At 37.2% G+C, this 57,671-nt stretch carries 45 protein-coding genes, 1 tRNA gene and 6 pseudogenes (2 of these 52 running past the window's edge); 29 read left to right on the top strand and 23 right to left on the bottom strand.

What is annotated here, in order from left to right:
* Both B9T28_RS03275 and dsbD read right to left on the bottom strand, forming a co-directional pair.
* On the bottom strand, positions 1-90 hold the start of the coding sequence (locus B9T28_RS03275) for a TlpA disulfide reductase family protein (RefSeq protein ID WP_086202500.1). It extends 741 nt beyond the left edge of the window; only the first 90 of its 831 coding nucleotides appear in the window; the start codon lies at positions 88-90; its stop codon lies beyond the left edge, outside the window.
* A gap of 1 nt (position 91) precedes the next feature.
* On the bottom strand, positions 92-2,086 hold the full coding sequence (gene dsbD, locus B9T28_RS03270; protein WP_171263429.1) for a protein-disulfide reductase DsbD: 1,995 nt from the start codon (positions 2,084-2,086) through the stop codon (positions 92-94).
* Positions 2,087-2,189: 103 nt separating this feature from the next.
* Between dsbD and B9T28_RS03265 the strand changes: the two genes are divergently transcribed.
* On the top strand, positions 2,190-2,873 hold the full coding sequence (locus B9T28_RS03265; protein WP_086202498.1) for a response regulator: 684 nt from the start codon (positions 2,190-2,192) through the stop codon (positions 2,871-2,873).
* 9 nt (positions 2,874-2,882) lie between these two features.
* Positions 2,883-4,244, top strand: a complete 1,362-nt coding sequence (locus B9T28_RS03260) for a sensor histidine kinase (protein ID WP_086202497.1) — start codon at positions 2,883-2,885, stop codon at positions 4,242-4,244.
* Between the two features lie 15 nt (positions 4,245-4,259).
* Here B9T28_RS03260 and B9T28_RS03255 read toward each other — a convergent pair whose 3' ends face one another.
* The 4 genes and pseudogenes from B9T28_RS03255 to B9T28_RS03240 form a co-directional block, all read right to left on the bottom strand.
* Positions 4,260-5,471, bottom strand: a complete 1,212-nt coding sequence (locus B9T28_RS03255) for a DegT/DnrJ/EryC1/StrS family aminotransferase (protein WP_252053424.1) — start codon at positions 5,469-5,471, stop codon at positions 4,260-4,262.
* Complete coding sequence (locus tag B9T28_RS03250; protein WP_086202495.1) at positions 5,468-5,869, bottom strand: DMT family transporter; 402 nt, start codon at positions 5,867-5,869, stop codon at positions 5,468-5,470. The genes B9T28_RS03255 and B9T28_RS03250 overlap by 4 nt, the downstream gene beginning before the upstream one ends.
* Positions 5,866-6,225, bottom strand: coding sequence for an EamA family transporter (locus B9T28_RS03245; RefSeq protein ID WP_086202494.1), 360 nt, complete (start codon positions 6,223-6,225; stop codon positions 5,866-5,868). Before B9T28_RS03245 ends, B9T28_RS03250 begins: the two co-directional genes overlap by 4 nt.
* A pseudogene (locus tag B9T28_RS03240) lies at positions 6,222-6,737 on the bottom strand (alpha/beta hydrolase); the annotation flags it as partial. The pseudogene B9T28_RS03240 and the gene B9T28_RS03245, both read right to left, overlap by 4 nt.
* A 126-nt stretch (positions 6,738-6,863) precedes the next feature.
* Here B9T28_RS03240 and B9T28_RS03235 point away from each other — a divergent pair.
* The 3 genes and pseudogenes from B9T28_RS03235 to B9T28_RS03225 all read left to right on the top strand — a co-directional run bounded on the left by B9T28_RS03235 (position 6,864) and on the right by B9T28_RS03225 (position 10,310).
* Positions 6,864-8,303, top strand: coding sequence for an aspartate aminotransferase family protein (locus B9T28_RS03235; RefSeq protein ID WP_252053421.1), 1,440 nt, complete (start codon positions 6,864-6,866; stop codon positions 8,301-8,303).
* A 22-nt stretch (positions 8,304-8,325) separates the two neighbouring features.
* A complete protein-coding gene (locus B9T28_RS03230) occupies positions 8,326-9,420 on the top strand; it encodes a peptidogalycan biosysnthesis protein (protein ID WP_171263428.1) in 1,095 nt (364 codons plus the stop codon).
* Positions 9,417-10,310: pseudogene (locus B9T28_RS03225) on the top strand (arginase family protein). The gene B9T28_RS03230 and the pseudogene B9T28_RS03225 overlap by 4 nt, the downstream one beginning before the upstream one ends.
* Positions 10,311-10,478: 168 nt before the next feature.
* Here the strand turns inward: B9T28_RS03225 and B9T28_RS03220 are convergent.
* The 8 genes from B9T28_RS03220 to B9T28_RS03185 form a co-directional block, all read right to left on the bottom strand.
* Positions 10,479-11,888: a short-chain fatty acid transporter gene (locus B9T28_RS03220; protein ID WP_086202492.1), complete on the bottom strand. Its 1,410-nt coding sequence runs from the start codon at positions 11,886-11,888 to the stop codon at positions 10,479-10,481.
* Positions 11,889-12,004: 116 nt separating this feature from the next.
* Complete coding sequence (locus tag B9T28_RS03215; protein WP_086202491.1) at positions 12,005-12,634, bottom strand: 3-oxoacid CoA-transferase subunit B; 630 nt, start codon at positions 12,632-12,634, stop codon at positions 12,005-12,007.
* A gap of 3 nt (positions 12,635-12,637) precedes the next feature.
* Positions 12,638-13,342 (bottom strand): CoA transferase subunit A, encoded by a 705-nt coding sequence (locus tag B9T28_RS03210; RefSeq protein ID WP_086202490.1) that lies wholly within the window; start codon positions 13,340-13,342, stop codon positions 12,638-12,640.
* A 121-nt stretch (positions 13,343-13,463) separates the two neighbouring features.
* Positions 13,464-14,366, bottom strand: a complete 903-nt coding sequence (locus B9T28_RS03205) for a hydroxymethylglutaryl-CoA lyase (RefSeq protein ID WP_086202489.1) — start codon at positions 14,364-14,366, stop codon at positions 13,464-13,466.
* The gene (locus B9T28_RS03200; RefSeq protein WP_086202488.1) at positions 14,363-16,357 is read right to left on the bottom strand and encodes an acetyl/propionyl/methylcrotonyl-CoA carboxylase subunit alpha; all 1,995 of its coding nucleotides are present in this window, start codon (positions 16,355-16,357) and stop codon (positions 14,363-14,365) included. Before B9T28_RS03200 ends, B9T28_RS03205 begins: the two co-directional genes overlap by 4 nt.
* Before the next feature lie 17 nt (positions 16,358-16,374).
* A complete protein-coding gene (locus B9T28_RS03195; protein ID WP_086202487.1) occupies positions 16,375-17,169 on the bottom strand; it encodes an enoyl-CoA hydratase/isomerase family protein in 795 nt (264 codons plus the stop codon).
* A gap of 10 nt (positions 17,170-17,179) precedes the next feature.
* Positions 17,180-18,781 carry a carboxyl transferase domain-containing protein gene (locus tag B9T28_RS03190; RefSeq protein WP_086202486.1) on the bottom strand — a complete coding sequence of 534 codons (1,602 nt, stop codon included), beginning with the start codon at positions 18,779-18,781 and terminating at the stop codon, positions 17,180-17,182.
* A 79-nt stretch (positions 18,782-18,860) separates the two neighbouring features.
* A complete protein-coding gene (locus B9T28_RS03185; RefSeq protein ID WP_086202485.1) occupies positions 18,861-20,036 on the bottom strand; it encodes an isovaleryl-CoA dehydrogenase in 1,176 nt (391 codons plus the stop codon).
* A 146-nt stretch (positions 20,037-20,182) separates the two neighbouring features.
* On the opposite strand from B9T28_RS03185, the gene B9T28_RS03180 reads away from it, so the two are divergent.
* From B9T28_RS03180 to B9T28_RS03170, 3 genes are all read left to right on the top strand, one after another.
* Complete coding sequence (locus tag B9T28_RS03180) at positions 20,183-20,809, top strand: TetR/AcrR family transcriptional regulator (protein ID WP_086202484.1); 627 nt, start codon at positions 20,183-20,185, stop codon at positions 20,807-20,809.
* 117 nt (positions 20,810-20,926) lie between these two features.
* Positions 20,927-22,621: an AMP-binding protein gene (locus B9T28_RS03175; RefSeq protein WP_086202483.1), complete on the top strand. Its 1,695-nt coding sequence runs from the start codon at positions 20,927-20,929 to the stop codon at positions 22,619-22,621.
* 78 nt (positions 22,622-22,699) lie between these two features.
* On the top strand, positions 22,700-23,377 hold the full coding sequence (locus B9T28_RS03170; protein ID WP_086202482.1) for a class I SAM-dependent methyltransferase: 678 nt from the start codon (positions 22,700-22,702) through the stop codon (positions 23,375-23,377).
* A 174-nt stretch (positions 23,378-23,551) separates the two neighbouring features.
* Here the strand turns inward: B9T28_RS03170 and plsB are convergent, their stop codons facing one another.
* On the bottom strand, positions 23,552-25,723 hold the full coding sequence (gene plsB / locus B9T28_RS03165) for a glycerol-3-phosphate 1-O-acyltransferase PlsB (protein ID WP_086202481.1): 2,172 nt from the start codon (positions 25,721-25,723) through the stop codon (positions 23,552-23,554).
* Between the two features lie 233 nt (positions 25,724-25,956).
* Between plsB and cysK the strand changes: the two genes are divergently transcribed.
* From cysK to B9T28_RS03145, 4 genes and pseudogenes are all read left to right on the top strand, one after another.
* Positions 25,957-26,955, top strand: coding sequence for a cysteine synthase A (cysK, locus tag B9T28_RS03160; protein ID WP_086202480.1), 999 nt, complete (start codon positions 25,957-25,959; stop codon positions 26,953-26,955).
* 297 nt (positions 26,956-27,252) lie between these two features.
* Entirely contained in the window at positions 27,253-28,119 is an 867-nt protein-coding gene (locus B9T28_RS03155; RefSeq protein ID WP_086202479.1) for a metal-dependent hydrolase, read from the top strand.
* Between the two features lie 44 nt (positions 28,120-28,163).
* Positions 28,164-28,601 (top strand): PaaI family thioesterase, encoded by a 438-nt coding sequence (locus tag B9T28_RS03150; RefSeq protein ID WP_086202478.1) that lies wholly within the window; start codon positions 28,164-28,166, stop codon positions 28,599-28,601.
* A 197-nt stretch (positions 28,602-28,798) separates the two neighbouring features.
* Positions 28,799-28,972 (top strand): annotated as a pseudogene (locus B9T28_RS03145) (oxidoreductase); the annotation flags it as partial.
* Positions 28,973-29,074: 102 nt separating this feature from the next.
* On the opposite strand, the gene B9T28_RS03140 reads toward B9T28_RS03145, so the two are convergent.
* Positions 29,075-31,543 (bottom strand): acyl-CoA dehydrogenase, encoded by a 2,469-nt coding sequence (locus B9T28_RS03140; RefSeq protein WP_086202570.1) that lies wholly within the window; start codon positions 31,541-31,543, stop codon positions 29,075-29,077.
* A 513-nt stretch (positions 31,544-32,056) separates the two neighbouring features.
* On the opposite strand from B9T28_RS03140, the gene B9T28_RS03135 reads away from it, so the two are divergent.
* The 6 genes from B9T28_RS03135 to B9T28_RS03110 all read left to right on the top strand — a co-directional run bounded on the left by B9T28_RS03135 (position 32,057) and on the right by B9T28_RS03110 (position 41,854).
* Positions 32,057-33,490 (top strand): coniferyl aldehyde dehydrogenase, encoded by a 1,434-nt coding sequence (locus B9T28_RS03135; protein WP_086202477.1) that lies wholly within the window; start codon positions 32,057-32,059, stop codon positions 33,488-33,490.
* A gap of 395 nt (positions 33,491-33,885) precedes the next feature.
* The gene (gene kdpA / locus B9T28_RS03130; RefSeq protein WP_086202476.1) at positions 33,886-35,622 is read left to right on the top strand and encodes a potassium-transporting ATPase subunit KdpA; all 1,737 of its coding nucleotides are present in this window, start codon (positions 33,886-33,888) and stop codon (positions 35,620-35,622) included.
* Positions 35,623-35,627: 5 nt separating this feature from the next.
* Entirely contained in the window at positions 35,628-37,655 is a 2,028-nt protein-coding gene (kdpB, locus tag B9T28_RS03125; RefSeq protein ID WP_086202475.1) for a potassium-transporting ATPase subunit KdpB, read from the top strand.
* 10 nt (positions 37,656-37,665) lie between these two features.
* On the top strand, positions 37,666-38,268 hold the full coding sequence (kdpC, locus tag B9T28_RS03120) for a potassium-transporting ATPase subunit KdpC (RefSeq protein WP_086202474.1): 603 nt from the start codon (positions 37,666-37,668) through the stop codon (positions 38,266-38,268).
* A gap of 197 nt (positions 38,269-38,465) precedes the next feature.
* Positions 38,466-41,126 (top strand): sensor histidine kinase, encoded by a 2,661-nt coding sequence (locus B9T28_RS03115; RefSeq protein ID WP_086202473.1) that lies wholly within the window; start codon positions 38,466-38,468, stop codon positions 41,124-41,126.
* 17 nt (positions 41,127-41,143) lie between these two features.
* Complete coding sequence (locus tag B9T28_RS03110; protein ID WP_086202569.1) at positions 41,144-41,854, top strand: response regulator; 711 nt, start codon at positions 41,144-41,146, stop codon at positions 41,852-41,854.
* 148 nt (positions 41,855-42,002) lie between these two features.
* On the opposite strand, the gene B9T28_RS03105 is transcribed toward B9T28_RS03110, so the two are convergent.
* Positions 42,003-43,073: a heparin lyase I family protein gene (locus B9T28_RS03105; protein WP_252053417.1), complete on the bottom strand. Its 1,071-nt coding sequence runs from the start codon at positions 43,071-43,073 to the stop codon at positions 42,003-42,005.
* Positions 43,074-43,751: 678 nt separating this feature from the next.
* On the opposite strand from B9T28_RS03105, the pseudogene B9T28_RS14965 reads away from it, so the two are divergent.
* The 7 genes and pseudogenes from B9T28_RS14965 to B9T28_RS03075 all read left to right on the top strand — a co-directional run bounded on the left by B9T28_RS14965 (position 43,752) and on the right by B9T28_RS03075 (position 51,031).
* Positions 43,752-45,305, top strand: a pseudogene (locus tag B9T28_RS14965) (arylsulfatase).
* A 4-nt stretch (positions 45,306-45,309) separates the two neighbouring features.
* On the top strand, positions 45,310-46,140 hold the full coding sequence (locus tag B9T28_RS14935; protein WP_213032961.1) for a hypothetical protein: 831 nt from the start codon (positions 45,310-45,312) through the stop codon (positions 46,138-46,140).
* Positions 46,141-46,404: 264 nt separating this feature from the next.
* Positions 46,405-47,208: an OprD family outer membrane porin gene (locus tag B9T28_RS03095; RefSeq protein ID WP_086202471.1), complete on the top strand. Its 804-nt coding sequence runs from the start codon at positions 46,405-46,407 to the stop codon at positions 47,206-47,208.
* A gap of 4 nt (positions 47,209-47,212) precedes the next feature.
* On the top strand, positions 47,213-47,572 hold the full coding sequence (locus tag B9T28_RS03090) for an OprD family outer membrane porin (RefSeq protein WP_350308291.1): 360 nt from the start codon (positions 47,213-47,215) through the stop codon (positions 47,570-47,572).
* A 175-nt stretch (positions 47,573-47,747) separates the two neighbouring features.
* Complete coding sequence (locus B9T28_RS03085) at positions 47,748-50,225, top strand: heavy metal translocating P-type ATPase (protein WP_143222591.1); 2,478 nt, start codon at positions 47,748-47,750, stop codon at positions 50,223-50,225.
* An 80-nt stretch (positions 50,226-50,305) separates the two neighbouring features.
* Complete coding sequence (gene cueR, locus B9T28_RS03080) at positions 50,306-50,704, top strand: Cu(I)-responsive transcriptional regulator (protein ID WP_086202468.1); 399 nt, start codon at positions 50,306-50,308, stop codon at positions 50,702-50,704.
* A gap of 132 nt (positions 50,705-50,836) precedes the next feature.
* Positions 50,837-51,031, top strand: coding sequence for a heavy-metal-associated domain-containing protein (locus tag B9T28_RS03075; protein ID WP_086202467.1), 195 nt, complete (start codon positions 50,837-50,839; stop codon positions 51,029-51,031).
* A gap of 359 nt (positions 51,032-51,390) precedes the next feature.
* Here the strand turns inward: B9T28_RS03075 and B9T28_RS03070 are convergent, their stop codons facing one another.
* The 3 genes from B9T28_RS03070 to B9T28_RS03060 all read right to left on the bottom strand — a co-directional run bounded on the left by B9T28_RS03070 (position 51,391) and on the right by B9T28_RS03060 (position 52,519).
* Complete coding sequence (locus B9T28_RS03070; protein ID WP_086202466.1) at positions 51,391-51,648, bottom strand: hypothetical protein; 258 nt, start codon at positions 51,646-51,648, stop codon at positions 51,391-51,393.
* A gap of 151 nt (positions 51,649-51,799) precedes the next feature.
* Positions 51,800-52,207 (bottom strand): hypothetical protein, encoded by a 408-nt coding sequence (locus tag B9T28_RS03065; RefSeq protein WP_086202465.1) that lies wholly within the window; start codon positions 52,205-52,207, stop codon positions 51,800-51,802.
* Between the two features lie 24 nt (positions 52,208-52,231).
* Entirely contained in the window at positions 52,232-52,519 is a 288-nt protein-coding gene (locus tag B9T28_RS03060; RefSeq protein ID WP_086202464.1) for a hypothetical protein, read from the bottom strand.
* A gap of 12 nt (positions 52,520-52,531) precedes the next feature.
* On the opposite strand from B9T28_RS03060, the pseudogene B9T28_RS03055 reads away from it, so the two are divergent.
* A pseudogene (locus tag B9T28_RS03055) lies at positions 52,532-53,301 on the top strand (IS3 family transposase); the annotation flags it as partial.
* On the opposite strand, the pseudogene B9T28_RS03050 reads toward B9T28_RS03055, so the two are convergent.
* Positions 53,301-53,486 (bottom strand): annotated as a pseudogene (locus B9T28_RS03050) (Arm DNA-binding domain-containing protein); the annotation flags it as partial. The pseudogenes B9T28_RS03055 and B9T28_RS03050 overlap by 1 nt on opposite strands.
* 183 nt (positions 53,487-53,669) lie before the next feature.
* A tRNA-Ser gene (locus tag B9T28_RS03045) sits at positions 53,670-53,760 on the bottom strand.
* Between the two features lie 118 nt (positions 53,761-53,878).
* Here B9T28_RS03045 and B9T28_RS03040 point away from each other — a divergent pair.
* From B9T28_RS03040 to B9T28_RS03030, 3 genes are all read left to right on the top strand, one after another.
* Positions 53,879-55,759: a potassium transporter Kup gene (locus B9T28_RS03040; RefSeq protein WP_086202568.1), complete on the top strand. Its 1,881-nt coding sequence runs from the start codon at positions 53,879-53,881 to the stop codon at positions 55,757-55,759.
* A 291-nt stretch (positions 55,760-56,050) separates the two neighbouring features.
* Positions 56,051-57,136, top strand: coding sequence for a DNA/RNA non-specific endonuclease (locus B9T28_RS03035; protein WP_086202462.1), 1,086 nt, complete (start codon positions 56,051-56,053; stop codon positions 57,134-57,136).
* 65 nt (positions 57,137-57,201) lie between these two features.
* Positions 57,202-57,447: a hypothetical protein gene (locus tag B9T28_RS03030; protein ID WP_086202461.1), complete on the top strand. Its 246-nt coding sequence runs from the start codon at positions 57,202-57,204 to the stop codon at positions 57,445-57,447.
* A gap of 66 nt (positions 57,448-57,513) precedes the next feature.
* Here B9T28_RS03030 and aqpZ read toward each other — a convergent pair whose 3' ends face one another.
* On the bottom strand, positions 57,514-57,671 hold the final stretch of the coding sequence (aqpZ, locus tag B9T28_RS03025; RefSeq protein WP_086202460.1) for an aquaporin Z. Its footprint extends 538 nt past the window's final position; the window shows 158 of its 696 coding nt (coding positions 539-696); the start codon falls outside the window, past its right edge; it ends in the stop codon at positions 57,514-57,516.

Here is a 57,671-nt window from a genome sequence, read left to right as displayed (position 1 = left end):
GAGTAGCGTTATTAGCAAACTACAGATGGGAATGATGAATTCCCACGGCAGCATGATTGGTCCTAAATGAATCGCTTGTGGAGTCAACATTTCACGGTGCTACTTTATTCAATTGTTGAATAAGCTGTGTGGCAGAGAACGTACCCGTAAAACGAAGCGGACGTATTTCTTGTGCATTGGAGTTTAGGAACAGCATGGTTGGCGGGCCTAAAATTTCACGTTCTTTTAAAATAATATCTTGTGAAGGATGATATTCAGTTAAATTTAATTTGATTAAAGTGAAACCCTGTAACGCATTTTGAACATCCGTTCGAGGAAAGACTTCTTTTTCCAAGGGCTGACATGCGACACACCAGTCCGCATAAACATCAATGATAATCGGTTGGTTCAGTTGTTTAGCTTGTACTAGCGCTTGATTTAATTGTTCCGCGGTACTGACGTTAGTCCAGCTTAGATGTTCAGTTTGAGAGTGCTGTACTTGATAAGCCGTAATGTTTTGTTGAATATTCCAGAATCCTGCGAATAAGAATACAAGGCTAACTAAAGTAATTATCCATTTATGCGCTGTTTTAATCGTATCTCGACGTATTTTGAAGAGATAAATTGCAAGAGCAATACTGAGAATGGCTAATAATATTGAATAGAGCATGGATGGAATCATGGGTCTAATAAAGTAGACTGCCATCATCAGCATCATAAAGCCAAAGCAAACTTTAAGACGATCCATCCAAATACCAGGTTTAGGTAAGAATTTTGAACCAAATACACTGGTCATAAATAAGGGTAAGCCTATACCTAAACCAAGGACAAATAGGTATAAACCGCCCAATACAGCATTATGTGATTGAGATACAAAAAGTAATGCACCTGCGAGTGGTGCACTCATGCAGGGCCCGACAATAAGGGCAGATAAAGCACCCATAATAATCGCACCCAACAGTGTTCCACCTTTTTGTTTGTCTTGCAGGTGGTTTAATTTTTGCATTAACGCTTGTGGCATTGAAAGTTGAAATAATCCAAAAAGATTGAGTGCAAATACAATAAATAAAAGGGCAAATAACGAAATCACAATTGGATTTTGGAACCAACGCTGGAAACTATAACCAATTTCAGCAACGACTATTCCCATTAGGCTATAAACCAACGCCATACTGATCACAAAACTGAGTGCAATGATGACCGCTTTATAACCTTTTGTACGCTGAATAATAATGCCTGAAAGAATAGGGATTAGAGGTAACGAGCAAGGTAAAAAGGCCAAAAGAATGCCTAATCCGAAGAAAACGATGAGATTAAGAAAGATCGAATCTTTGGATAAAAGTTTGAAAAAAGATTGATCATCATTCCATTGTAATGACGTTGTAGTGCTATTTTGTGTGTTTCTTTCTAGTAGAGTATTTGAATCAATTGCTTTGTCATTACTTCCTACTGTTGTAACTTCGGAACTAGCGATTTCATCTTTCGAGTCATTTTGCGCTGTAGATTGTGTATTGGATGGTACTAATTTTTCGGTATTTTCCTTATCTATAGAAGCAATTTTATCTTTAGGTTGTGGTGTTAATGTGGTTTGAGGTTTTGGATTTATTAAATTTTGTTGCGATGAATCCGTGTTGAATTGATTTTTATTGTTATTTTCTAATAAGTTTGTGCTTGAAAGAGAGCTTTGCGGCAATAAACCATTGGCATCAGTTTGAATTGTTTTACGCTGTAAAGGGTAACACAAACCATCTTCCGCGCACCCTTGCCACACGACTTGATAATTTGTGTTGGGTTGAACATTAATTTGAGTTAAAACTTGATTGTAATGTACTTCAGTTAGACCAAAAGTTGGATCATTCTTTTGATGCCCTTTGGGTAAGGATAATTTTAGAGGAGTATTATTTACACTGACTTTGAATTGGTCATGATATAAATAATAGTGTGGTGCAATTGTCCATTTTAATTGTGCTTGTTTTTCTGAAATGGATTCAGCAGAAAATTTAAATGCTTGATCTGGGGGTAAGAAATCCTCATTCGCAAAAGTGAGCGAACTTAAGGTGAATAGTGAAAAAAAGCATAAGCTTAAAAAGGCTCGCAACTTTATCATCCCAAATAAATATTTTATTACCTATTATTATCCATAGAAATAGATTAAGAAAACATTAACTGTTGTTTTTCTTTGTAAGATAATTGGCTAAGAGGAAAATCTTATGTTTGTTTTATTGGTTGAAGATGATCCATATATTGCGAAAAGTATTCGCTTAGCATTGCAGCATCTTAACTTTTCTATAGAGCATGTGAGTTCTGCAAAAGATGCTGATTATTTTGTTAAAAATTCAGCCGTAGATTTATGCTTGCTCGATTTAGGTTTGCCTGACCAAGATGGTTTAGATCTACTCAAGAGTTGGCGTGAACAAAACATTGGTGTTCCTGTATTGGTTTTGACTGCACGGAATCAAACACAGCACTGTGTGGAAGCTTTAAATTTAGGTGCGGATGACTACCTTGCTAAGCCTTTTGAATTAGATGAGTTAATTGCACGTATTCATGCATTAGGACGGCGGCATCGTGGTTATGCTTCTAATTTAATCATTATTGGCGATTTAGTTTTAGATAAAGCTACTCAAAAGGTCATCTTTAAAGGTCTTGAATTGGTCGTATCACGCCGTGAATTTGCAATATTAGAAATTTTTATGCTGCAACCCAATCAAGTACTTCGTAATGAAGTATTACTCGATAAAGTTTATGGTTTTCAGGACAATATTGAAAGTAATGCACTCAATGTACATATCTTTCATTTACGTCAGAAAATTGGAGCAGAGTATATTCGTACAGTACGAGGGATTGGCTATCTATTTCATGTCGAAGCATCTGTTTTAAACACAATAAATTAAATATTATTCATGAAAAATTATAGTTTGAAATCACGGCTTGTTTTAAGCATTGCATGTACTTTTGTTGCAGTATGGATTGTGGCATTTGCATGGTTATATTTAAATTTAGAAAAAAAGATGAATGAAACCTTAGATGAACGGCTTTCCGCTTCTGCACATACAGTCGCTCGTCTTTTAAGCCAATTTCCTGCACAGCAATTAATTCAAACGGCTAAGCCATTGGTTGATGAGTTGAATCAACAAAATTTAATTGCATGTGAAGTTTCTTTTTTTAGTTCAGATGTTGTCATTAATCAAAAAGTTGTTGCTCGAACCAATGGCGCACCTATAGGGTTGGTGAATCGTGAAGTTGGATTTAGTACGTGGAAAGAACATGGCGTTGAATGGCGTAGTTATGTATTCAAGAAAGGGCAACTTCAAGTTGTTTCTGCAGAAAAGGTACAGCTTCGAGATTCCTTACTCACTGAAATTTTAAAATCAATTTTATATCCATTACTTTTAACTCTTATTTTATGTATCACTTTAATTTTATGGATCATTAAAGTGGAATTTCGTCCGATTGAAAAAATTACAGGTTTATTAATCCATGATAAGAATCAGCCCAATAATATTTTAGAAAATTTATCAGAATTTGATTTAGATACGATTCCCAAAGAAATTCAACCTTTTATTGAAAATATATTGGAATTGGTGTCACGTTTATATGAAAGTTTAGAAAATGAAAAGAGCTTTAGTGCATATGCAGCACATGAGTTACGTAGTCCATTAACTGCCATTAAAACCAATGTACAACTTAGTAAAATGATTGCAGAGCAAAGTGAGCATTCTGATCTGGTGGATATATTATTCGATGCGGAGCAAAGCATTAGTCGTTATCAGAATTTATTAGAACAACTCTTAATTTTGAGTCAATCCGAACAACAACAGCGTATAAGTGCTGAAATAATTGATTTAAAGGTACTTTTAAATGATGTGATTGATCAACTCAAGTCTATTGAGCCTGATATTGAAAGACGCTTAGATATAGATTGGAATTCATTTACAGCGATTAGAATGTCGTATTATGCTTTAGCTATGGTGCTGACCAATATTATTGAAAATAGTTTGAAGCACGCTCAAACTGATCTAAAAATTGCGATTTATATGCAAAATAATCAATTATTCATTCAAGATTTTGGCGTTGGATTGAGTCCAACTGAGTTAGAACTTGCCGGTAAGCGTTTTTGGCGTAAAACTGCTTTAGAAAATGGTCATGGTTTAGGGCTTGCTTTATGCCAAATCTTATTACAACAATATGGATATCAATTTAACTTAGAATCTAAAAATGGCCATGGCCTGACTGTCATTATCGATTTCAATCGTAAGGCATGATCCGCTTAAAGATCTTTAGCTTTGAGTTAAATGTCGCTCTAAAATACAATAAATTTTTTCAAAATATTGATCATTTAACCATGCTGAATTACTAATGGTAAAGCTTCGAGCCGCAAAGTCGATTGCATGAGGAGTATTTGCTGAAATATGCTGTAAAGTTGGATATTGATTAATTGCTCGGACAAAAAGCTTATTCACGCCTAAGCCACTTGACCATAATTCATTTAAAATATTTTGGCACAGTTGAGCCTCATCAACCAATAAGATTAGAAAAGGATACGTGGCTGTGGTTTTAGATTTTTCTTCAAAAATATATAGATGAGGAAGCTGTTTTAAACGCTGGATTCTTTGCATAGCCTGTTGATGTGCAGCCTGCCAATGTAAGGCTAAGCGTGTAGTGGCAGATGCAGCAACATGACTGCGCCATTGACCGAATTGGTGCATTGGAATACTGTTTTGATCAAAGTCATCTCCGACAGCTACAATTTCATCTTGTTGTTCTAAGGCTTTACGTAAGGCGTTACCGTAAATTAAATTTAGGGTTGATGGTTTATAGAAGAGATAATATCCAATCAGCTCCAAACAGCGTTTTATTTCTAACGTATATAAGGTGGGAAGTATCTGTGTATGCTCCTGCAATTGTCGATGTAATTCGGCATTGTGACTAAATAGCACACCACCTTCTGCACTGGTAAGGCCTTTGCCAAATGCCAGACTAAAAAAGCCAATATCACCGACTAAACCAACACTTTCTGCTCCATTTTTACTGCCCATGGCTTGGGCTGCATCTTCAATAATATAGATATCGTATTGCTTAGCGATATATTGGATTGCAGTTACATCACAGACTAAGCCTGCATAGTGCGTAGCAATAATAGCGAGTGTGGATGAATTGGCGATTTGTTTGAGGTGTTGTAAATCAAGGTCAAGGCTATGCGGGGCTAAATCACATAAAACAGGAACGAATCCTATTTTCTCAACAGCCAAGGCAACCAATGGACAGGTCCATGCTGGAAGAATGATTTGTGTACGGTTAAGTTGTTGACTGTGTAAGGTTTTTAACGCGATGATTAAAGCCACAGTACCAGAACAAGTTAATATTGGTGGAGGGATTTGCAATAGTTTTGCAAGGGATTGGGATAAATCCAGTCTTTTTCTAAATGGAATCAGGTCTTTGAAATAGAGAGGCAATCCATCCGTTGGTGGTAACTCTGTACGCATACTCATAGCTTTTGGTCTATGCTAAATGAGAGCTCATGTTCAGACTCATCTTTTGCTAAAAATAGGACACCAATTAAAATAAAAAGAGCACCAATTATTTTGATGAAAGTGAGTGGTTCGTTAAACAACCAAACTGACAGTAATGTAACACTGACCAACTCTAAATGAGATGCTGCAAAAGCAGGGCCTACAGGTGCATGCTTGAGTAGACTCATCCATGTAAAGAATGCACCAATATAGCCAATAAATGCGCCGTAAATCCAAGGATGACTAAATATGCGTGTTAACCATGACAAATCAAACGTCAGGGGTAATGCATGGATAGATGCATATTTAAAACTGATCTGCGCCAACGTATCAAAGCACATCAATAGACCAAAGCCGATGATATAGAAATATTTCATGTGCCAATTCCGACAATGGTGACGCCTAGGGTAATGAGAACAACGCCAATCAGACGGTTTTTAGTTAACTTTTCTTTAAAAAATAAACGACCTGCAAGCATAATAACAACGATATTAATACTACCTAACATCACACCATCTGACAGTGGAACCAGTGACAAGAATGCGAGCCACACTACAAATTCAAAAATATAGCAGCAAATTCCAAGCCATAGCCAAGGACGGCTTGCCATTTTTCTCCAATGAGCCCAGCCATCATGTTCTGTATTTTCTGAGGCGGCAGCTTTAAATGCTAATTGTCCAAAGGTATCAATACAAATGGTCAGCAGCCAGATACCAATGACAATCGGGCTCATACTAAATGACCTATTTCATGTTCTAAAATTTGCTCAATTAAATTCTCAATGCTTTTTGTTCCGCAAGAGCTTTGCTGAGCCTGTCGAATAAAGTTTAAAGATGTATCAATAACTTGCTTTCGATCATTATCAATTGTGATCATGTGATAACTGTTGTATAGCCAAATTAATTGTTTAGCTCCAGAGACCCGATCATAAACCAACTGGCTATTACGACGGTGTGCGATATCATCCTCAAAGGCATGAAATGACACACTTGGAACTGTGATTTTATATAAATTCTTCCTGACGTTACGGGAAAGACGTTGTAGTTGATACAAAGAATGCCATGGATTTCCAGGTAAGCCTGCTTCGGTACTATCACCGCTGTTCATGGCTGTGATAATACGAGCACGTAAGGTCTTATTTTTTATGCCATAAGGTTCTGCTTCATTAAATGTATTCTTTTTACAGATATTTAAAAATGAAACAGTGGGCAAGGCAACTGGCGCCAGTATTTTTGACCAAAGTGGAGATATCACCAGCGATTGGTTTTAATTACAAGTTTTAGCAGTACCAAACACGATTTTATTTAATTTACTCCAACTCAGTATTTGTCATAAAAATGAAAAAACTGAAATAAATCAAAAGGCTCTTACATGAATCGAAATTATCAACTTGCAGAAGATCAATCTGTGTTACTGAATTTTGCTAAACCAGGCAAACTCGATGAAGCTCAACTTTTAGCAGATGAGGCTAAATACTGTTCTTATGGTGATACGGTACATTATGTAAATCCACCGAATATTTTTACCAATTGCCAAGGTAGTTATCTTTATGATGATCAAGATACGCCATATCTAGATTTACAAATGTGGTATTCAGCAGTGAACTTTGGGTATAAAAACCCACGTTTAGATCAAAAATTAATTGAACAAATTAATACACTGCCACAAGTGGCAAGCCAATATTTACATCCGACGAAAATTGAACTCAGTAAAGTCATTGCTGAAGATATGTTGAAAAAAACAGGGGTACAAGGACGTATCCATTTTAATGTCGGTGGTTCACAATCAATTGAAGATTCCTTAAAATTGGTACGTAATTTCACCCATGGTAAAAGCCGAATGTTTGCATTTGAAGGTGGCTATCATGGTCGTACCTTAGGTGCTTCTTCAATTACTTCGAGCTATCGTTATCGCCGTCGTTATGGCCACTTTGGTGAGCGTGCACAGTTCATTCCATTCCCATATCCATTCCGCCGTCCTAAAGGTATGACACCTGAAGAATATGCTGTGAAATTGGTAGCAGAATTCAAGCGTTTATTTGAAAATGAATATCACGGTGTTTGGGATCCGAAAGTTCGTGAAAGTGAGTTTGCTGCATTTTATATTGAAACCATTCAAGGAACAGGTGGTTACGTTATTCCACCGATGAATTTTTATCCTGAATTGAAAAAAGTGCTGGATGAACACGGTATTCTTTTGGTAGTAGATGAAATCCAAATGGGCTTTTACCGAACGGGTAAACTCTGGTCATTTGAGCATTTTAGTATTACTCCTGATGTTCTGGTCTTTGGTAAAGCACTCACCAATGGTTTAAACCCACTTGCTGGTATTTGGGCAAAAGAAGAAATGATTAACCCAGTCACATTCCCAGTTGGGTCAACCCATTCTACCTTTGCCTCAAATCCATTAGGAACAGCAGTAGGCTTAGAAGTGATGAGAATGCTGGCTGAAAAAGATTATGAAACGCAAATCATGGAAAGTGGTGCCTATTTCTTAGATGGATTGAAAGAGTTACAAAAACGACATCCTGAAATTGGTGATGTGGATGGTTTAGGTTTGGCATTACGTGCAGAAATTTGTCAAACGGATGGTTTTACGCCGAATAAAGAACTTTTAGACAAAATGGTCGATATTGGTTTGTCGGGTACTTTGGAATATCAAGGTCAAAGATGTGGTTTGGTCTTGGATGTTGGTGGCTATTATAAAAACGTCATTACATTTGCGCCATCATTGGAGATTTCGAGATCGGAAATAGATCAAGCTATGGTGCTTTTAGATCAAGTTCTAAATCGTGCTAAAAGAGAAATGTAAGTTTTGAATGATATAAATAAGTATGCAAACTGACTTTAATCAATTGGAACCTCAATCACTGGTGGATGCTTTTTTAAAGCATTCACCAGTGACGTTTAAGGTGAATAATACTGCGGATTTTTTACCTTCATTTATCACCAACTTTAATTTATTAACGACTTTAGATAGCGAACTGCGTCAAAAAATTGAGTCGACGTTAGGTTATCAATATTGGGGAAGATTGCTGCATTTATCGACCTGTTTTATTGGTACAACCGTCACGGAATATACACCGTTATCCAGCGACATGAATGTTACTGAACTCACGACAAAATTAAAGAAACAGGCTCATAATCAGACTTTAATGATTATTAAAGATTTGCCATTAAACTCACCGTTATTAACTAAATCAGAAAATATATATAGCCAACAACTGATCGAAAAAGCAGAACGACAGGGATTTTTATCTGTAGAAGGGCAAGCCTTAGCATATGTACCTATTGATTTTGAAAACCGTGAAGATTATTTATCTCGTCTCTCGAAAAGCCGCCGTAAAAATTTAAAGCGTAAACTCAAAAGTTTAGCTGAATTACATATAGAGGTAATCGCAACAGGGCATCAACGTTTTTTAGATGCCGTATTTAGGCAACAACTCTATCAACTTTATTTAGCGGTCTATCAGCAAAGCGATATTCATTTTGACTTATTAACGGTCGCATTTTTTGATGATATCTTACAAAATAGCCTAAGCAATAGTCACGTTTTTTTATATTGGCAAGCAAACAATCTCATTGGATTTAATATTTGCTATGAATATAAAGATAAACTCATCGATAAATATATTGGTTTAAATTACCCCTTAGCAATTGAATATAATCTGTATTTTATTAGTTGGTTTATCAATTTAGATTATGCCAAGCAACAAGGCTTAAAGTTTTATGTTGCAGGTTGGACAGATCCTGAAGTAAAAGCACAATTGGGCGCTAAATTTACATTTACACGGCATTTAGTTTGGATTCGGCAACCTATTTTACGTTTTGTTCTGGGTAAATTACGGCATTTTTTTGAATCGGATACGCATTGGCACATGCAGATGCAGATGCAGATGCAGATGCAGATGCAGGAAATAAAATCATAAAGATACAATCCAAACGTCGTCATGTCATTTTAAACTTTGATGATTCTATAGAAAAGTCTGAAAATGCTTTAGATATTGATCTATCAACATGGCAGGAAAGCATTCGTTTTGGTTGTAATTGGAAACAGTTTAAACAGCTTGAAAATTATCTGACTGACCAATTACCTGAAAGTAAAAATTTAGGTACGGTATGTATGGGAAGTGGGGATTATCATCATATTACCCAATTGCTTTTATTACGACAGCCTCAAGATCAGCCAATTCATTTAATTGTCTGTGATAACCATCCAGATAATATGCGTTATCCCTTTGGGATTCATTGTGGATCGTGGGTCTATTGGGCGAGTCGGTTAGCCCATATTGCACGGATTGATGTCATTGGCATAAGTTCGACTGATATTAGCTTTAAGCATGCTTGGGAAAATCATTGGTCGCCATTAATAAAGGGCAAAGTGCATTATTGGAGTGTAAAACAGAGTGCGACTTGGACTCGTTATATTGGAGCTAAATCGATGTGGCATGGTTTTGACACCGCAAATAAACTCATGACGGCATTTTTAGCAGAAATATCTAAATCTCAATTTCCAATCTATTTATCAATTGATAAAGATGTTTTGTCGAAACAAGTGGTAATGACCAATTGGGATCAAGGGCATTTTTTAGAAGGTCATTTACATAACTTAATTCAAGCTTGCAAAGGTAAATTAGTCGGTGCGGATATTACAGGGGATATCTCAGTTTATCATTATCAAAACAATTTTAAACGCTTTTTAAGCGCTTCTGATGGGTAAAGTGAGCCAAATCAACATGATATGACGGCTTGGCAACTGGTTCAGCAACAGCTCAATCAACGTTTATTAAAAAGCATAGATCAAGCTTGGCTAGAATAAATTATCTCATGATCAAAAATACTATGCATAAGTAATGTTCGAAAGAAGTTTTGAAGTGGAAACATCTACATTAAGTATATCATTCAAAAATGCGCCTTTAAAATAGCCTAAGCAAAAATAGATTTTATTTCCACAAAAACAAAACTTCCCCTTAAATTAATCTAAATTTTAAAAAACAGGAGCAGTATAAGAAAGCGATCGTCCTAAAAACCACAATAAGAATAAAACTAAGGGAAAATGAACAACCAATTGAGTCACTGTAAATCCAATGACATCTTTTGCTTTTAATTTTAAAATTCCAAGCATCGGTAACATAAAAAATGGATTAATCAAATTCGGTAAAGCTTCTGCCGCATTATAAATTTGAACGGACCATCCTAAATGGACTTTCAAATCATGTGCTGCTTGAATAACATAAGGTGCTTCAATAATCCATTTTCCACCACCAGAAGGAATAAAAAATCCTAAAATTGCTGAATAGATTCCCATGACAATCGCAAAAGTTTCTTTAGAAGCAATCGACACAAAAAATTCTGCAATATAGTGCGAAAGTGATAAATCCTGACTATTCATAGCATGCGTCATCATGAAGGCGATACTGCCATACAATGGGAATTGAATCAGTACACCAGAAATTGCAGGAACGGCTTTAGATACAGCATTCAGAAAGTTACGTGGGGTGCCATGTAACGCAATACCTAGCATTAAGAAAATAAAGTTATAAGTATTAAGACTTGAAATTGCGAGAATTGGATTACTTTTGGTAAATTCATTCATCATCCAAAACCCACCTAAAAGGACGATTAAGATACTCAAAATAGGGGAGTTTTCTAACCAATCACCAGGCCGTTTACTGCTTTGCAGTTCCTTTTTTTCTTCTTCAAAATGTAATGCAAAATCATCAATAGTTTTAATACTATTCCCTTTAGGCGCTGATAAAAATGCAATCGTAATCGAGACAACAATGAGCACCGCTGTCATAATCATGGATTGTGGTAAAAAAATGGTTTCAGTAAAAGGAATAACACCGGTTAATTTATAAATTGGTTCAGGTAAGCTGGCCTTATTTGCCTGTAATTGTGCAGCCGAAGAGCTAATTCCTAATGCCCAGGTTGCGCCCATTCCAATAATACTCGCGGCTGCCGCAGCACGATAATCCATATTAAGTTCTTTGCGTTTAGCTAATGCGAGAACTAACAAAGCAGTTAACACGGTACTGATGGCCCAATTAATTAAAGAAAAACAGAGGCTGACCGTGGTGACTAAAACAATTGCACTGCGTCCAGAATTTGGAATTGTCGCCATTTTTTGAATGAGTATTTCAACGGGTTTAGACACTGAAACAACATAGCCCACAATAATGAGCATACACATCTGTAATGTAAAAGGGATGAGACTCCAGAAGCCATCCCCAAAAGAAATAGCAACATCTTTTACTGGTGCACCGATACTTAATGCCGCAATCGCAACTATGACAACGCCCAAGAGCGCAAAAATATAAGAATCAGGAAACCATTTTTCAGACCAGTCACTGACTTTGATTGCGAATTTTTGTAAGATATTTTGAGAATTATCCATATATAAGATTCCATTTTATTTATAAATTAATTTATTAATATTCAACATCCTGCTGAATTTTGACGTGCGTATCCAAGGGCACAATGCATGATTATGCCCTTGGATTACTTATTTTATTATTGAATGATATTGACGCCCGTCGCTTGTTGTATTTCTTCAAAAGAAACACCATCAGCGAGTTGTACTAGTTTGATCCCTTCTGGAGTGATATCCAATACGCCTAAATCAGAAATGATTCGATTCACGACGGCTTTTCCAGTGAGTGGTAATTCACAGTGTTTTAGAATTTTGGGTGAACCGTCTTTAGCGCAATGTTCCATCAGTACAACCACATGTTTCACACCCGCAACTAAATCCATTGCACCGCCCATACCTTTGACTTTTTTGCCTGGAATCATCCAGTTGGCTAAGTCACCTGTTTCAGAAACTTCCATTGCACCTAAAATGGCAATGTTGACTTTGCCACCACGGATCATGGCGAACGATTCAGAGCTTGAAAAAAATGAAGCTCCTTTACGTGCTGTAACTGTTTGTTTTCCTGCATTAATTAAATCGGCATCAACCGTGTGTTCCGTTGGAAATTCACCAATGCCTAATAGGCCATTTTCAGACTGTAACCAGACATCGATATCTTCTGGAATATAATTGGCAACCAATGTTGGTAACCCAATGCCTAAATTGACATAAAAACCATCTTGAAGTTCTTGTGCGGCACGTTGTGCCATTTGATTACGCGTCCAAGCCATGATTTATCCCTCAGTTTTCAGTGTCATATGTTCAATATGTTTTTCTGGATTTGGATTGAGAACAATACGATCAATATAGATGCCAGATAAATGAATATCATCGGGTTCTAATTCACCAATTTCGACCAGCTGCTCCACTTCAGCAATGGTAATTCGACCCGCCATTGCACAATCAGGGTTAAAGTTACGAGCAGTTTTTCTAAAAAATAAATTTCCTGCTTTATCCGCTTTGTAGGCCTTCACTAAAGAAATATCTGAAACTAAGGTTTCTTCTAAAATGTATTCTTTACCATTGAAAACACGAACCTCTTTACCTTCAGCAATCAGTGTTCCGACACCGGCTTGAGTATAAAAAGCGGGAATACCTGCACCACCTGAACGTAATTTTTCAGCTAAAGTACCTTGGGGAGTAAGTTCAACTTCAAGTTCACCACTCAGATATTGCCGTTCAAATTCTTTGTTTTCACCGACATAGGATGAAATCATTTTTTTAATTTGTTTAGTGACGAGTAATTGGCCTAAACCTAAGCCATCAACCCCTGCATTATTTGAAATACAGGTTAAATTTTTTACACCAGTGTTTTTTAATGCACTAATCAACTGTTCTGGAATGCCACATAAACCAAAGCCACCCACCGCAAGTATTTGTCCATCTTTGACAATATCTTTTAATGCGGCTTGCGCGCTCTCATAAACCTTATTTGGCATTTTAGACCTCCGTGTTTTTATTAAATATCTTGTGTTTATCGTATGCTGTATTTTTAGCTTATTTTAAAATTACTTGAAAAGTGTTTAATCTGTCAAGTTATCTAAATATCAGTTTTGATGATTAATCACGTTGGTTTTGCCAATAAGCAGTGGCGAAATTGGATGGATTTTGACGATTTAAAACCTGACTAATATTGTGACTGGCCTGCATGAGCGCATCTAAATCTATCCCAGTCTCAAAACCCATTTTAGACAGTAGATAATATAAATCTTCAGTAGAAATATTGCCCGAAGCGCCTTTAGCGTAAGGACAGCCGCCGAGACCAGAAATGGATGAATCAAATACACGAATGCCTTGTTCTAATGATTGATAAATATTGGCGATCGCCATGCCAAAGGTATTATGAAAATGTCCAGCAAGCACTTTACTGTCTAATTCAGCTAGACATGCATTCCAAACATTTTTAACGCGATCAGGGGTTGCCGTACCAATGGTTTCACCCAAAGAAATTTCATAACAGCCCATGTCATATAAACGCTTGCTGACTTTGGCCACTTGCTGAGGATCAATGGCACCTTCATAAGGACAATCAACGATACAGGAGACATAGCCACGTACTTTGATATCATGTGCTTGAGCAGCAGCAATTACATCCGCAAACTTTTCAAAGCTCTCATCAATAGAACAATTGATATTTTTACGTGTAAAACTCTCAGAAGCTGCGGTAAATACGGCGACTTCTTTACAGCCAACGGCGAGCGCCGCTTCAAAGCCTTTGATGTTAGGAGTCAGTAGGCTTAACCCAATGCCATCCATTTTGGGTAATTGCGCATAAAGCTCATCACTCTGCGCCATTTGCGGAACCCATTTGGCTGATACACAAGAACCAACCTCTATACTCTTTAAACCTGTACGCATTAAATCTAAAATAAGCGCTTTACGCTGTTCTAAATTTAAAGGGGTCTTTTCATTTTGCAAGCCATCCCGTGGGCCGACCTCCACAATTTTGACGAATTCATTCATGCAACTTCTTCCGTTAAAGCTTGAAATTCCACTAATTCATCACCAGCTTTCACTTGATCACCTACTTGAAAATAAGATGAGGTAATGAAACCATCACGTGGGGCACGGATTGAATACTCCATTTTCATTGCTTCAAGTGTGAGTAAAACATCATCTTTTTTAACTTTTTCATTGGCAGAAATCAGGATTTTAGTAATTACGCCCGGCATAGGTGCTTTTAAATTACTTTCATTTAAATCCGTATCATCAGTCTTAAAATTTGCATGTATATATTCAAATTTAAAATTCTGAGCATTTGAAAATAAAGTAAGCGCATTTTCACTTTGGCTAAAAGTCAGCTTTTGCTTTGTCCCTACAATATCCATTTTTATGGTGTTTTGATCAACTAACTGGCCTGAAATGGAATATTGCTGTCCTTGGTATTCAGCGATAAAAGTATTGCCATTGGCACTCAAGTTGACCTGAATGTCTTGATTATTCAATTTAAACTTAACTGGGTAATTGGTTTGAATATTCAAACGCCATAATACTTCAGCTTGCCAAACTGGATTATTCGCCATTTTATTCTGGTTAAAACGAATCAGTAGTTCAGTCAATGCCGCAGCAAGAATTAAATTGGTGTCAGCCTTTTGAATGTTTTTAAATAAAAATTCATCTTCACGTTGAATGAGATTGGTATCTAGTTGTGCCTTTTTAAATGAATCACAGCGAATAATACGGTCTAGAAAGGCAATATTATTACCTACACCTTCCACATGAAAATGTTCAAGTGCATGATGCATTTGTACCAACGCAGCTTCACGATTTTCACCCCAAACAATGAGCTTAGCGATCATTGGATCATAATAGGTGCTAATTTCATCACCTTGTACAATTCCACTATCAACACGAACATTTTGATTTTGCGTAGGGTAATGTAAATAACTGATTTGACCAATTGCAGGCATAAATCCTTTCTCAGGTTCCTCAGCATAAATACGGGCTTCAATCGCATGGCCATGAATGTGTAATTCATGTTGTAATTTCGGTAATGGCTCACCAAATGCCACACGCAGTTGCCATTCAACCAAGTCTTGCCCAGTAATCATTTCAGTCACTGGATGTTCAACTTGCAGACGGGTATTCATTTCCATGAAATAAGCAGTCCCATCTTGCTCGACAATAAATTCAACTGTACCCGCACCAACATAATTAACCGCACGAGCAGCATCAAGTGCTGCTTGGCGCATAGCCGCCAATTTGGTTTCTAACATGAGTGGAGCAGGAGCTTCTTCAAGTACTTTCTGATGACGGCGTTGTACTGAACAATCACGCTCAAATAAATGCACATAATTGCCATGTGTATCACCAAAGACTTGCACTTCAATATGTCGAGGATTGATGACATAGCGTTCAACTAAAACTTCATCATTGCCAAAACTCGATTTTGCTTCATTTTTACATGAAGAAAGTGCAGTTAAAAACTCAGTTTCACATTCAACCAAGCGCATGCCTTTACCACCACCACCAGCACTGGCTTTGATCAGAACTGGATAACCGATAGCATCCGCTTGTTGTTTTAGAAAATCCGCATTCTGATTGTGACCATGATAACCAGGAGTAAGCGGTACACCTGCTTTTTCCATCAGTGCCTTCGATGTCGCTTTCAATCCCATTGCTAAAATGGCAGCAACTGGAGGACCAATAAAGACAATATTATTTTTTTGACAAGCTAATGCAAATTGATCATTTTCAGACAAAAAACCATAACCTGGATGAATTGCTTGTGCACCCGTATCTAACGCAGCTTGAATAATACGGTCTATCTGTAAATAACTTTGTGAGGCTGGGGATTCACCAATATAGATGGCTTCATCCGCTTGCTTGACATGCTGTGAATTTACATCTGCATCAGAATAAACAGCAACGGTGGCAATGCCTAGTTTTTTTGCAGTACGAATTACACGACAAGCAATTTCACCTCGGTTTGCAATTAAAATCTTTTCAAACATTGTCTCATTCCTTATCGTTATTCTACTGTTTTAATCCATGCTGGGCTTTGCTTCGTTAAAAAAGCAGTTAAGCCATTTTTCGCCTCGGTTCCTTGGCGGACATGTGCGATGTGTTGTGCAGTTTGAACCAGTAATTCTTCAGTTAAAACAGATTGATTGACCATCTGAATCAGCTGTTTTGATGCTGCCTGAGCTTCGGGACCACCAAGTAATAAAGCTTGAATAATTTCATCAACTTTTTGATCAAGTTGATCGGGTGGTGCAATTTCATGAACCAAACTGATGGCTTGGGCTTTCTCGGCTGAAATGCGTTCTGCGGTTAAGAAATAACGTGAAGCCTGACGTGCACCAATGGCACGAATCACATACGGACTAATGGTCGATGGTGCGAGACCTAAACGGACTTCTGAGGTTGCAAATTTGGCATCAGTACTTGCTACACACATATCACACGCTGAGGCCAAGCCCATTCCGCCACCAAAGGCAATGCCTTGTACACGTGCAATGGTCGGTTGTTTTAACATTGCTAAGCTTTGTAACATTTTTGCCAATTTTAGGGCATCCGCTTCATTTTCTGCTTTGGAAGCTTGTCCAGCAAATTTCATCCAATTCAGGTCTGCACCTGCAGAAAAACTTTTACCACGACCTGCAAGTATGACTACACGAATATCTTCACGTGTATTGAGATATTGAAAGCATTGGTGTAGTTCTTCAATCACTTGGGGATTAAAGGCATTATGTAATTCAGGACGATTTAACCAAACCGTTGCGACTTGTTGGTTCTGTTCTAGTTGTAAAAATTGAAAATCCATTGCATACCTCTTACATGCGAAATACGCCAAATTTAGTGGGAATAATTGGTGCATTCATAGCCGCAGCGAGGCTTAGTCCTAAAACATGACGTGATTGTGCAGGATCAATCACACCATCATCCCATAAACGTGCCGAAGCATAATATGGATGTCCTTGAAGTTCGTACTGATCACGAATAGGCTGTTTAAATTGATCCTCTTCTTGTGCAGACCATTCAGCACCTTGGCTTTCAATTTGGTCACGTTTTAGCGTGGAAAGTACACTGGCTGCTTGTTCACCGCCCATCACTGAAATACGTGAATTTGGCCAAGTCCACAGGAAACGAGGCGAGTAGGCACGTCCACACATCCCATAATTTCCTGCACCAAATGATCCGCCAATGACCATGGTGATTTTGGGAACATTAGCTGTTGCAACTGCCATAACCAATTTTGCACCGTTTTTGGCAATACCTTCATTCTCATACTGACGACCAACCATAAAACCAGTGATGTTCTGTAAGAACAACAACGGAATATTTCGTTGCGTACACAGTTCAATAAAATGTGCACCTTTCTGCGCAGATTCTGAGAATAGAATGCCATTATTGGCAATAATGCCGACTGGCATACCATAAATCGATGCAAAACCAGTAATTAAAGTCGTACCAAAACGGGCTTTAAATTCATCTAAGCGTGAACCATCTACAACACGAGCAATGACTTCACGAATATCGAAAGGTTGACGTGCATCACTCGGGATAATGCCATACAGCTCTTTAGCATCGAATAATGGGGCTTCAATTTCACAATAAGACTGATTCGGTTTCTTATTTAAATTTTTAACGATATTACGGGCGATTAAAATCGCATGTTCATCATTTACCGCCAAATGATCAGCAACGCCAGATAGGCGAGTATGCACATCACCGCCACCTAAGTCTTCAGATGAAACAATTTCACCCGTTGCGGCTTTCACCAACGGTGGGCCACCAAGGAAAATCGTACCTTGATTTCGAACGATAATCGTTTCATCAGACATTGCTGGAACATAAGCACCGCCAGCGGTACAACTTCCCATTACAACGGCAATTTGAGCAATTCCCATGCTCGACATCCGCGCTTGGTTGTAAAAAATACGACCAAAATGCTCTCGATCTGGAAAAACTTCATCTTGCATCGGCAAGAAAGCGCCACCTGAATCGACCAAATAAATACACGGTAAATGATTTTGTTCCGCAATTTCTTGGGCACGTAAATGCTTTTTAACCGTCAATGGATAATACGTTCCACCTTTAACTGTGGCATCGTTAGCGACAATCATACAAGTCACGCCTTGTACTTGACCGACACCAGCGACTACACCCGCAGCAGGTACATCGTCTGCATAGACTTTATAAGCCGCAATTTGCCCAATTTCTAGAAATGCAGTGCCTGTATCAATCAGTTGATCAATACGTTCACGCGGTAAAAGTTTGCCACGCGCTAAATGTTTTTCACGGGCTTTTTCATCACCACCAAGAGCAATTTTTGTCGTCATCTGTTTTAAATCATTGACTAAATTTTGCATTGCCGCTTGGTTGTTTTTAAAATCATCACTTCGAATATTGATTTTACTGTGTAACTGATTCATTTAGAACATCCTTGTATTGGACTGCTATATTCAATTGCGATGCTCATAATTATTGTCATGCAATTTTAAATTAGGCTAATTATTTGGTTTCATTAAATAATTCGCGACCAATTAACATACGGCGAATTTCAGATGTGCCTGCACCAATTTCATAAAGTTTTGCATCTCGCCATAGACGACCGGTGTCATAGTCATTGATATAACCATTACCACCCAGGGTTTGAATAGCTTCTCCAGCCATCCACGTTGCTTTTTCAGCAGCATACAAAATCGCACTCGCGGCATCTTTACGTAGACTACGATCATGCTGATCTGCTTTATCACATGCAGCACCAACAGCATAAACCAGCGCTTTACAAGCCAGCCAAGTGGAATACATATCGGCAATTTTGCCTTGCATCAATTGGAACTCACCTAAAGCTTGCCCAAACTGTTTACGATCATGAATATAAGGAATGACGACATCTAAGCAAGCATCCATGATGCCAAGAGGACCAGCACTGAGCACAGCACGCTCATAATCTAAACCACTCATCAGCACTTTAGTGCCATTACCTACGCCACCTAAAACATTTTCTTTGGGCACTTCAACATTATCAAAGAATAGGGGATAAGTATTTGAACCGCGCATACCGAGTTTATCTAAGTGGGTGCCATGACTGAAGCCTTTCATACCTTTTTCAACAATGAAAGCTGTCATGCCTTTGGCACCCGCATTCAGATCAGTTTTGGCATAAACCACTAAAACATCCGCATCACCGCCATTGGTGATCCACATTTTTGAACCATTTAAAACAAAGTGATCACCTTTCTCTTCAGCTTTAAGTTTCATGCTGACCACATCCGAACCCGCATTCGGTTCTGACATCGCTAAAGCACCGACAAAATCACCCGATAATAATTTTGGAAGGAAACGCTGTTTTTGCTCTTCACTTCCATTACGGTTAATCTGATTAACACAGAGATTAGAATGTGCACCATAAGATAAGCCGATAGATGCAGATGCTCTCGAAATTTCCTGCATAGTAATGATATGTGCTAAGTAGCCTAAATTGGTTCCACCATATTCTTCACCTACGGTTAAGCCCAATAGACCCATGTCACCAAATTTTTTCCATAGATGATGTGGGAACAAGTTGTCTTGATCGACTTGTTTTGCAATAGGAGTAATTTCCTTTGCACAAAATGCGGCAACGGAATCACGAAGTGCAATTAATGTTTCATCTAGACCAAAATCAATACTTTGTAGGTGCATTTTCCTGTCATCCTGTCAGTTATATTTGTTGTACCAAAAACATTTTTGTTGTGCTTAGACCCTAACATACAATTTTTTTTTATAAAAGTGAATAAAAATTCAAAAATTGATTTACAATTCATTTTAATTATTCGAGAATACAAAATATGAGCTATAAACGATCCTCTCTGATGCAGGAGAGAATGGAAAAAAATCGTAAAATGATTTTACAGTCTGCACGTGAGCTCATTGCGCAGGGTGGTTTTAAAGACGCGCAAATACAAGCGATTGCAGACCGAGCTGGTGTTTCGAGTGGTTTGGTTTATCGTTATTTCGACAACAAAAGCCAAGTTCTTATTGAAGTGTTAAATGAGGCTATTACTTTTGAAGTGGAGATTTTGAATCACATTGCCCAAGGACAATTCAGCCCAACCCAAAAATTGCATAAAGCGGTAACTACGTTTGTACGGCGTGCTATGAATAGCTCGCAACTTGCATATTCACTTATGTTTGAGCCAGTTGATCCTGAACTAGAACATGAGCGGTTTCATAGTAAACAACTGATTAAACAAAGCATGACAGAAATTCTTGCCATAGGAAAAACAAGCGGTGAGTTTAGTTTTGAAGATTTAAATACCGCTGCATTGTGCGTTGTTGGTGCTATGACATTTGCGGTGGTTGAACCTTTAAATCCATCTCGAAATGTGATATTTGATGAGTCATATAAAGACTATTTTGTTAAACAAATTGCTGATTTTTGTGTCAATGCAGTAAAACGACAGGAGGGAGTATAAGGGTTTGTTAAAAATAAAAAACACACAAAAATTGGCTATTTAGGAAAAATAGTTGCGGTAAAACAATTAAATTAAATGTGAAAATCAGAATTAAAAAGAATCAAGGAGTATGATTCAATGTCGCAAATACGGTTAAGTTATGCCTGTGGAACAAGTCAAAAACCTCTAATCGGTATGACGATAGGTGATAAGTTTGATGAAGCATGTCAGCAATACGCTGAGCATGATGCAGTCATCAGCGTACATCAAAATGTGCGACTAACTTATCGAGAACTACATGCAAAAGTAGATTCCTTTGCTTGTAGTTTACTGCGTTTGGGTTTACAAAAAGCGGATCGTTTAGCCATTTGGTCACCCAACTGTGTGGAATGGACTATTGCACAATTTGCTGCTTCTAAAGCCGGCATTATTTTGGTGAATTTGAATCCAGCATACAAAAAAAATGAACTCGAATATGTATTAAATAAAGTCTCTTGTAAGGGATTGATTATAGCATCCCAATTTAAAACTTCAGATTATCAAGACGTTTTAATGCGTATTGCACCGGAATTGGCATTTACAACAGATTATGTTTTACATTCAGAAAAAGTACCGCATTTAAAACATGTCATTAAAATTGATGATGTCGAACAAGCGGGTATGCATCGTTTCGCAGATCTATTTTCTGTACCTACGACAAAAGAGCTGGAACAATTAAACGCGATTGCCAGTGAATTACAATTTGACGAACCCATTAATATTCAATTTACCTCGGGCACAACGGGCAATCCCAAAGGCACAATGTTGACCCACAATAATCTTTTAAATAATGGTTATTTTGTTGGTGAGGGTATCCATTTAACCCCACAAGATCGAGTGTGTATCTCAGTACCTTTATTTCATTGTTTTGGCATGGTAATGGGGAATCTAGCCTGTATTACTCATGGTTCAACTATGGTTTATCCTTCGGGGGTATTTAATCCTTTAGATAGTTTAAAAGCCATTGAACAAGAAAAATGTACGGCTGCTTATGGTGTGCCCACCATGTTTATTGCCATGTTGGAGCATGATCAATTTGAGCAATTTGATTTAAGCAGCTTACGCACAGGCATTATGGCAGGTAGCCCGTGCCCACGTGAAATTATGCAGCGTGTGATTGAACGTATGCACATGGATGAAATCATCATTTGTTATGGTATGACAGAAACCGCTCCAGTCAGCCTACAAAGTTCAACAACAGATTCAATTGAACGCCGCGTGGGAACGGTCGGCCGCGTACTTCCACATCTTGAAGTGAAAATTATTGATGAACAAGGCAAGGTGGTGCCACGTGGAAAATTAGGTGAATTATGTGTGCGCGGTTATTCAGTGATGCTGGGCTATTGGGAAGATGAGGCAAAAACGAAAGAGGCTATTGATATTGCAAATTGGATACATACTGGCGATATTGCAGAAATGGACAATGATGACTTTGTTAAAATTAAAGGTCGTATGAAAGATGTTGTGATTCGTGGTGGTGAAAATTTATTTCCAAAAGAAATTGAAGACTTCTTATATACTCATCCAGATGTGAGTGATGTCCAAGTAATCGGTTTACCTGATCCACGTTATGGTGAGGAGCTATGTGCTTGTATTATTTTACATGATCATCATGATGTTACAGAAGAACATATTCGCCAGTATTGTAAAGAACATATTTCACATAACAAAGTTCCACGCTATGTGCGTTTTTTTAATGAATTTCCTATGACGGCATCAGGCAAAGCACAAAAGTTCAAGCTACAAGAGTTTATGCGTGATGAATTAAATTTATCAAACGAAATGCATGCTTAACTTTAAGACAATGATTAAAGTTACTAGCTTACTATAAGTTAGCTAGTAACTTATTTTATAATATGGAAAGGAGTTCCTATGGCAAAAGATTTTAATAATCCACAAATTGTGGATGGTTATGATGAACATATCCGTAAACTCATTCCAGGTTATGAGCTGATTCATCTACAAGTACATGCCCTATTAAAAACTTATGTTTCAGAACAGGCACATATTCTGGTCGTAGGTTGCGGTACTGGTTATGAATTGCAGTATTTAGCTGATCAATTTCCATATTGGACATTTACGGCGATTGATCCAGCCGTGGTCATGTTGGAAAAGGCTAAAAGCCATATTGAAGATTTAGGTTTAGAACAGAGAATTACTTTTATTCATGGTGATACCTCGATTTTAAATTCATTGGATCAACCGTTTGATGCTGCTCTTTCTATTTTAGTTTCACATTTTGTTCCATTTGAATATAAACAACAATATTTTCAAGATATTGCACAATCATTAAACAAAAATGCAATATGTTTAAGTTATGATTTAATGCAAATTTCAAATCATCAACAACTGCTCGCCTTAAAACGATTAACACAATCAATCGGTCTTAGTGAAAAGCAAAGTCAAGCGATGCTGGATCGTTTAGGACAAGACTTTTTCTTAATTGATATTCCACAAATGTGCAATATATATCAGCAAGCAGGCTTTAAATCTGTCACGACATTTACTCAAATATTGAATTATTATGGTTTTATTGCATTTAAAAATTAACCCATTAAATGTTTAGATGACTATCGGAAAAAGAATTCCATACAAATTTTCAGGATAATGTCGTTTTCATTATTAAAAAGGCGCTCCATTTAAATGAAGCGCCTTTTTATTTTAAGGATTATCTCGTAAAAAGATAACTCATCGTTTAATTTCAGTTTTTATTCATAACTAAAATTAGGCTTGTTTCGGAGCATTTACTTTATATAAATGTGCCAAAGAGGATAATAAACGTAAAGCGTCATCTGTCTCAGTAATATGCATCTGATCTTCTTTGATTTGAATTAACTTTTCAGAAATAAAATAAGCCAAGATCAAATCAATTTCTGGCAAAATTTCTTCTGCTGACCATTTTAAATAGAACATATTCTGAATATCAGGATAGCGCTCAACAATAGTACTCATAAAATCTTCTTTATGCATGGTTGTGCTTTGTTCAAGCTGCTCTTTAAGAATATCTGACATAAGTGCTGGAAGCATAAACGTATGTAGAATGTTATTACTGAAGTACTTGAGTAATGCTTCTTGCTTATCTACAACTTTAATCCAGCGTTCATTATCATGTTCAATAAACTCAATTTGTTTAAGTTTAATTGCGTATTGAATAATTTCTTGATCCGATAACTCCGTAATCTGCATACGATCATCATAGTGATGCTGTTGTAGTAAATGACGGAATTGCATTAAGCGTTGTAATACATCACGCTCAGCCAAGGAATAAGTGGGTGCATTTAATAGAACCAACGAAATTAAACTCACAGGATTAATGACCACCGCTTTATTAATATTCTCAAGAATATCATCAGCAACATCATTTACAGTCGCCTTAACGGATGTTGGCATTTCATCTTGTAGACTTACTTTTTTCGGTGCTGCATTTTTATGCAGTAGATCATCTAAAAAGACAGGTTCACCGAAATTAACGTGTACAACACCAAAAACCTTTTCAATTTTTTGTAATGATTTTAAAAGACCAAATAACGATTCAGCTTGTTTCTTTTGCCCACCTAATTCTTTGATATAGGATGAACCTTCTAATAGCTTCTCATAACCAAAATACGTCGGAATAAAAGCAATTGGTTTACTGTTACCCCGTAAATAACTTTGAATGGTAATAGCTAACATCCCTTTTTTTGCAGGGAGTAATAAACCCGTCCGTGAACGCCCACCTTCAATGAAATATTCAAGCGGAGTATTACGGTTTAACATACTGTAAATATATTCTTTAAATACAGCGGCATATAAAGCATTACCATTAAAACTACGGCGGATAAAATATGCACCTGCACCACGCATTAATTGCCCAATCACAGGCATATTTAAGTTAATACCAGCAGCAATGTGCGGCACCATTAATCCGCGGTTATAAATCACATAAGACAATAATAGATAGTCAATATGGCTACGGTGGCAAGGGGTATAAACAATTTCGTAATCTTTGGTGAGTGTCCGAACGGTATCAAAATTATGTACTTCAATCCCATCATATAACTGGGTCCAAAGTTTGGTTAGTGCAATTTCAGCAAAGCGTAACGTTGAATAAGAAAAGTCTGAAACAATTTCATCTAAGTAATGATGCGCCAAACTCTCCGCTTCATTAACACTAATTTTTTTATGAATACTTTCTTTTAGAATGGCTTCTTTAATTGTATCCGTAATCATTAATTTGTTAATTACATTACGTCGATCTGATAAATCTGGGCCTAAAATAGCTTCTTTGTATTGATCAAAGGATTTATTGAGCTCAGTGACCACATAATGAGCCGGTGCAAAATTTGGTGCAACTTCTGTGGCAGCTTGAATGAGTTCACGCAAAGAAACAGCGCGATGGAATTCAATATAATTTTCACGACCATATAAAGTGATGTTCAGTGCTTGTTTAATACCAGTTGGTTTGGTCCATGCATCAGCCATTAATGCTTTATACCAGCTATCTTCATTTTTAGGTGCACGGCCCCACAAAATTGTCACTGGAACCAGTAATACATCACTTTCAGGATGTTTAAGTAAATATTCAACGAGGCGAATTAACTTATCTGGATAATAAGCTGATGCATTGGATTTCGTCGCTTCAAGTGTAAGAAAAGAATCATCTTCTTGATAATGACCAAGTACTAAAGGTGAAAATGCAGGGCTTAATTGTCTTTTTTCAGTTTCATTATCAATCAGAACTTTATTTGAGGTTGAATCATCTTGAATGACATAGCAAATGGGTAGCGCATTTGATTTATTATCATGTATTGTATTTTCAAGCGCTTGCGTATCACCTAAAACTTGAGGACTGACAATTTTATCTAAAATCTTTTTGGTAAATTGTCGATAAATTTTTTGATAAGCACTGTTCGCCATGGGGTTCTCAAAATCCTTTCTAGAAAGATATTATGCTCGAAATATTACAAAAATGTGCAATTGGATTTGATGAATCTTCAGCGATATAAACTTAGTTAAAAACTAAGATTATGATTTATAAAAATAAACAATTCACTTTTTCATATAATTAAATATTAATAGTGAATATCAATATTTAACCAAAAAGCGATATGATAGATAAATATCACTTTATTTATAATCAAGGAAAGATCATGGCTACAGATCCAAATTTCCCAAAAACTGAAAATTTAGGTATTGCAGTATATTCTAATAATGCCGAGGCAATTGGAAATACGCCTTTAGTCCGTATTAATCGTGTGATTCAAACGGGTGCAACTGTTCTTGCAAAAATTGAAAGCCGTAATCCTGCTTTTTCAGTCAAAGATCGTATTGGTGCAGCTTTAATTTCAGATGCTGAACAAAGTGGTGCCTTAAAACAAGGCATGCATATTGTAGAACCGACAAGTGGTAATACCGGTATTGCTCTCGCTTTTGTTGCGGCAGCCAAAGGTTACAAGATTACATTAACCATGCCCTCAAGTATGAGCATTGAGCGTCGTAAAGTACTGAAAGCTTTAGGTGCAAATTTGGTTTTAACAGATCCAGCCAAAGGGATGAAGGGTGCAATAGAAGAAGCAGAACGTCTTCGTGATGCTCAGCCAGCGGTTTATTTTTTACCACAACAATTTGAAAACCCAGCAAATCCAAAAATCCATGAAGAAACGACAGGCCCTGAAATTTGGGCAGCGACAGGTGGTAAAGTCGATATTTTAGTTGCAGGTGTGGGGACTGGTGGAACCATTACAGGTATTTCACGTTATTTTGAAACTGTTAAAAATCAAGCGATTTATTCTGTTGCAGTGGAACCTGCTGAATCAGCAATTATTGGTCAGGCCAAGCGTCGTGAAGCACTTACCCCTGGGCCACATAAAATTCAAGGCATTGGTGCAAATTTCATCCCTAAAAATTTAGATTTAGATTTAGTGGATGAAGTGATTGCAATTCCAAGTGCGGAAGCAATTACATTTGCACGTCAAATAGCAACTCAAGAAGGTATTTTTGTTGGGATTTCAAGTGGTGCAGCAATGGCCGCAGCCGCAATACTTGCTAAACGTCCTGAAAATGCAGGCAAGACCATTGTCGTCATTTTACCTGATGCCGGTGAACGTTATTTATCTTCAGTTTTATTTGATGATATTTCAGCAGATTAAATTCAACTTTGTAAAATAGATAGAGCAATGATTTAAAAACCAGTGATTTTTCACTGGTTTTTAAACTGAAATTTACATATAAACTTTGTGTAATGGGATCATTCATTCCATCTAATTTATAGCATTTCATCACATATACCGCCAATTTATCTTTATAGGAAGAAGGCTGTCATTTTAGGACAATCTTGGCGGTTTCATCAGTAACTTCATTGACAACTTATTGAAGCATCTCTATTTTAACTTTATAGGTTCTTTTTTAGAACTTAGTATTTTAAAGTGAAATCTTTGAGGTGAGACATGTCTATGTTAGTAGTAAAAGAAAAATTAAAGCAAAAAATGCCTGCATCATTTCCAGTACGTCGTATGGATTATCAATTTCAGGAAGTACCAAAGTATTGGTGTAATAATGAACCAACATTTACGCATTACTTCACTGGTCTATCAACTTTATTTCCTGAAGGTGAATCTTACTTTGTACGTTCAGTGCGTGCTTTGCGAGAGAAAATTAAAAATAACCCACAATTAGATCGTGATATTGGCGCCTTTATTGGACAAGAAGCCATGCATTCTAAGGAGCACCACGCTTTTCATGTCAGTGCTCAGCAATATGGTTTAGCCCCTGAGTCGTTAGAAAAGGCAACAGGGATTATATTAAAAGCAATTGAAAAAACTTTTCCAAAGAAGTGGAATTTACTTGTTACTGTGGGCTTAGAACATTATACGGCAGTTCTTGTGGTAGAAATGATGAAAAATGTCAATGAGTTAATGACAGATACAAATATTCGTAATTTATGGTTATGGCACAGTATTGAAGAAACCGAACATAAGGCGGTTGCCTATGATATGTATGAATCTCTATATGGAAAAGGATTGGATGCTTATATCCCTCGTGTAGCGATTTTTACTTTTAACCTCGTTTTAATCACTTTATTGTCTAATGTTTATCAAGTCGTGTTGATGTCGAGAGATAAGCAATTATTGAACCTAAAATCTTGGGCAAAATTTGCTGGGTTTACAGTGCATGTATATCGCAAGCTCGTACCACAATTTTTCTCTTACTACCATTTTGATTTTCATCCGAATGATACAGATGAATCTGAAATTGTAACAAAAACTAAAATAAAAATTGGTTTGTCCACTGAACAGTCAACTTTTATGCATTAAAAAGATTAAAACTTTATTCATTAAGCAATAGATAGGAAATAAATATGAATCCATTAAACATGACTGGTTTAGAAATGATGCAAGCCTTTCAAAAAGGACTGGTACCTGCACCTGGAATTGCAAAAACAATGGGGATGGATGAGGTTGGTGATGTGGAATATGGTCGTATTGTATTTATAGCGACTGCGGATGAGCGTCATACTAATCCGTTGGGCGGTGTGCATGGTGGTTTCGCTGCAACTTTACTTGATTCAGTAACCGGTTGTGCTACACATACGGTGTTGGCAGCCGGTGAAGGCTATGGGACAACTGACCTTGCAATTAAAATGTGCCGTCCTATGCCATTTAATAAAAAGCTCATTGCAGAAGGTAAGGTCATTAATGTTGGTAAAAATTTGGTGATTTCAGAAGGCTATCTTCGCGATGAAAATGGGAAACTGTATGCTCATGCAACGGCAACCAATATGATTATCCATCGCTGAATCATTAAATATTTGTACGATGATTTTGATTAGTCCTAGGCTGATATGTTGTTGCACAGATAAATTAAATAATAGATGAGAATATAAATTGAATAAGGTTGTATTGGGGTTTGGGACGTTTGGCAAGACTGCTACGTGGTACTGATGGTTTAAATATTCAGGGTTTACTACGCTTTGCTTGAATTTGATCAATCCTAAGTATGTTTGCCAGTATTCGTGCATTAGCTCAATCTTTGGCAAGAGAGTTTCATCCCAAAGGGATTCATATCACATATTGCATGTTGGCACATTGGGACGGTCAGAATACCTCACTGATGCAATCGGTAAAGAATATGTGTTGGCATCTTTATCAACAACCCGACTCGACTTGAAGTCAGGAACTCAGTTTGGGAAATAAATTATATTAAAAGCCTTAGGATTTATACAATTTCCGAAATTAAGAAATCTAGGTCATTCATAGTAAGTATCAAGGGTTATTTTTGTGAAGGTAGGTGTGGGTTTTCTAAAGGTAAAACGCTGTTTAAATCTGTATTAAAAATATCAGTCAACATGCTGTCATAACGTATTGCATTGTATTCAAGCAGTAGATTGGCTTCATCTTGGGTGAGAAAATTGATTTGAACAGCATCGCGGATATGTTCTTTAAAAGTTAAGCCTTTAAATTGATCCTTTGATTCTGCCTTTTTGAATTTATTCCAAAGGTCTTGAATTTTAAGTAGGCTTTGGAATGTAGATTCCATTCGACCTGTCACATCTTGAGGATCGGTCTTGTAATAGACATGTTGCTTCAATAAGTTACGAAAGGCATTGTCTTCCATGATTAAATCACCAACTTGTTGCTTTAATTTATCATTTGGTTGTACTAGCGGTCGACCAAATGGGAAACAGATGAATTTTACTAAATGGGCAGCCATTGCATGTGGAAAATTATCAAATAATCCCATAAAAGCTTCTTGAGCTTGAAATAAGACTTTTTCTATTGCAAGCTGAGCGTGAAGTTGCTCTGCCTGTGTACGTTGCCCATGTTCATAAAACTTCAGAATCGCGGTTGCAATAAACATAAATGCATGTATGTCTGCTAATCGACCTGATAACATTTCTTTTCGTTTGATCTCACCGGCTAATAAACCTAAACACATATCCGCAGTAAGGGCGAAATCTGTACTAAAACGATTGATGATTTTATAGTACTGTGCAGTAAAAGCATCTGCACTGTTTGGGGCATGATTTGAGCCACCGGTAAAACCATAGGTGAAGGCAAGGGCAGTTCGGTTCAAGGTATAACCTAAATGTTGATAAAAAATAGTATTCATTTTTTCTAATGCAGTACTTTTATCCTCCATTTGTAACAGTTGAAGCTCTTCAAATAGGTAGGGATGGCAGCGCATTGAGCCTTGACCAAATATCATTAAAGAACGACTCAGAATATTGGCACCTTCAACCGTAATAGAGATTGGAATAGCTTGATACATTAACGCTAGGAAGTTTCGCGGGCCTTGTTGAATTGCACGTCCTCCAACAACATCCATACCGTGATTAAGCAACTTACGCATCGTTTCAGTGGCATAGTATTTTGCCATAGCAGTCATTACAGCAGGTTTACCACCTTGGTTTAATCCACATGTAACCAAGTAGCGAAAAGCTTCTAACATATAGGTATCACTAGCAATATCGCTGGTTGCTTCTTGCACGCCTGCGAATTTGCCTATTGATATTCCAAATTGTTGGCGAATTTTGGCAAATGCACCTACAGTTAAATAGGTCATTTCTCCTGCTGCTGTGGCAAGTGCAGGGAGTGAAATACCACGACCTACAGCCAAGCACTCCATGAGCATGCGCCATCCCTTACCTGCATTCTCTGGACCACCAATAATCCAATCAACTGGAATAAAGACATCTTTTCCTTCAACGGTACCATTCATGAATGGAGAACCACCCGGATCATGGCGCGGGCCAACAATAACACCTATATGCGATGCTGGAATCAATACACAGGTAATACCATAATCACTTTTATTAGGATCACCCAATAGAGCATCTGGATCATAAAGTTTAAAAGCAAGTCCTATGACTGTTGCGATTGGAGCAAGAGTAATCCAACGCTTAGAAAAATTCATGTTCAAACCAAGTACATTCTTTCCTTCAAACTCTCCGTAGCAGACAATTCCTGTATCTGGAATTGCACCTGCATCAGAACCTGCTTCAGGACCAGTTAAGCCAAAACAGGGAATTTCAGTACCTTTAGCTAAGCTTGGAAGATAACGATCTTTTTGTTCATCAGTTCCGTAATGGAGTAATAGCTCACCGGGTCCAAGTGAATTTGGAACCATACAACTTACGGCAGCGGTGAGGGAGCGAGATGCGATTTTGCTCATAATTCGACTTTGTGCAAAAGCACTAAATTCACGACCGCCATAAGATTTAGGAATAATTAAACCTAAAAAGCCATTATTTTTGATGAATTTCCATGCTTCAGGTGATAGATCTTTATGTGTATGAATTTCCCATTCATCTAATAGCACACAGAGCTGTTCAACTTCATTATCAATAAAAGATTGTTCTTGTTGTGATAATTCAGGATATGGATAAGCATTAAATTTTTCCCAATCAGGTATCCCCATGAATAATTCTTTTTCCCACCAACTTGTACCAGCATCTAAGGCTTCACGTTCAGTCGTACTCATGCTCGGCATTGCATTCGCTAATATTTTGTAAGCAGGTTTGGTAATAACTAACATTCTGAAAGAATTAATCATCAATATTAAACAGATTAGGATGAGTGGGAATCCTATAATGAGTGACCATGGTGTAATCAATGCTAACAAAACGGCAGTGACAAGAATGGTGAATGCACCTATCATTCGTGACAAAGAAAAAAAGAAAACTGCCCATAAAATTAAAAATTGAATTAATACTGTGGCTAAAAACCCTATGAATGTAATCACAATCTTACTCCTTGATGGGCTTTAATCTGAGTTCAGCACGAGAAGATAAAATAGAAATTAGTTGTCAGACTTTAAATAATTTCTATTTATTTTTAGATGATCGTTGATAAAATATTTAAATGAATAAAAAACATCCACTGTTATTGTTTTAGCAATTTAAGCCACTATGTTCAGTTCATGTTTTGTCACGAAGAGGTTCATGCTCAAATCTGTTTATTAATTTCATTGTTAATTTAATACAGCATTTTGTTCCAATTAAACTTCACCGATGTGAGCTGAATAGCCCATATTTACAGTATTTGAGCATCTATACACATAAGTGGTACGATAACTCTTAGGGAATGAGTCTTCAAAGATCGGTTTGTGCGACAAAGTGCTGCTGTACCATATGATCTGGATATACATGTATTCGATCAGGACTAAGTTGTTTTTAGATATGATGATTGATTTAATCAAAAGAATTAGTTTTAGAATTTAAATAATTTATCTTAAATTTTTAGGGATTGAATAATGGATAGTACCAATTTAAATCATGAGCAAACTGAAGAAGTTGAATTTTTTAAAGAAATATTTCGAGAGCAAAAAATAAGTTTTGAAAAAGATAAATATCCTTCCTTAAAATCAAGGAAAGAAAATCTAAATACCCTCAAAAAAATGATTATTGATAATCAGGATTCAATTATTGATGCAATTAATCAAGATTTTAAAAACAGAGCGCGACAAGAAACGATTACCTTTGAAATTTTGCCTTCAGTATTAACCATAAACTATACGCTTAAACATCTAAAAAAATGGATGGCACCACAGAAAAGACATGTGCATTTATTGTTTCAACCAGGTTCAGCATCAATTTATTATCAGCCACTTGGCGTAGTGGGTGTTATTGTCCCATGGAATTATCCACTCTTTTTGGCGATGGGGCCGCTTATACAAGCAATCGCCGCAGGTAATAAAGTGATGATTAAGATGAGTGAATTTACACCTCATTTTTCCTTGTTACTGAAGTCATTAATAGCACAATATTTTGATAAAGATCAGATTAGTGTGATCTTAGGTGATGCAATGATTGCCAGTGAATTCACACAACTACCATTCGATCACCTTTTATATACTGGGTCGACGAATGTTGGTAAAAAAGTGATGGCTGCTGCTGCAAATAATTTAACACCAGTCACATTAGAACTGGGTGGAAAATCACCTGCAATTGTTTGTGCTCATAGTAATATTAAAGATGCAGCAGAAAAAATTGCTTATGGCAAGCAGGTCAATGCAGGGCAAACTTGTGTTGCACCAGACTACGTCTTTATTCATAAAGATAAAGTTACTGAATTTGTCACGCATTATATAAACACGATCCAAGCCTTTTATTCGAATACCGTTGATAATTCTGATTACACGGCAATTATCAATCAGGTTCAAAATAACCGCTTACGTCATTATATAGAAGATGCAAAATCTAAAGGTGCTACCGTTACTTCAATCCTTCCTGAAGGAGCCAAAATTTATATAGAACCAACATTAATACAAAATGTCGATGATTCAATGTTAATTATGCAAAATGAAATATTTGGACCCATTTTACCAATTATTGCATTTGATGATTTGGATGAAGTCATTGAATATATAAATAATAGGCCACGACCATTAGCACTATACTTGTTTAGTAATAACGCCAATGAGCAAAATAAAGTCATACATGAGACGCACAGCGGAGGAATGTGTATCAACGAAACCGTTCTTCATGTTGGAGTTGACTCGTTACCATTCGGTGGGATTGGTGGTTCAGGTATGGGGCATTATCATGGTTATGAAGGTTTTATAACATTTTCGAAAATAAAGTCCGTGTATAAAAAATCATTTATTAATTTAATGAAGTTTTTATATCCACCTTATAGTCAAAATACTTTTTTCTATCAAATTTTGAAAAAACTTTTTATTAAATAAAATCTAATTTTTTTACGTATACGTATTCTGTAAATATTAATGCTGGAATTTTAAATTTTAATCAAAGACTCAATAACTTAAAGGATAAGAAAAAGACTTTAGGTTATTGAGTCATTTTTTTAAATACAGATTTTTGATTTGAAGGCTTAATTTTTAGCAATATTTAGCAAAAATTTACGTAATTTTTACGGCAAATATTTGTCCTGAAATAGAGAGTTTACGCCGTTATTTTTCATACTAGGTTGTGGAATATCCCCGATGTTTAGGACGAAAAAGATGGCTGCTAAATTCATAGCTCATCAACAAGTAAAGCATCATTTATCATGCTTACAACAGAATATAGTTAAAAATATAATACAGATGAACATTGTCATTTCTGTAACAGGAGAAATGACATGTTAGAGATGATCCTCCTTTTGCTGATTGTTACTCTTTTAGCTTTTCCACTTGGAAAATATCTTGCGGCAATTATGCAAAATCGTGAGATGAAAATTGACCCTCTATTTAATTGGCTTGAGAAACCGATTTATGCAGTTTTAGGTACACATTCGAAACAGGGGATGAATGTTAAAACCTATATTCTGAGTTTCATATTCAGTTGCATAGTCATCGGTCTAGTGGTCTGGGTACTCTTTATGGTGCAAGCTGGGTTGCCTTTCAATCCAAATAATGCCCCAAATATGTCGTGGGATCTGGCTTTACATACCACGATTTCATTCTTGACCAATACCAATCAGCAGCATTATTCAGGTCAGGCACAGCTGTCTTACTTATCTCAAATGGTCGGTATCGTTGGTTTACAAGTCATCGCCCCAATGATGGGTTTAGCAATGGTCGTTGCAACTATTCGTGCTTTGTTTTTTGATCAATCCAATACGCAATCCGCGATTGAGTCAAACACGCTTGAACATAGTTTTTCTGAAAAAATTAAAATGATCAATGTCGGAAATTATTGGGCAGATGTGATTCGTCCAACCTTCCGTTTTTTATTACCACTCTGTCTAATTTGGGCATTATTTTTAAATAGCCAAGGTGTACCTTCAACATTCCAAGGTGGACCTGAAGTCCAAGTTATCGATCAAACCACCGAATTAAAAACTCAAAAAATCCCTCTTGGCCCGATTGCACCAATGGTTGCCATTAAGCAATTGGGCAGTAATGGTGGTGGATGGTATGGGCCGAATAGTGCCGTACCTTTAGAAAATCCAACGCCACTGTCTAATTTTATGGAAATGTTGGCGATTTTACTCATTCCTTTTTCTGTCATCTTTATGTTGGGATTTTTTACAAAACGCCCAAAATTTGCAGCCTTCGTTTTTGGTTCAATGCTTTTAATGTCTGTTATTTCAACTTCCAGTGCAATTTGGTCTGAAAGTCTTTCGCAAACCGCATCGCAAGTTTCAGTGATGGAAGGCAAAGAAATGCGTTTTGGTGAAGCATCTTCGGCACTGTGGTTAGCACTTACCACGCAGGTCAATAATGGTTCAGTCAATATGATGCACGATTCTGCTACACCATTAACAGGATTAATTGCACTGTCGAATATGCTGATTAATGCCATTTGGGGCGGTATTGGTTGTGGTTTGCAACAATTTATCATTTATTTATTCTTAGCTGTGTTTATTGCAGGATTAATGACTGGACGTACGCCTGAACTTTTTGGTCGAAAAATTGAAGCTGGAGAAATTAAGTTACTTGCCGTTGTGATTTTGATTCAGCCAATTGTAATTTTAGGATTAACCTCAATTACCTTATTTTTCCCAAGTTTAACGGGGAATAGTAATCCTGCGTATCATGGGGTTTCCCAAGTTTTATATGAGTATGTATCCGCATTTGCCAATAATGGCTCAGGTTTTGAAGGTCTAGCAGATAATACCGTTTGGTGGAATGTCACCTGTAGTATTGCTCTCCTTTTAGGACGATTCCCAACGCTCATTATTCCTCTCATTATTGCGACACGTTTGGCTGCAAAACGCCAAGCACCTGAAAGCAACGGTAGTTTAAAAGTTGAAACCCCAACTTTTGCTTTAACACTGATTGCCATCGTAGTGATGTTGACCTTATTGCAGTTTATGCCTGTCTTGGTGTTAGGGCCAATCGCTGATCATCTCTTATTGGTTCAGGTGGAGTAATATTCATGAATAATTCCAAAAATTCCCAAAAAAATACTTCAACACTGTTTCAAGCTGAAGCATGGAAAGATGCTTTTATTAAACTTTTGCCCCAACATGCGATTAAAAATCCGGTTATGGCCATTGTTTGGTTAGGGACGATTATTACTTTAATTAGTACAGTATTTGGCAAAGCCAGTTTTGTTTTCAGTTCGCTGGTTACCCTAATTTTATTTATCACCGTATTGTTTGCCAATTACGCAGAAGCCATTGCAGAGGCCAAAGGGCGTGGTCAGGCTTCATCGCTCAGACAAGCACGCCAAAACTTAACAGCCCGTCGTTTAAGATCTTTGGACGATAAAGACGGCTCTCAAGTTGCTGCGACACTTTTGAATCTCGATGATTTAATTGAGGTGCGAGCCGGTGAGTTAATTCCAGCAGATGGTGAAATTATTCACGGCTTTGCAACCATTAATGAAGCGGCCGTAACAGGGGAGTCTGCACCTGTACTCCGTGAGGCTGGAACAGATCGTTCAGGAGTCATTGCTGGGACGAAGGTTTTAACGGATCGAATTATTGTTCAGGTGACCGCAGAATCTGGGCATAGCTTTTTAGACCGAATGATTGCTTTAGTTGAAGGTTCAAATCGTCAAAAAACCCCAAATGAAATTGCACTGGGTATATTGCTGACGGTAATGACCGTGACTTTTATTATTGTGGTATGTAGTTTGCCGATTATTGGTCACTTTCTCAATATTTCCATCAACCCCATTCTCTTGGTGGCTTTATTGGTGTGCCTGATTCCAACTACGATCGGTGGCTTATTACCCGCGATCGGGATCGCAGGGATGAACCGCGCCTTAAAAGCCAATGTGATCGCAAAATCAGGTAAAGCTGTCGAAATAGCCGGTGATATTGACGTCCTTTTACTCGATAAAACTGGAACGATTACTTATGGTGATCGTCAAGCAACCGTATTTTATCCACTCACTGGGGTTTCTGAATCTGAACTGCGTCAAGCAGCAGTCTTAACATCGCTGGCAGATCCTACGCCAGAAGGAAAATCAGTCGTTGCTTTGGCGAAAGAACAGGGTGAAAAAATTATTGATCCGGAACAGGCCGAATTCATTCCTTTTAATGCTTCGACACGTATTTCTGGGGTAAATTTGGCAGATGGGCAGCAAATTCGTAAAGGTGCATTGGATGCAATTTTAAAATTTACATCACAAGATATTTCTCACCACAGTGAACTCAAAACTCGGGTTGAACAAGTTGCATCGAAAGGTGCGACACCACTTGTCGTTGCGCGTGGACAAAACCTGTTGGGGGTAATTGAACTTTCAGATGTCATTAAATCTGGGATTAAAGAAAAGTTTGCTCGTTTACGTGAAATGGGGATTAAAACCGTAATGGTGACAGGGGACAATCCACTGACCGCTGCTACCATTGCTGCTGAAGCGGGTGTGGATGATTATATTGCCGAAGCTAGACCTGAAGACAAACTCAATTGTATTCGTACTGAGCAAAATAAAGGTCATTTGGTGGCAATGGTTGGTGATGGTACCAATGATGCACCAGCTCTTGCACAGGCTGATATTGGTTTGGCCATGAATTCAGGTACACAAGCAGCCAAAGAAGCCGGCAATATGGTGGATTTAGATTCAGATCCGACTAAATTATTGGCTGTGGTTGAAATTGGTAAACAGCAATTGATTACTCGTGGTGCATTAACTACTTTCTCTTTAGCCAATGATATTTCAAAATATTTTGCGATATTACCGGCACTTTTTGTTGCTGCCATTCCACAAATGCATGTGTTAAATATCATGCAGTTAGGCAGTCCTGAAACTGCGATTCTTTCGGCACTCATTTTTAACGCAATCATTATTCCGCTGCTCATACCAATTGCTTTACGTGGCGTGAAATTTAAACCTTCAACATCGACACAATTATTACGTCGTAACATGATGATTTATGGTGTGGGAGGAGTGTTATTGCCATTTTTTGCAATTAAAGCCATTGATCTTGTTATTAATCAAGTTTTAGTCTTGTAAGGTGATGAACATGAATATAATAAATGCAGAACAGTTAGTACAGCCTTCATATACGTTACTCATTCGCGCGTCCATTGGATTAAGCGTGATAAGTTTAGGCTTATGTGGTTTTTTATATAGTTCAGTCGCTACAGGTTTGGGACAATTGATATTTCCACACCAAGCCAATGGCAGCATGATTGAATTAGATGGAAAAATTTTAGGTTCAAGTTTAGTGGCTCAACCCTTTCAAGATCCTCAATATTTCCAAGCTCGGCCTTCGGCAGCCCATTATGATCTGATGATGATGGCCGGAAGTAACATGGCAATAACTAATCCTGAATTGACTAAAATTATTGCGCAACGCATTGCAGATATTGAAGTTAAGGATCATGTTCGTCCTAACCAAATTCCAAGTGATTTGGTAACTGCTTCAGGCAGTGGTATAGACCCTGAGATTAGTGTGCAAGCTGCGATGATTCAAGTAAAACGTATTGCCTTGCAAAGAAATTTAACGGATCAACAAGTAACTGACCTGATTCAAGAGCAAACCTTAAAACCAACTTTGGGGTTTTTAGGGCAAGAACGTATCAATGTTTTAGAGTTGAATTTGGCTTTGGATCAAATGAGATAATCGTAAAACAAAATGAAGGACTTCTTCCTTCATTTTGTTAGATGTAAAAGTCATTCGTTGCTGATTATTACTAAAATTAGCCTTCGCGTAGAATCTATTAAATCTTAACTGCTAAATGCCAGCAAGCTTATAATGATCTAAGAAAACATGACATTGAATAAAATTAAAGAGTTTATTTCATATGAAAGATTATCTTTATGACTGAAAATCGAAATAATAAAGTAGATGTTTTACTGCAACACGCACAACGCTATCAGTCAGGGCGTTTAACTATTTTCTTAGGTGCTGCACCAGGTGTAGGAAAAACCTATGCAATGTTAGTGCGCGCTCGTGATTTATTTCAACAAGGGCAAAATATTGTTATTGCTTATATTGAAACACATGGCCGCTTAGAAACTGAAAAATTAATTGAAGGATTACCTTTAATTCCACGAAAAATAATGCAATACCAAGGGCATGCTCTTGAAGAAATGGATTTGGATGCAGTTCTTTACCAGAAACCTGACATTGTATTGGTAGATGAATTTGCGCATAGCAATATGCCTGGAAGTCGGCATGAAAAACGCTGGCAAGATATCAATGAATTACTTGATGCCGGTATTGATGTTTTTACCACCATGAATATTCAACATTTAGAAAGTTTAAATGATGTGATTTATCAGATTACAGGGATTCGAGTTAAAGAAACTGTACCAGATCGGGTCTTTGATCGAATCCGTGATATTCGTTTAATTGACTTGCCTGTGAATGAACTTTTGGAGCGCTTAAATCAGGGTAAAGTTTATATTCCTGAACAAATACAACATGCGCTGCAAGGATTTTTCAACGCTTCCAATTTGACGGCTTTACGTGAGCTAGCAATGCAAACAGTTGCCAGTCATGTTGATAGTGATGTCCGTGAAAACTTTGCTTTACATGGGCTAATACCGATTCCACTCAAAAATCATATTTTGATTATGCTGGACGGGTTAGGGCAATCTGAGGCCTTAGTTCGGGCAGGCTGCCGGATTGCCGAACATCGATTAGCTGCTTGGACGGTCGTGGTGTTTATGGATGAACATCAAAACCAGCACAGAAAATTAGATGCTCAAAGTCGAGAAATCGAACGGGCACTCAATCTCAGCCGCCAACTGGGTGGAATGACCGAAATTTTATATGGTCAACAACACACCAAAATTTTATCTGAATTTGCCTTGGAGCGCGGTATTTCAACTTTAGTTGTTGCACAAAATCAACAGAAAAGACATTGGTTTAGCTTTAAACCCAATGTGATTCAGCAGATATTACTGCATCATCCAAATTTTGAACTCAGTATTGTTCCGATTCAAGCAGAACTAAGGCACGTTCAACAGAGCTTCCCCAAAAGCCTATTTTTGAGCCTCAAAGAATCTATTTTTGTTTTACTGACGACAATTATTAGTATTGTAATTGCAAGTCTTGGAGAAAAACTTCTTGGCATTGAAGAGCTTTCGGTGGTTTTTATCACAGCAGTGGTTTTTGTTGCATCCAGAACGCGGATGATCGCAGCTGTATGTTCCGCGATCATTTTTTTTCTGGCTTATAATTTCTTCTTTATTATGCCCAAATATACTTTACAAATTTCAGCGCATCAGGGAGTGATTACGGTTGTCGCATTTTTAGCTGCAGCACTGATTGCCAGTCGTTTGGCCTCACGGTTACGAGAACAAGTCACGGCGTTAAAAGCCGCGAATAGTTATAATAGTATTATGCAAGATTTAGGGCAAAAACTCTCTATTGCCGCAAATTTAGAACAAATGCATGTAATTGCAAAGCAAAGTTTAGAGCAAAATTTAAAGGCAGAAATTTTATTCTATATTCCAAATCAAGATGTTCTTGCCAATGATTCGAACCATTTGCAACTTTCAGAAAAAGAAAAAATATCAGCCGAATGGACGATCTCTAATCATCAACCTTCAGGTCGTTTTACACAAACGTTGACTGAAAATGAATGGTGGTTTTTACCGCTTTTGGCATCTAAATTATGTTTAGGTGTCATTGGTGTAAAATTTAGTCATGAAATAAAAACGCTCAGTGTTGAACAAAAACGTTTAGCTGAAACCATGATTGAATATACTGCCCAAGCCATTTCAAGGGCTAAGCTGACCAAAGAATTAGAAGTTGCCAATGTCACCTCTGAAACAGAAAAATTACGTTCAGCTTTATTATCATCAGTGTCACACGACTTACGTTCACCTTTAGCATCAATTATTGGTGCTGCGGAGACCTTGAGTAATTATCGGCATTCTATGGATGAAGCCGATCAAAATAGTTTACTTGAGGCAATTCATTTAGAAGGAGAGCGTTTAGATCGTTATATTCAAAATCTATTGGATATGACCCGTTTAGGTCATGAAGGTTTAAGTTTAAAACGCGATTGGGTTGGGATGGATGAATTGGTTGGATCTGCTGTACGGCGGTTAAAAAGATATTTACCTAAAGTGCATATCCATATTGCGATGCCTGAAGCTGCAATCAGCTTATTTGTACATGCAGCATTAATTGAACAAGCCATTTTTAATGTTTTGGAAAATGCGGCAAAGTTTTCACCTGAAGATGAAGCAGTTGAAATTGAAGTAAAAAAAATTGATGATACACAGGTTCAAATTTCTATCAGTGATCAAGGCTTAGGCATACCAGAAGATGAGCGAAATCGAATCTTTGATATGTTCTACACGATGCAACGTGGTGATCGTGGGCAATATGGTACCGGTTTGGGCTTAACAATTGTTAAAGCCATTATTGGGGCACATATGGGACAAATATCAGCAACTGCTGCAAAGCATAATCGTGGCACATGTATTCGGATTTTACTTCCTATACAGCAAATGATGGCATAAAAGAGAAATAAAGCATGATGAACAATCCTGATATGCCCAGTAACGCCGTTAATATATTAATTATTGATGATGAAACTCAAATTCGTAAATTTTTAGATATTGCTTTACGTGCTCAAGGATATAAGACACTTCTAGCAGAAACTGGACAGCAGGGTTTAGAAGTTCTTGCTTTACAAGGTGCAGACTTGGTCATTTTGGATTTAGGTTTACCCGATTTAGATGGGCAAGAGGTATTAAAAGAGCTACGTGTCTGGTCGCAAGTTCCCGTAATTATACTGTCTGTTCGTTCGAGTGAAGAAGAAAAAGTGGCATTGTTAGATGCGGATGCAAATGACTATGTGACAAAGCCGTTTAATGTGCAAGAACTCATGGCCCGTATTCGAGTCATGTTAAGAAACATACCCATCCAAGTTGAATCCGCTATTTTTGATGATGGTTTTCTGAAAATTAATTTCGCTCAACGTCAAGTTTTTATAGAAAATCAACTCATTGCTTTAACCCGTAAAGAGTTTCAATTATTGATGTTACTTGCTCAGCACAGTGGTCAACTTATTACTCAACCACAAATTTTAAAAGAGTTATGGGGACCAACGCATCAGGAAGATACGCATTATTTACGTATTTTAGTGGCAAAATTACGCAATAAGTTAAGTGATGATGCAATTCATCCTAAATATATTATGACGGAATCAGGGGTAGGATTAAGGTTTATCGGTCGAATGCATTAATAACTCGCTGTACTGTTATTGTTGAGCGATTTGTTTCGTAAACTGCTGACAAAGAAAATGGAGCTTAAAAGCTCCATTTTTAATTGAAAGTATATCTATGCTCAATTATTTATAATTTTTAAATGTTTATGCAACAAAATTAATGAAACTAATTAAGATCCTTGATTACCACATCTTTATGAAAGACCTCAATAGGTTGTCCTCCTATGGGACGGTTCAGAAGAGCACCTTCTCTCCAGCTTGATCTATATATTCCCATTTGGAAATAGGGCGGCCATGCTTGATGATAGTTGTTCTCTCCAGAAACTCTAGCGACTTCTTTATCATTATGTTTCACCACAATTAAACCTGGAATCAATTGATTATTAGCATCGAGCTGAGACCATTGAATATCAAAATTCCAATTATTCCATTGATTATAAGTTACGGGCACATCAAGGATATAACGATTTAACACTGTTTCTGGTGCATCTAAAGGCGAAGATAGTGGCTTTAAATGATATACATGGAGCTGCCATTCAGGTTTTTCCCCATTCAGGACGAGTGCAATTGGTGGGTTTAGATTTTTATTATTTAAACTATACCCATGCCATTGGGCTAAAATGGTTCCATATTTAAATATTGGCCAAGTCGAGGGAATGTAGTGGGAAACTGAATAATTATAATGCCCCCATTTGAACTGCTTTCTCTGGATTTCTGCTCTAAATGATTGACCATCATCAGGCACAGTGAATTTTGCCACATTTTGACTACTACCCGCAGGATCTTTTACAATCTCTGCGGAACTACTATTTTCCATTTCGAGTGCCATTTCACTCCATGTGTAGTCATTCGCGTTCACATTTTGCTTATCGACATTGATTTTCCCTGTCCAGAAACCATCACGGAATACGACCTTGCCCAATTCATTTGGTGGTTGAGTGATTTGTTTTTCAACAACTTGTATCGATACCACACTGATTAGACTATCTAGTTCACCATCATTGACGATCAAGCTGACTTCATAATTACCAATGGTGTCAGGAATAAAATTAAATTTTTTAGTATTGGTTGATCCAATAGAAGGGGAACTGTTTTCAGGCTTTAACTTGACTGACCATTGATAGGTGAGCGTACTCGAATGATCATCAGTACTTTCTGAACCATCCAGTACAATTGTAGATCCTACGACTATAGGTACAGGGTTATTCTTTGATTGAATGATTGCAACAGGCGCCATATTGTTAGCTTCGTTTGGCGGTATTTCTTTTGAAACCTCGTCACTTCCTCCACCACATGCCGTAAGCCCTAAAAGTATAGAAAATACTAAAGAATATTTAATTTTTTTCATTCAAATTCATTCTCATCATCAGTACTAGATTAATTCAGTGTCTTATCCATATCCTTGCTCTAAAAATACAAATGAGAAGGGGGGATAACAAGCCAAATATATGGAATATAAAAAATTACTAAAATTATGCTTAATATCATACGCATGGTGGAAATGATTTTGGATTTTTTTATTTACTGTTCAGTTTCTGAGGGCTTTGTTGCACAAACCTACCATAGGCAAACACGTTCATAACCAAATTTAGCTAGAGTTAGCTATTTATGTTACCTAGTATTGTATTAGATGACTTGCAATTAAATCTTTGCGTAAAAAGTCATAATTTCAGAAAGTATCTCTTATTAAATGTGTTTTATATTTGGACACTCTAATTTTTAAAGCGTTAAATAAAAATACACTTACATTTTATTTTTAACCCTATATTACTGATTTTATTTACTTTATATGGTTGGCGCGTTAAATGCTTTATACGTCCTAATATTAACGAATTTACAAGAGAAATAAACGTATCGTTCTTCAATAACGTTCACTTTATTTGTCAGTTCATACCTAATGTAAAGGACATACATTATGAAAGTTTTTACCAAATTTAAAATAAAAACATTAAGCATAATGCTCTTACCTCTGAGTGGATTGCTAGGCGTACCAACTGTTATTTTGGCGCAAGATGTGTTGCCATTTCCGCCGACACCTTCAGCAAGTATTGCCAAAGACACGATGGAAGAATCCACACATATCCGCCGTGTAGAACAGCAAAAGCTTCCTGCGGATGCACCTAATATTTTAATTATTTTATTAGATGATGTGGGACCAGGTATTCCAGATACCTATGGTGGTTTAGTGCACACGCCTAATTTAAGCCGTGTTGCAAATAAAGGGATTTCATATAACCAATTCCATTCCACAGCCATGTGTTCGCCAACACGAGCAGCATTACTGACTGGACGTAATCATACACGTGTAGGTAATGGTCAAATTACAGAATTAGCTAACGATTGGGATGGCTTTAGTGGTGTCATTCCTAAAACATCTGCAACATTGGCAGAGGTTGTTAAAAACTATGGTTACAGCACTGCTGCTTTTGGAAAATGGCATAACACACCAACTGCAGATACGACTCAAGCAGGTCCTTTCGACTTTTGGCCGACGGGCTATGGTTTTGAACATTTCTAGGGTTTTTTTGGCGGTGAAGCATCGCAGTATGATCCATCACTTATTTTAGATACGAGCTATATTGATAAACCTGCAAAGACATCCCAAGGTGATTATCATCTCACCGATGATTTGACCGACAATGTCATTGGTTGGATGAAAACACAAAAAGCCTTAAGTCCGAATAAGCCTTTATTTATGTACTGGGCACCGGGCGCCGTGCACGGACCACATCAGGTGGATCGAAAATGGGCAGATAAATATAAGGGCAAGTTTGATGCGGGTTGGGATGAATATCGTAAAATTGCATTTGAAAGACAGAAAAAACTGGGTTTTATTCCGAAAAATGCTCAATTAACGCCTCGACCAGATTCATTACCTGCATGGAATAGCATTCCTGAAAAAGAGCGTGCCTTCCAAACGCGATTAATGGAAGTTTTTGCGGGTTTCGTTGAACATACCGATTATAACGTAGGTCGAATCTTGGATAGCCTTGATGATATGGGAATTGCCGACAATACTTTGGTCTATTATATTTGGGGCGATAATGGTTCTAGTGCTGAAGGCTTACAAGGTACGATCAGTGAAATGCTCGTGCTGAATCGTATACCAAGTAAAATAGATGATCATATCCGTGTTTTAAATGATGAGCTAGGTGGTCTAGATGCCTTAGGTACGCCTAAAACCAGTAGCATGTATCATGCTGGATGGGCATGGGCAGGTTCTGCGCCGTTTAAAGGAACCAAATTGGTTGCTTCGACCCTAGGTGGAACACGTCAACCATTGGCTGTTGCTTGGCCGAAAAAAATCAAAGCAGATAAACATATGCGGTCTCAATTTCATCATGTGAATGATATTACCCCGACCATTTATGAAATCTTAAATATCACGCCGCCGAAAGTCGTGAATGGCTTTACTCAAGACACTCTAGATGGTGTGAGTATGGCGTATACAAAAAGCGAAAGACCATAAGCATGTGCAGTTTTTTGACATTATGGGAAGCCGCGCAATTTATAAAGATGGTTGGATGGCAGGTACATTTGGGCCACGTATCCCATGGAGTGCAACTAACCCTGGACTTGCAACATGGACACCAAGTAAAGATGTTTGGGAACTTTATAATTTAAAAGAAGATTTTACCCAAGCAAATGATTTGGCAAAAAAATATCCAGAAAGGCTGGAAGAAATGAAGAAAAACTTCATGGAAGAATCACGTAAAAATAAAAATCTACCGATTGGTGGAGCACTTTATACCATGATCCATCCAGATAAATTAAAGGTGAATCCAGCAACTGAATATAATTATAAATCAGTTATTACGCGGATTCCTGAATTTACCGCGCCACGACTGGCGAGCCGAAATAATCATCTGACCATTGATTTGAAAAATCCAGCAAATGCACAAGGCGTACTTTTTGCCATCGGTGGCTTTGGTGGTGGAGTTAGCTTGTTTATTAAAGATGGGGTACTTCAGTATGAATATAATTCATTTGAAATTGAAAGAACCAAAATCAAAAGCAGCAAAAAACTGCCTGTTGGCGATGTGAAAGTTGAAGTGATTTTGAAAAAGAAACCATCTGTTGAAGGTATAAAACATTTGTCATCGGGTGATCTCGTGATTTTAGTCAATGGTGAGGAGTTTGCACGAGATACCATTCCAAAATTAGTTTCTTTTGGCTTTACTGTAAATGAAACTTTCGATATTGGCTCTGATGTTGGCTCACCTGTTTCGCAAGCATATTATGACCAAGCGCCATTTGCCTATAATGGAGTGATTAAAAACTTTAATGTGAAATACACAGACTAATCTTTTTGCTTCATTTGAAGCTTGATTAAAAATCATCTGTTTAAATTCCAAGTTGATGATCTAATTAAAAAATATTATTTAGATCATCCATTCTATTTGTTCATTACACACTTAAATATGAATTTTCAATCATTGAAAATTCATTAGGGAATTCTGCAATTTTTTTAGTGAAAAACTGACTGAAAAATTTGAATAATCCAAAAAATTGAACCGTTTTACCGCAACAGGATCGTTGCATTTAGGCTTTAAAAGGACATTGGTGACATGAAAAATTCAATCTTAACGACACTTTGCATAAGTATGCTCACAATACCATCTGAATATTCTGCATTAATTGATCAATCAACGGTCAGTGTAACAGCGAAGAATGTTTATATTGATCGCAACTATATTGGTGAAAAAGTAGCTCAACCAGCAGCAAAAGAATGGGCACAAAGTTTAATGCTCAACATAAACTCTGGCTATACAGAGGGTTTGATTGGTGCTGGCTTAGATATTTATGCAGGGACAGGTGTTAAGTTATGGGGAGATGCGGAACATCGTGGCGCGGGAATTTTACCTTATAATTCAAAAACAGGGGAGCCAATAGATACATTTGCAGAAATTGGAGCAACTGCAAAATTTAAGTATGCAGAAACTGAATTAAAATATGGGACATTATTTCCTAAAACACCTGTGGTAATAAGCTCTTTTAGTCGAGTATTGCCTCAAACTTATCGAGGCGTTCAGTTAGTTTCTAAAGACCTTAAAAATATAAAATTAGAAATGGCTTATTTGGATAAAGTAAATCATCGAGATTCAACCGATTTTGAAAGTATTAGACTTATCCCTGCCAATGGACGCTTTAAACCTGTAGAAAGCTCAGGTATATATTATTTAGGACTAAATTACTCTCTGGCTAAGCAATCAGAAATTGCCGTATTTCATGCAAATTTGCATGATATTTATGATCAATATTATTTAGGTTTGAATGATACTCACATACTCACATACTCACATACTCACATACTCACATACTCACATACTCACAGAAGATATGAATTTCTATACCGATTTTCGCTATTTTAGGACGGTGGATTCAGGGCAAAAAGCTGCAGGAGAGATTGATAATCATCATGGCAATTTAATATTTGGCGTATCTAAGAATAATCATAAGTTGAGTGCAGGTTATATTCACAATTCTGGGGATACGGAAATGCCATATTTAAGCGGTGGAGAAACGGCTACTTATATGGATTCTTGGTCAACTGATTTTTTAAATAAAAATGAAAAGGCTTATACAGTCCGCTATGACTATAATTTAAAAGATTATATTCCAGGATTAAAATTTATGACTCGATTTACCCGTGGTCACGATATCAATCTTGATCATATTTCTGGTTTGGAAAATAAAAAGTTAAAGAAAGATTTGAATGGTCATTCAAAAACTTAAAACATTTATATTATTGATTCATAAAGGCTACTAAAGCTTTCATTAAGCTGATGCTTTTAACCATTAAGTGGCAGATTGTTGAATAAAATCTATTAAAAATATTGCTTGACCTTCCAATGGTTGGAATCTATATGCTGAGCTTATAAGTTGAAATTAAATCATGAGAGGTGTTGTGATGAATGTTCAAAATAATACATCAGCCTACACTGGCAGTGTTTCCATAGAGGGGATGACCTGTGCTTCATGTGTAGGCCGAGTTGAAAAAGCTCTCAATAAGATTGATAGTGTAGAGTCTGTTTCTGTAAATTTAGCGACTGAAAAGGCGACTATTCACAGTAATCAACCTATAAATTATGCCGAAGTTTTTAAAGCGATTGAAAGATCAGGTTACAGCGTTGCTCAAAAACCATCGATTGAACTCATAATTGAGGGAATGACCTGTGCTTCATGTGTAGGTCGAGTTGAAAAAGCCTTAAAGAAAGTCGATGGTGTTAGTCGTGCAAATGTTAATTTAACCACTGAGAAAGCAGTGATTCAAACTTATACTGATGTCAGTATAAATACATTAATCGCCGCAATTGAAAGAGCTGGTTATAACGCGAAATCCGCTGAGCAAAATCAGACGGAACAGCTTGATCGTAAGGCCAATGAACAGCAAATATTAAAACGGGATTTAATCATTGCAACTGTGCTTGCAGTGCCTGTTTTTATACTAGAAATGGGATCACATATGATTCCAGCATTTCACCATTTTATTGCAACTCAAATTGGCACACTCAATAGTTGGTATATTCAGTTTATATTGACTACATTAATTTTATTGTTTCCTGGACGACGTTTTTATCAGAAAGGGATTCCAGCGTTATTTCGTTTAGCACCAGATATGAACTCGCTCGTTTCAGTTGGAACGTTAGCTGCATATAGCTTTTCTGTGGTTGCAACATTTATACCAACCGTGCTACCTCAGGGTACGGTCAATGTCTACTATGAAGCTGCAGCAGTAATTGTTGCTCTTATATTACTTGGACGTTTTTTTGAAGCTAAAGCTAAGGGTAAGACCTCCCAGGCGATTCAACACTTAGTCGGTATGCAGCCCAAAACGGCACGAGTCGAACAATCTGGGCAGCTCATTGAGATTCCAATTGCAGAAGTTCTTTCGGGCATGATTGTTGAAATTCGTCCGGGGGAACGCGTACCAGTAGATGGCTCTGTGGTATTCGGGCAAAGTTATATTGATGAGTCAATGATTACTGGTGAACCTATTCCTGTTGAGAAAAGTATAGGTTCAAGTGTAGTAGGCGGTACGGTTAATCAGAAGGGTAATATTCAGATTAAAGCAACTGCTGTGGGGAGTGATTCTGTATTAGCACAAATTATTCACATGGTTGAACAGGCCCAAGGCTCAAAACTGCCAATTCAAGCTTTAGTTGATAAAATTACAATGTGGTTTGTACCAATCGTAATGTTATTGGCATTACTCACATTTTTAGCTTGGTTTGTGTTTGGTCCTGAGCCAGCACTTACTTTTGGCCTTGTCAATGCGGTTGCAGTTCTGATTATTGCATGCCCATGCGCGATGGGATTAGCAACACCGACATCGATTATGGTGGGTACAGGTCGTGGTGCTGAAATGGGGATTTTATTCCGCAAAGGTGAAGCACTACAACTTTTAAAAGAAGCGAGAGTTGTTGCTGTTGATAAAACAGGGACATTAACTGAAGGAAAGCCAACCTTAACTGATTTTGAAGTCATCACTGGATTTAATGAAAATGATGTATTGCTTAAAGTTGCCTCAGTAGAAGATAAATCAGAACATCCAATTGCACAGGCTATTGTGACTGCCGCAAAAGCTCGAAATTTAATTTTAAAGGATGTACAAAATTTTAATTCTGTTACAGGTTATGGCATAGAAGCAACAGTTGAAAATAGTGAAATACATATTGGCGCAGATCGTTTTATGCAAAAAATGGGCTTGGATGTGACTATTTTCAACCAAACTGCTCAACGCTTAGGTCTAGAAGGTAAAACCCCCTTATATGTTGCTATTGATCATCAACTTGCCGCTATTATCGCCGTAGCCGATCCAATAAAAGTAACAACGTTCAGCGCAATTCAAGCATTGCATCAACTTGGTTTAACTGTTGCGATGATCACTGGAGATAACAGACATACTGCTGAAGCTATTGCGAAGCAATTAAACATTGATAAAGTGATTGCAGAAGTATTGCCAGATGGAAAAGTTGAGGCTGTACGTCAATTAAAACAGCTTTATGGTCGAGTCGCTTATGTCGGTGATGGAATTAATGATGCTCCAGCACTTGCTGAGGCGGAAGTAGGATTAGCAATAGGAACGGGGACTGATGTTGCAATTGAGGCAGCAGATGTTGTATTGATGTCTGGAAGTTTATTAGGTGTACCGAATGCAATTGCCTTAAGTAAGGCAACAATTGACAATATTCGCCAAAACTTATTTTGGGCATTTATTTACAACGCTGCATTAATCCCCGTGGCAGCTGGAATATTGTATCCTCATTTTGGTATTTTGCTTTCACCAGTTTTTGCAGCGGGTGCAATGGCATTGTCTTCTGTTTTTGTGCTAGGAAATGCTTTACGTTTAAGAGCATTTTCCCCGATTGCAATAACAGGTTATTAATCTGATTTTCAGTTTATTAAAAAATAGAACACTATAGATGAGTCATAGCTCATCTATAGTGTGTTTGATTAAGGTGAATTATGAATATTGGACAAGTTGCTAAACAATCCGGAATTTCTTCAAAAATGATTCGTTATTATGAGGAAATAGGGCTAATTGATGCTGCAAAAAGATCCAATGTAGGTTATAGAATCTATACAGATTCTGACCTAAAAACACTGAATTTTATTAAGCATGCACGTGGACTAGGCTTTTCTTCCGAACAGATGAAAGAGTTAATTTCATTATGGAAAAATACTGGACGAAGCAGTGCAGAAGTCAAAGAGTTAGCTTCTAAACATATTGAGGATTTGAATAATAAAATCAAATCTTTACAAGAGATGGTTAATGCACTACAAGATTCAGTTGTACGTTGTTCAGGTGATCTGAATTCAGATTGCACGATTCTGAATCATATTGAACATGGCATAGATATTTAATACGTTTATAAGCTATCTACATATTAAAAATTATATTGTTTATATTTTTAAATTATTTGTATTGAATCGCTTGACCTTACCATGATGTTAAGGTTTAAAGTCTTTATATATTCCTTATTTAGAGATTTAATAATGAAACTATATATAGCAAATATGACTTGCGGTGGTTGTGCACGAGGAGTCACTGCAACTATTAAATCAATTGATGCTAATGCAAATGTAAATATTGATGTGGAGCATAAAATTGTAGATCTTAAGACGGTGGAGCCAATTCAAGCTATTTTAGATGCCTTAACTGAAGATGGTTTTCCTGCTGAAGTTCGTTAAATTAATAAATTTAGACCTATATTACATTTTAAAACCAGATAATTTTTATCTGGTTTTTTATTATCAAAAGTTTAAGTTCTTCATGGTGTTCAATAGATAGTTTTTAAAGGTAAACCACATAAATTATTATATATCAGTATATTATGTCAAAAACATGTGATTTCGCATAATGTATATTATGTTAAATAAGATATCCAAGACTGCGCCCCATACAATTCAATTGTTGGCGCATCACTTGACGGTTTCGATAATAAATCATCTTACCGTCAAGTGTATCTCAAGTAACATAATATAAGTTATGCCGAAATCAGATTGCTACTCGACTTGCGTATTAGTCGAGCCTACGCAAGTCTGCGTGGCTATGACGGTTGATCAAGAACCACAACATTAAACTCTTGAATGCCTAATTTACTATTAAGGAATCCATTTAAAGAATCTAGGGATTTAAAGGTTCGCTTGTGACCTCTTGCACATAAAAGCGTCACAGCAGAATTTCCAAAGATAAAAGCGACAACGATCCAACCTGATCCAGACTTCACTGCATTAAGACTTAACGGCTTATCTTCGTTAAGTTTGATATATAGCCTAAATTCATCTAATTTGAGTTCTAAGTTCATTTTATGAATAAACCACTGTTTTTAAATAAATAATGGGGTCGTTCTTGCTCTGTAAATATATACATTTGAATACATTATGTTTGTTCGCAAGTTTCACTTTATTAACGTCAACTCTTCGAGATTGACCTTAATAAAGCGATTTAATAAGAGCTTATTCTCGACCAATGATTAACTTAGCTTTTCTAACTTCATCATATAAATCAGCAACTACAGGATCATTTTCAATTTCAAGTTGTCTACGATCATAAATTTTTTCATAGAGATCAGAAATAAGTTTATCACCAGCAACACTCAGTTGAATTTTAGCGGCATTACTTGAACCAAATTCATTTAGGAATTCTGTATTAATAAACTTATATATGCCTTCTAATTTGAAATGGGTAATGCCCCACCAATCCAACTCACCATCAGTTATAGGGTTTTCAGAGTCATTAAATCTATCATTAAGATGCTTGTAATCATCAATTAATTGCTTAAATTCACTCTTAATTGGTTCTAAATCATGCACTAATTTATGGAATTCAGCATGGTCTGATACTGGATTAAATTGTTTAGTCATTGATGATATTTCCTTCTGGTTGATCTAATTGGTTAATTTGGTAAAAGCTGGATTAATGTAATTATTTACTGGTGCAGTATTGTTACTAGCAGATTGCTCTAAATCGTTCAATTGATTGGGTTGAGCTGAATGAGAGTGAACAAGTGTTTTATCCATTTTTGAAAGCGGTATACGATTACTATTCTTAGATAAATAACGGCAACGATCTTGAGGCATTTCAATGATGTCACCGTATGAGTTTTTAGCATAACAATCAGTTGATGTGTGCTGATAAAAACGGAAGCTTTCACTTGGTAAACTAAACGTACTCATCAGGAGTTTACCATGAGCAAAAAACCAAAGTTTTATACAGCGGAATTCAAAGCTGAAGCTATAAAACAGATTGAAGAAAATAAAGGCAATGTTTCGGAAACAGCAAGACAGCTTGGCATATCCATGCAAACGCTTTCCAATTGGTACAGCAAAGCTAAATCTGGAACATTAGTTGGAACACAACAATATTCCCCTGAACTTGCTGCTCTGCTCGAAGAAAATAAGAAGCTGAAACAGCAACTTAAAACTGCGGAATTGGAAAGAGAATTCTTAAAAAAAGCAGTAGCGTACTTTGCCAAAGAAAGTCAGTGAGGTACGCCTGCATGAAACAGTATAAAGATATATACCCAATCACCATGATGGCGAAGCTGTTAAAAGTTTCAGTATCAAGATTTTATGAGTGGTTGAAAAGTGGCTTAAGCCAAAAACAAATTCGAAGAAATCAGCAGACTATCATGGTGAAAATAGCACATCAGGAGACCAATGAAAGCTATGGCTATATTCGCCTGAGTAAGCATTTACACGCTCAAGGTGTTCAAATTAGCCAATATGCAGTACGTACAATAAAGAAGGTCAATAAACTCTTTTGCAAGCGCCATAAGCGCTTTAAAAGAACAACAAACAGTGATCACAACCGTCCCGTCTACAAAAACTTATTAGAGCAAAAATTTAACGTGAGCACTCCAAACCACGCGTGGGTAAGTGACATTACCTACATTTGGACAAACGAAGGATGGCTATATCTGGCTGCTTCAAAGGATCTTTATACAAAGCAGGTTGTTTGAGCAAGTGAGGTTTCTGGATACGTACCAATACTGAAAATATTTTCTTTGCCATTGAAGCGAAATTTCATACGCCAATGCATACCACCAGAAGGTGTAACTTCCAGATACATACCTTTCTCATCAGAATATTTAGTTTTCTTTTCTAGTGGTTTGATCTTTCTGACCTTGGCATCTGTAAGCATTGCAACGTTTCCCGTAGATATTTGGGGGTATAAAAATGGGGGTAATTTATTATACCCCCAGTTATACCCCCAGCTATATCGAGATTGCAATAGATAGGGTAGATAGTATTAGACACAAAAAAAGCTTAAACCCTTTGAGTTTAAGCTTTTTAGGACATCATGAGATGCTATTGGAAATAATCTTGGCGGTGAAAGAGGGATTCGAACCCTCGATACGCTATAAACGTATACACACTTTCCAGGCGTGCTCCTTAAGCCACTCGGACACTTCACCAAGGCGAGTGATAATAACCAAAAAAAAGATTTATGCCAAGCAACAATTGATTTAGAGCAAATTTTTTTGCTCAGTGATATTATTCGGAAAAATGATGTCTACATTAGAAGACGAATATATGCAAAGTACTGCAAAAAAAGCGGCATTGCCTGCAATCACCTTAGCGGCATTAGGTGTTGTATTTGGGGATATTGGAACCAGCCCGCTATACGCACTCAGACAATGTTTTCTTACTGCACATATCGCAATTACAGAAGCAACTGTACTTGGTATCCTATCACTGATTTTTTGGTGCATGATGCTCACCATCAGCTTCAAATACGTCACCATTATTATGAAAGCAGATAACAATGGTGAAGGTGGGATTATGTCTTTACTGGCATTAAACCTGCGCTCAAGTCGTATTGCCGAGGACAAAAAAATATATCTGATTGCACTTGGTTTTATCGGTGCTTCATTATTTTTTGGTGATGGCATTATTACGCCTGCAATTTCAGTACTGTCTGCAATTGAAGGTTTGAGTATTGCAACGCCGATGTTTAATAAATGGTTGATGCCTTTATCTATTGGTATTTTGGCAGGATTATTTCTGGTACAGCGGCATGGTACAGGAACCATGGGGAAATTCTTTGGTCCGATTACTTTGACCTGGTTTTTAGCCATTGGTGCTGTGGGTATTCTCAGTATTGTGCAAACGCCCTTTATTCTAGCCATGGTTAGTCCGCATTGGGCCATTAATTTTATCGCTCATCAACCTTATGTTGCCTTTTTAACCATGGGTGCTGTGGTGCTAACGTTAACAGGTGGTGAAGCGCTGTATGCCGATATGGGGCATTTTGGACGCATGCCGATTAAGCTGGCTTGGTTTTTTGTGGTTTTACCTTGTTTATTACTGAACTATGCCGGCCAAGGAGCATTATTACTACGTAATCCAAATGCCATTGAAAATCCATTTTATTTGTTGGTTCCAGATTGGGGGCTCTATCCCATGATTGGATTGGCAACCGCAGCAGCAGTCATTGCGTCACAAGCCGTTATTACTGGCGTTTTTTCGATGGTTAATCAAGCGATTCAATTACGCTATTTACCTCGCTTAACGGTCAACCATACTTCTGATGTTGAACAAGGCCAAATTTATTTACCTTTTATTAATTGGGTACTCTTTGTCTCGGTCTTAATCTTGATTTTATTGTTCCAAAATAGTGCCAACTTAGCCAGTGCTTATGGGGTTGCAGTGACCATGACCATGCTCTGTAGCACGATTTTAATCTCCTTTTTAGCCTATGGTTTATGGCGCTGGCCGCTGTGGAAAATTGCTCTTTTTGCAATTCCTTTTTTATTCATCGATTTTTTCTTTGTCGCATCAACCTCATTGAAAATTATGGCTGGTGGCTGGGTGCCAATTCTCATTGGTGCAATTGTATGTACGATTTTAATGACTTGGAAAGAAGGGCGTAGCATTGTCCTTAATCGCTTAGAAAGAGATGCTTTACCGATAGATTTATTTATTAAAAGCATCAATATGAGTAATGAGTCATTAATTGTGCCTGGTCAAGCGGTGTTTTTAACAGGAACACCGAATATTGTTCCACATGCGCTGTTGCATAACATCAAGCACAATAAAGTCCTACATGAACGCAATATCATGGTGACGGTTATGATTCGTGATGTACCTTATGTACCAGAAATTGAACGTGTCTGTGTTGAAAAGTTGGATGAACGTTTTTACCGAATTTTTGTCTATTATGGTTTTAAAGACCAACCTAATATTCCAGAAGCGTTACAATTGGCTTATGACCAAGTCGGCTTTGAACTGGATCTGATGCAAGTGAGTTTCTTTATTTCACGTGATCGTTTAATTCATACTGTCGGTGATGGTATGGCGCCATGGCGTGAAAAACTGTTTATTTCCATGCAACGTAATACCAGTCCAGTGAGTGATTTTTATCAAATCCCACCGAACCGAGTTGTGGAAATGGGCAGTCAAATTGAGATTTAATTGAAATCAATAGAATAAAATGAAATAAAAGCCAAGTATAAACTTGGCTTTTTTATGTTCATGTGTTCAATACTACGACAAATTATGTCGTTGAATGATCGCTTAAGGGTAGTGAAAGTATCATAATAGAGCGGATATTTTAAATGAAAGTAATTTGATTGCTTTTAGACAGGACTTTTCTGTAACACAACAATTTTATAGATTGTATTGTTGCATTAAGTAGAAGTTATAGACGGTTTATCTATGCGGTGGCTTGCCCAGTGGATTTAAATTCAAATATCTGTAGATGAAATGGCGCAAAAAAGTAGTGCGAATAGTGGACTTAAGTTAGGGAAAAATGTATTGAAAAATTCATTGGTCAAAATTGTTTTGGGTGTTATTGCCACTGGAAGTTTTGCAATTGCGTTTGGGCAGGAAAAAATTGCTCAATATATGCCATTTACCAAGACGGCAAACTCATCCTGTTTAAATCAATTTTACCGAAGTGAACCGCCATTTCTAACCAAAGCCAGCCTACAAAAAAATAGTTCTGCATTGTGTTTTAATGGTTTTAATGTGATGTATTCAGGTATTTCAAAAACACCTTTATGGTCGGCAGAGTATTTATCGCCTACTCGCTTAAGTCAGAAAATTAAGCGTGAAGATAGTTTTCATGAAGAAACACGTTTAAGTGCGAGTCATCGTGCTTCATTATCTGATTATAAAGGTTCAGGGTATGATCGTGGACATATGTCACCCAATGCTGATATGCCAGATAAACAATCACAAGCAGACAGTTTCTCTTTGGCCAATATGGTTCCGCAAGCACCCAAAAATAATCAGCAAGTTTGGCGTGAATTAGAAGAGGCAACGCGTGCTATCGTGACCAAACAAAAACAAGATGTGTATGTTGTTACAGGTCCAGTTTTTTCTGGGCAAAAGCTTAAAACGATTGGTAATGGTGTGATTGTACCGACTGCGGTGTTTAAAGCCATTTATATGCCTAAATCTGGAAAAATTGGTGCCTATCTCGCACCGAATAATAATTCTTTACAAGTCAAAGTGATCAGCGTGTGCCAACTTGAAGAGCTGGTAGGAATCAATATTTTCCCGCAATTGACTGAAGAGCAAAAGCGTAATACCTATAAATTACCTTTGAAAGCGACTCAGGTTAAAGCCAATCAAGAAATTGAATATTCACATTGGGATGCTGAAAGTCAGTGTGCCGAAGCTATTTCTGCTGAGCAGTTATTGGCTGTACAGAAGCAATTCCAAGCTGAGAAGAGTAGTTTAAATGCGGATGTGACTTTACCGAATATTGATCAGCACACACAGCATGCATTGGTGAAGCAATTAACCGATGCTTTATTGCAATATTTAATGCAATTATTGAAATAATGTTGCGATAAGGCGTGAATACGCGTTATTTATAGAATATGACTAAAACAGAGAGAATAATCGTCATGTTTAAAGCGTTTGAAAATGGGGTTGAGTCGCATGCAATTCATGATTTAACTTTAGAAAATCAGGAAGACTGTGTGAGTATCTATGGAAATTTACAAATTACTAAGGATCAACATGGTTTAAAAGCAGCGCAAGCCTTGCAAGGCTATATTAATGAAATTGTTGCAAGTTTAGAAAAAGAGCAAAATTTGCCTGAAAAAATTGAAAGAAAAAATGAAGGTGAAATAGAAAATCCTTTTCTTTAATTGAGTGCTCAAAATGAACAGAACCCTTAGTTTGTTTATGCAGACTGAGGGTTCAATATTCAATGCTTATTTAGTGGGTTGCTCACCCGCAACGCCTTTATAAATGAGTGCACCAAGAATTGCACCAACAATGGGTGCAACCCAGAATAACCAGAGTTGGCTTAAAGCTGCCGTTTCAGCAAATAGAGCCACTGCCGTGCTTCGAGCAGGATTAACTGAGGTAT

This window comes from Acinetobacter silvestris, assembly GCF_002135235.1.
Taxonomy (GTDB): Bacteria; Pseudomonadota; Gammaproteobacteria; order Pseudomonadales; family Moraxellaceae; genus Acinetobacter; species Acinetobacter silvestris.
The sequence above is the reverse complement of the archived record's forward strand: the minus strand, read 5'-3'. Positions and strand labels throughout refer to the sequence as shown.

Excerpts from the sequence above, each read along its gene's own strand:
- B9T28_RS03245 (WP_086202494.1), bottom strand. The coding sequence starts at position 6,225 with ATGAGCCCGATTGTCATTGGTATCTGGCTGCTGACCATTTGTATTGAT.
- B9T28_RS03180 (WP_086202484.1), top strand. The coding sequence starts at position 20,183 with ATGAGCTATAAACGATCCTCTCTGATGCAGGAGAGAATGGAAAAAAAT.
- B9T28_RS03220 (WP_086202492.1), bottom strand. The coding sequence starts at position 11,888 with ATGGATAATTCTCAAAATATCTTACAAAAATTCGCAATCAAAGTCAGT.
- B9T28_RS03265 (WP_086202498.1), top strand. The coding sequence starts at position 2,190 with ATGTTTGTTTTATTGGTTGAAGATGATCCATATATTGCGAAAAGTATT.
- B9T28_RS03035 (WP_086202462.1), top strand. The coding sequence starts at position 56,051 with ATGGCGCAAAAAAGTAGTGCGAATAGTGGACTTAAGTTAGGGAAAAAT.
- B9T28_RS03190 (WP_086202486.1), bottom strand. The coding sequence starts at position 18,781 with ATGAATCAGTTACACAGTAAAATCAATATTCGAAGTGATGATTTTAAA.
- B9T28_RS03105 (WP_252053417.1), bottom strand. The coding sequence starts at position 43,073 with ATGGCGCCTGTTGCAATCATTCAATCAAAGAATAACCCTGTACCTATA.
- kdpC (WP_086202474.1), top strand. The coding sequence starts at position 37,666 with ATGAATATAATAAATGCAGAACAGTTAGTACAGCCTTCATATACGTTA.
- B9T28_RS03255 (WP_252053424.1), bottom strand. The coding sequence starts at position 5,471 with ATGAGTATGCGTACAGAGTTACCACCAACGGATGGATTGCCTCTCTAT.
- B9T28_RS03075 (WP_086202467.1), top strand. The coding sequence starts at position 50,837 with ATGAAACTATATATAGCAAATATGACTTGCGGTGGTTGTGCACGAGGA.
- kdpA (WP_086202476.1), top strand. The coding sequence starts at position 33,886 with ATGTTAGAGATGATCCTCCTTTTGCTGATTGTTACTCTTTTAGCTTTT.
- cysK (WP_086202480.1), top strand. The coding sequence starts at position 25,957 with ATGGCTACAGATCCAAATTTCCCAAAAACTGAAAATTTAGGTATTGCA.
- B9T28_RS03175 (WP_086202483.1), top strand. The coding sequence starts at position 20,927 with ATGTCGCAAATACGGTTAAGTTATGCCTGTGGAACAAGTCAAAAACCT.
- plsB (WP_086202481.1), bottom strand. The coding sequence starts at position 25,723 with ATGGCGAACAGTGCTTATCAAAAAATTTATCGACAATTTACCAAAAAG.
- B9T28_RS03065 (WP_086202465.1), bottom strand. The coding sequence starts at position 52,207 with ATGACTAAACAATTTAATCCAGTATCAGACCATGCTGAATTCCATAAA.
- B9T28_RS03170 (WP_086202482.1), top strand. The coding sequence starts at position 22,700 with ATGGCAAAAGATTTTAATAATCCACAAATTGTGGATGGTTATGATGAA.
- B9T28_RS03215 (WP_086202491.1), bottom strand. The coding sequence starts at position 12,634 with ATGGCTTGGACGCGTAATCAAATGGCACAACGTGCCGCACAAGAACTT.
- B9T28_RS03185 (WP_086202485.1), bottom strand. The coding sequence starts at position 20,036 with ATGCACCTACAAAGTATTGATTTTGGTCTAGATGAAACATTAATTGCA.
- B9T28_RS03205 (WP_086202489.1), bottom strand. The coding sequence starts at position 14,366 with ATGAATGAATTCGTCAAAATTGTGGAGGTCGGCCCACGGGATGGCTTG.
- B9T28_RS03135 (WP_086202477.1), top strand. The coding sequence starts at position 32,057 with ATGGATAGTACCAATTTAAATCATGAGCAAACTGAAGAAGTTGAATTT.
- B9T28_RS03200 (WP_086202488.1), bottom strand. The coding sequence starts at position 16,357 with ATGTTTGAAAAGATTTTAATTGCAAACCGAGGTGAAATTGCTTGTCGT.
- B9T28_RS03030 (WP_086202461.1), top strand. The coding sequence starts at position 57,202 with ATGTTTAAAGCGTTTGAAAATGGGGTTGAGTCGCATGCAATTCATGAT.
- B9T28_RS03115 (WP_086202473.1), top strand. The coding sequence starts at position 38,466 with ATGACTGAAAATCGAAATAATAAAGTAGATGTTTTACTGCAACACGCA.
- B9T28_RS03155 (WP_086202479.1), top strand. The coding sequence starts at position 27,253 with ATGTCTATGTTAGTAGTAAAAGAAAAATTAAAGCAAAAAATGCCTGCA.
- B9T28_RS03060 (WP_086202464.1), bottom strand. The coding sequence starts at position 52,519 with ATGAGTACGTTTAGTTTACCAAGTGAAAGCTTCCGTTTTTATCAGCAC.
- B9T28_RS03040 (WP_086202568.1), top strand. The coding sequence starts at position 53,879 with ATGCAAAGTACTGCAAAAAAAGCGGCATTGCCTGCAATCACCTTAGCG.
- B9T28_RS03210 (WP_086202490.1), bottom strand. The coding sequence starts at position 13,342 with ATGCCAAATAAGGTTTATGAGAGCGCGCAAGCCGCATTAAAAGATATT.
- B9T28_RS03195 (WP_086202487.1), bottom strand. The coding sequence starts at position 17,169 with ATGGATTTTCAATTTTTACAACTAGAACAGAACCAACAAGTCGCAACG.
- B9T28_RS03150 (WP_086202478.1), top strand. The coding sequence starts at position 28,164 with ATGAATCCATTAAACATGACTGGTTTAGAAATGATGCAAGCCTTTCAA.
- B9T28_RS03235 (WP_252053421.1), top strand. The coding sequence starts at position 6,864 with ATGAATCGAAATTATCAACTTGCAGAAGATCAATCTGTGTTACTGAAT.
- B9T28_RS03260 (WP_086202497.1), top strand. The coding sequence starts at position 2,883 with ATGAAAAATTATAGTTTGAAATCACGGCTTGTTTTAAGCATTGCATGT.
- B9T28_RS03095 (WP_086202471.1), top strand. The coding sequence starts at position 46,405 with ATGAAAAATTCAATCTTAACGACACTTTGCATAAGTATGCTCACAATA.
- kdpB (WP_086202475.1), top strand. The coding sequence starts at position 35,628 with ATGAATAATTCCAAAAATTCCCAAAAAAATACTTCAACACTGTTTCAA.
- B9T28_RS03110 (WP_086202569.1), top strand. The coding sequence starts at position 41,144 with ATGAACAATCCTGATATGCCCAGTAACGCCGTTAATATATTAATTATT.
- B9T28_RS03070 (WP_086202466.1), bottom strand. The coding sequence starts at position 51,648 with ATGAACTTAGAACTCAAATTAGATGAATTTAGGCTATATATCAAACTT.
- B9T28_RS03230 (WP_171263428.1), top strand. The coding sequence starts at position 8,326 with ATGCAAACTGACTTTAATCAATTGGAACCTCAATCACTGGTGGATGCT.
- dsbD (WP_171263429.1), bottom strand. The coding sequence starts at position 2,086 with ATGATAAAGTTGCGAGCCTTTTTAAGCTTATGCTTTTTTTCACTATTC.
- B9T28_RS03250 (WP_086202495.1), bottom strand. The coding sequence starts at position 5,869 with ATGAAATATTTCTATATCATCGGCTTTGGTCTATTGATGTGCTTTGAT.
- cueR (WP_086202468.1), top strand. The coding sequence starts at position 50,306 with ATGAATATTGGACAAGTTGCTAAACAATCCGGAATTTCTTCAAAAATG.
- B9T28_RS03085 (WP_143222591.1), top strand. The coding sequence starts at position 47,748 with ATGAATGTTCAAAATAATACATCAGCCTACACTGGCAGTGTTTCCATA.